The organism is Saccharopolyspora sp. NPDC045839 (genome assembly GCF_056431645.1).
In genome coordinates this window covers 211,292-266,131 of record NZ_JBWKKH010000001.1, presented here as the reverse complement: position 1 = coordinate 266,131, position 54,840 = coordinate 211,292, and the positions used below count along the sequence as shown (strand labels likewise).

Annotated in this window: 54 protein-coding genes and 4 pseudogenes (1 of these 58 running past the window's edge); 29 read left to right on the top strand and 29 right to left on the bottom strand. The window is 70.3% G+C overall.

Annotated features, from left to right (window positions below; genetic code table 11):
- Together AC07EQ_RS01300 and AC07EQ_RS01295 are read left to right on the top strand one after the other, a co-directional pair.
- Positions 1 to 303, top strand: partial view of a MarR family winged helix-turn-helix transcriptional regulator gene (locus AC07EQ_RS01300; RefSeq protein ID WP_478385942.1) — the 3' portion only. Its footprint begins 132 nt before the window's first position; the window shows 303 of its 435 coding nt (coding positions 133–435); the start codon falls outside the window, past its left edge; the stop codon is at positions 301 to 303.
- Between the two features lie 119 nt (positions 304 to 422).
- The gene (locus AC07EQ_RS01295) at positions 423 to 1,235 is read left to right on the top strand and encodes a DUF899 domain-containing protein (RefSeq protein WP_478385941.1); all 813 of its coding nucleotides are present in this window, start codon (positions 423 to 425) and stop codon (positions 1,233 to 1,235) included.
- A 275-nt stretch (positions 1,236 to 1,510) separates the two neighbouring features.
- Here AC07EQ_RS01295 and AC07EQ_RS01290 read toward each other — a convergent pair whose 3' ends face one another.
- The 3 genes from AC07EQ_RS01290 to AC07EQ_RS01280 are packed head-to-tail and all read right to left on the bottom strand — an operon-like array spanning position 1,511 to position 3,601.
- Positions 1,511 to 2,059 (bottom strand): dihydrofolate reductase family protein, encoded by a 549-nt coding sequence (locus AC07EQ_RS01290; protein WP_478385940.1) that lies wholly within the window; start codon positions 2,057 to 2,059, stop codon positions 1,511 to 1,513.
- 40 nt (positions 2,060 to 2,099) lie between these two features.
- The gene (locus AC07EQ_RS01285) at positions 2,100 to 2,681 is read right to left on the bottom strand and encodes an NADPH-dependent FMN reductase (protein ID WP_478385939.1); all 582 of its coding nucleotides are present in this window, start codon (positions 2,679 to 2,681) and stop codon (positions 2,100 to 2,102) included.
- Positions 2,678 to 3,601 carry an alpha/beta fold hydrolase gene (locus tag AC07EQ_RS01280; protein WP_478385938.1) on the bottom strand — a complete coding sequence of 308 codons (924 nt, stop codon included), beginning with the start codon at positions 3,599 to 3,601 and terminating at the stop codon, positions 2,678 to 2,680. Before AC07EQ_RS01280 ends, AC07EQ_RS01285 begins: the two co-directional genes overlap by 4 nt.
- Positions 3,602 to 3,883: 282 nt before the next feature.
- Between AC07EQ_RS01280 and AC07EQ_RS01275 the strand changes: the two genes are divergently transcribed.
- Complete coding sequence (locus AC07EQ_RS01275; protein ID WP_478385937.1) at positions 3,884 to 7,129, top strand: AfsR/SARP family transcriptional regulator; 3,246 nt, start codon at positions 3,884 to 3,886, stop codon at positions 7,127 to 7,129.
- 15 nt (positions 7,130 to 7,144) lie between these two features.
- On the opposite strand, the gene AC07EQ_RS01270 is transcribed toward AC07EQ_RS01275, so the two are convergent.
- Positions 7,145 to 7,705: a dihydrofolate reductase family protein gene (locus AC07EQ_RS01270; RefSeq protein WP_478385936.1), complete on the bottom strand. Its 561-nt coding sequence runs from the start codon at positions 7,703 to 7,705 to the stop codon at positions 7,145 to 7,147.
- Between the two features lie 222 nt (positions 7,706 to 7,927).
- On the opposite strand from AC07EQ_RS01270, the gene AC07EQ_RS01265 reads away from it, so the two are divergent.
- From AC07EQ_RS01265 to AC07EQ_RS01240, 6 genes are all read left to right on the top strand, one after another.
- Positions 7,928 to 8,257 carry a PadR family transcriptional regulator gene (locus AC07EQ_RS01265; protein ID WP_478385935.1) on the top strand — a complete coding sequence of 110 codons (330 nt, stop codon included), beginning with the start codon at positions 7,928 to 7,930 and terminating at the stop codon, positions 8,255 to 8,257.
- Positions 8,258 to 8,259: 2 nt separating this feature from the next.
- Positions 8,260 to 8,619, top strand: coding sequence for a DUF1048 domain-containing protein (locus AC07EQ_RS01260; protein ID WP_478385934.1), 360 nt, complete (start codon positions 8,260 to 8,262; stop codon positions 8,617 to 8,619).
- A gap of 396 nt (positions 8,620 to 9,015) precedes the next feature.
- On the top strand, positions 9,016 to 10,281 hold the full coding sequence (locus tag AC07EQ_RS01255; RefSeq protein WP_478385933.1) for a serine hydrolase domain-containing protein: 1,266 nt from the start codon (positions 9,016 to 9,018) through the stop codon (positions 10,279 to 10,281).
- A gap of 518 nt (positions 10,282 to 10,799) precedes the next feature.
- Positions 10,800 to 11,567: a VOC family protein gene (locus AC07EQ_RS01250; RefSeq protein WP_478385932.1), complete on the top strand. Its 768-nt coding sequence runs from the start codon at positions 10,800 to 10,802 to the stop codon at positions 11,565 to 11,567.
- Positions 11,568 to 11,764: 197 nt separating this feature from the next.
- Positions 11,765 to 12,019, top strand: coding sequence for a PLD nuclease N-terminal domain-containing protein (locus tag AC07EQ_RS01245; protein ID WP_478385931.1), 255 nt, complete (start codon positions 11,765 to 11,767; stop codon positions 12,017 to 12,019).
- A 167-nt stretch (positions 12,020 to 12,186) separates the two neighbouring features.
- Positions 12,187 to 12,972 carry an IclR family transcriptional regulator gene (locus AC07EQ_RS01240; protein WP_397526827.1) on the top strand — a complete coding sequence of 262 codons (786 nt, stop codon included), beginning with the start codon at positions 12,187 to 12,189 and terminating at the stop codon, positions 12,970 to 12,972.
- A 93-nt stretch (positions 12,973 to 13,065) separates the two neighbouring features.
- On the opposite strand, the gene AC07EQ_RS01235 is transcribed toward AC07EQ_RS01240, so the two are convergent.
- The 5 genes from AC07EQ_RS01235 to AC07EQ_RS01215 form a co-directional block, all read right to left on the bottom strand.
- Positions 13,066 to 13,251 (bottom strand): hypothetical protein, encoded by a 186-nt coding sequence (locus tag AC07EQ_RS01235; protein ID WP_478385930.1) that lies wholly within the window; start codon positions 13,249 to 13,251, stop codon positions 13,066 to 13,068.
- Positions 13,248 to 14,465: a CaiB/BaiF CoA transferase family protein gene (locus AC07EQ_RS01230; protein ID WP_478385929.1), complete on the bottom strand. Its 1,218-nt coding sequence runs from the start codon at positions 14,463 to 14,465 to the stop codon at positions 13,248 to 13,250. Before AC07EQ_RS01230 ends, AC07EQ_RS01235 begins: the two co-directional genes overlap by 4 nt.
- A 273-nt stretch (positions 14,466 to 14,738) precedes the next feature.
- Positions 14,739 to 15,230 carry a hypothetical protein gene (locus AC07EQ_RS01225; protein WP_478385928.1) on the bottom strand — a complete coding sequence of 164 codons (492 nt, stop codon included), beginning with the start codon at positions 15,228 to 15,230 and terminating at the stop codon, positions 14,739 to 14,741.
- 91 nt (positions 15,231 to 15,321) lie between these two features.
- A complete protein-coding gene (locus AC07EQ_RS01220) occupies positions 15,322 to 15,915 on the bottom strand; it encodes a GNAT family N-acetyltransferase (RefSeq protein ID WP_478385927.1) in 594 nt (197 codons plus the stop codon).
- Entirely contained in the window at positions 15,912 to 16,529 is a 618-nt protein-coding gene (locus AC07EQ_RS01215; RefSeq protein WP_478385925.1) for a TetR/AcrR family transcriptional regulator, read from the bottom strand. Before AC07EQ_RS01215 ends, AC07EQ_RS01220 begins: the two co-directional genes overlap by 4 nt.
- A gap of 427 nt (positions 16,530 to 16,956) precedes the next feature.
- On the opposite strand from AC07EQ_RS01215, the gene AC07EQ_RS01210 reads away from it, so the two are divergent.
- Together AC07EQ_RS01210 and AC07EQ_RS01205 are read left to right on the top strand one after the other, a co-directional pair.
- Positions 16,957 to 17,253 (top strand): hypothetical protein, encoded by a 297-nt coding sequence (locus AC07EQ_RS01210; RefSeq protein ID WP_478385923.1) that lies wholly within the window; start codon positions 16,957 to 16,959, stop codon positions 17,251 to 17,253.
- Entirely contained in the window at positions 17,250 to 17,618 is a 369-nt protein-coding gene (locus tag AC07EQ_RS01205) for a hypothetical protein (protein WP_478385921.1), read from the top strand. The genes AC07EQ_RS01210 and AC07EQ_RS01205 overlap by 4 nt, the downstream gene beginning before the upstream one ends.
- 81 nt (positions 17,619 to 17,699) lie before the next feature.
- Here AC07EQ_RS01205 and AC07EQ_RS01200 read toward each other — a convergent pair whose 3' ends face one another.
- From AC07EQ_RS01200 to AC07EQ_RS01150, 11 genes and pseudogenes are all read right to left on the bottom strand, one after another.
- The gene (locus AC07EQ_RS01200; protein ID WP_478385919.1) at positions 17,700 to 17,996 is read right to left on the bottom strand and encodes a DUF1330 domain-containing protein; all 297 of its coding nucleotides are present in this window, start codon (positions 17,994 to 17,996) and stop codon (positions 17,700 to 17,702) included.
- A 93-nt stretch (positions 17,997 to 18,089) separates the two neighbouring features.
- Complete coding sequence (locus tag AC07EQ_RS01195; RefSeq protein WP_478385917.1) at positions 18,090 to 19,538, bottom strand: MFS transporter; 1,449 nt, start codon at positions 19,536 to 19,538, stop codon at positions 18,090 to 18,092.
- Complete coding sequence (locus AC07EQ_RS01190) at positions 19,535 to 19,993, bottom strand: MarR family winged helix-turn-helix transcriptional regulator (RefSeq protein ID WP_478385915.1); 459 nt, start codon at positions 19,991 to 19,993, stop codon at positions 19,535 to 19,537. Before AC07EQ_RS01190 ends, AC07EQ_RS01195 begins: the two co-directional genes overlap by 4 nt.
- A 301-nt stretch (positions 19,994 to 20,294) precedes the next feature.
- Positions 20,295 to 21,743 carry an NADP-dependent phosphogluconate dehydrogenase gene (gene gndA / locus AC07EQ_RS01185; RefSeq protein ID WP_478385913.1) on the bottom strand — a complete coding sequence of 483 codons (1,449 nt, stop codon included), beginning with the start codon at positions 21,741 to 21,743 and terminating at the stop codon, positions 20,295 to 20,297.
- Positions 21,744 to 21,846: 103 nt separating this feature from the next.
- Complete coding sequence (locus AC07EQ_RS01180; RefSeq protein WP_478385911.1) at positions 21,847 to 22,032, bottom strand: hypothetical protein; 186 nt, start codon at positions 22,030 to 22,032, stop codon at positions 21,847 to 21,849.
- A 204-nt stretch (positions 22,033 to 22,236) separates the two neighbouring features.
- Positions 22,237 to 22,992, bottom strand: a complete 756-nt coding sequence (locus AC07EQ_RS01175) for a succinate dehydrogenase/fumarate reductase iron-sulfur subunit (protein ID WP_478385909.1) — start codon at positions 22,990 to 22,992, stop codon at positions 22,237 to 22,239.
- A 15-nt stretch (positions 22,993 to 23,007) separates the two neighbouring features.
- Positions 23,008 to 24,945, bottom strand: coding sequence for a fumarate reductase/succinate dehydrogenase flavoprotein subunit (locus AC07EQ_RS01170; RefSeq protein ID WP_478385907.1), 1,938 nt, complete (start codon positions 24,943 to 24,945; stop codon positions 23,008 to 23,010).
- An 8-nt stretch (positions 24,946 to 24,953) separates the two neighbouring features.
- Positions 24,954 to 25,703 (bottom strand): succinate dehydrogenase cytochrome b subunit, encoded by a 750-nt coding sequence (locus AC07EQ_RS01165; RefSeq protein WP_478385905.1) that lies wholly within the window; start codon positions 25,701 to 25,703, stop codon positions 24,954 to 24,956.
- A gap of 308 nt (positions 25,704 to 26,011) precedes the next feature.
- Positions 26,012 to 26,959, bottom strand: a complete 948-nt coding sequence (locus AC07EQ_RS01160; protein WP_478385903.1) for a LysR family transcriptional regulator — start codon at positions 26,957 to 26,959, stop codon at positions 26,012 to 26,014.
- Between the two features lie 142 nt (positions 26,960 to 27,101).
- A pseudogene (locus AC07EQ_RS01155) lies at positions 27,102 to 27,365 on the bottom strand (ABC transporter permease); the annotation flags it as partial.
- Positions 27,366 to 27,795: 430 nt separating this feature from the next.
- Complete coding sequence (locus tag AC07EQ_RS01150) at positions 27,796 to 28,308, bottom strand: hypothetical protein (protein ID WP_478385900.1); 513 nt, start codon at positions 28,306 to 28,308, stop codon at positions 27,796 to 27,798.
- 598 nt (positions 28,309 to 28,906) lie between these two features.
- On the opposite strand from AC07EQ_RS01150, the pseudogene AC07EQ_RS01145 reads away from it, so the two are divergent.
- Together AC07EQ_RS01145 and AC07EQ_RS01140 are read left to right on the top strand one after the other, a co-directional pair.
- A pseudogene (locus AC07EQ_RS01145) lies at positions 28,907 to 29,143 on the top strand (zinc ribbon domain-containing protein); the annotation flags it as partial.
- A gap of 148 nt (positions 29,144 to 29,291) precedes the next feature.
- The gene (locus AC07EQ_RS01140; protein WP_478385898.1) at positions 29,292 to 30,959 is read left to right on the top strand and encodes an IS1182 family transposase; all 1,668 of its coding nucleotides are present in this window, start codon (positions 29,292 to 29,294) and stop codon (positions 30,957 to 30,959) included.
- Positions 30,960 to 31,145: 186 nt separating this feature from the next.
- Here AC07EQ_RS01140 and AC07EQ_RS01135 read toward each other — a convergent pair whose 3' ends face one another.
- Both AC07EQ_RS01135 and AC07EQ_RS01130 read right to left on the bottom strand, forming a co-directional pair.
- The gene (locus AC07EQ_RS01135) at positions 31,146 to 32,279 is read right to left on the bottom strand and encodes a threonine synthase (RefSeq protein ID WP_478385896.1); all 1,134 of its coding nucleotides are present in this window, start codon (positions 32,277 to 32,279) and stop codon (positions 31,146 to 31,148) included.
- A gap of 54 nt (positions 32,280 to 32,333) precedes the next feature.
- On the bottom strand, positions 32,334 to 32,459 hold the full coding sequence (locus AC07EQ_RS01130; protein ID WP_478385894.1) for a hypothetical protein: 126 nt from the start codon (positions 32,457 to 32,459) through the stop codon (positions 32,334 to 32,336).
- Positions 32,460 to 32,713: 254 nt separating this feature from the next.
- Between AC07EQ_RS01130 and AC07EQ_RS01125 the strand changes: the two genes are divergently transcribed.
- The 4 genes from AC07EQ_RS01125 (at position 32,714) to AC07EQ_RS01110 (ending at position 36,838) form a co-directional block, all read left to right on the top strand.
- Positions 32,714 to 33,286 (top strand): hypothetical protein, encoded by a 573-nt coding sequence (locus AC07EQ_RS01125; protein WP_478385892.1) that lies wholly within the window; start codon positions 32,714 to 32,716, stop codon positions 33,284 to 33,286.
- 209 nt (positions 33,287 to 33,495) lie between these two features.
- Positions 33,496 to 34,815 carry a Dyp-type peroxidase gene (locus tag AC07EQ_RS01120; RefSeq protein ID WP_478385890.1) on the top strand — a complete coding sequence of 440 codons (1,320 nt, stop codon included), beginning with the start codon at positions 33,496 to 33,498 and terminating at the stop codon, positions 34,813 to 34,815.
- A gap of 142 nt (positions 34,816 to 34,957) precedes the next feature.
- Positions 34,958 to 36,079: a catalase family protein gene (locus AC07EQ_RS01115; protein ID WP_478385888.1), complete on the top strand. Its 1,122-nt coding sequence runs from the start codon at positions 34,958 to 34,960 to the stop codon at positions 36,077 to 36,079.
- 102 nt (positions 36,080 to 36,181) lie between these two features.
- A complete protein-coding gene (locus AC07EQ_RS01110) occupies positions 36,182 to 36,838 on the top strand; it encodes a GAP family protein (RefSeq protein WP_478385886.1) in 657 nt (218 codons plus the stop codon).
- Between the two features lie 11 nt (positions 36,839 to 36,849).
- Here the strand turns inward: AC07EQ_RS01110 and AC07EQ_RS01105 are convergent, their stop codons facing one another.
- Complete coding sequence (locus tag AC07EQ_RS01105) at positions 36,850 to 37,587, bottom strand: GntR family transcriptional regulator (RefSeq protein ID WP_478385884.1); 738 nt, start codon at positions 37,585 to 37,587, stop codon at positions 36,850 to 36,852.
- Positions 37,588 to 37,670: 83 nt separating this feature from the next.
- Positions 37,671 to 38,861 carry an alpha/beta hydrolase family protein gene (locus AC07EQ_RS01100; RefSeq protein WP_478385882.1) on the bottom strand — a complete coding sequence of 397 codons (1,191 nt, stop codon included), beginning with the start codon at positions 38,859 to 38,861 and terminating at the stop codon, positions 37,671 to 37,673.
- A 197-nt stretch (positions 38,862 to 39,058) separates the two neighbouring features.
- On the opposite strand from AC07EQ_RS01100, the gene AC07EQ_RS01095 reads away from it, so the two are divergent.
- Positions 39,059 to 39,835 carry an SDR family oxidoreductase gene (locus AC07EQ_RS01095; protein ID WP_478385880.1) on the top strand — a complete coding sequence of 259 codons (777 nt, stop codon included), beginning with the start codon at positions 39,059 to 39,061 and terminating at the stop codon, positions 39,833 to 39,835.
- A 205-nt stretch (positions 39,836 to 40,040) separates the two neighbouring features.
- Here AC07EQ_RS01095 and AC07EQ_RS01090 read toward each other — a convergent pair whose 3' ends face one another.
- A complete protein-coding gene (locus AC07EQ_RS01090) occupies positions 40,041 to 41,504 on the bottom strand; it encodes an MFS transporter (protein ID WP_478385878.1) in 1,464 nt (487 codons plus the stop codon).
- A 230-nt stretch (positions 41,505 to 41,734) separates the two neighbouring features.
- Here AC07EQ_RS01090 and AC07EQ_RS01085 point away from each other — a divergent pair.
- Positions 41,735 to 41,857 (top strand): annotated as a pseudogene (locus AC07EQ_RS01085) (SDR family oxidoreductase); the annotation flags it as partial.
- A 199-nt stretch (positions 41,858 to 42,056) separates the two neighbouring features.
- Here the strand turns inward: AC07EQ_RS01085 and AC07EQ_RS01080 are convergent.
- The 3 genes from AC07EQ_RS01080 to AC07EQ_RS01070 are packed head-to-tail and all read right to left on the bottom strand — an operon-like array spanning position 42,057 to position 43,840.
- The gene (locus AC07EQ_RS01080) at positions 42,057 to 42,464 is read right to left on the bottom strand and encodes a nuclear transport factor 2 family protein (RefSeq protein WP_478385876.1); all 408 of its coding nucleotides are present in this window, start codon (positions 42,462 to 42,464) and stop codon (positions 42,057 to 42,059) included.
- Entirely contained in the window at positions 42,461 to 42,970 is a 510-nt protein-coding gene (locus tag AC07EQ_RS01075) for a nuclear transport factor 2 family protein (RefSeq protein WP_478385874.1), read from the bottom strand. The genes AC07EQ_RS01080 and AC07EQ_RS01075 overlap by 4 nt, the downstream gene beginning before the upstream one ends.
- A gap of 15 nt (positions 42,971 to 42,985) precedes the next feature.
- Entirely contained in the window at positions 42,986 to 43,840 is an 855-nt protein-coding gene (locus AC07EQ_RS01070; RefSeq protein WP_478385872.1) for a TIGR03619 family F420-dependent LLM class oxidoreductase, read from the bottom strand.
- A gap of 231 nt (positions 43,841 to 44,071) precedes the next feature.
- On the opposite strand from AC07EQ_RS01070, the gene AC07EQ_RS01065 reads away from it, so the two are divergent.
- Positions 44,072 to 44,959, top strand: a complete 888-nt coding sequence (locus AC07EQ_RS01065) for an IclR family transcriptional regulator (RefSeq protein WP_478385870.1) — start codon at positions 44,072 to 44,074, stop codon at positions 44,957 to 44,959.
- Positions 44,960 to 45,015: 56 nt separating this feature from the next.
- Here the strand turns inward: AC07EQ_RS01065 and AC07EQ_RS01060 are convergent, their stop codons facing one another.
- Positions 45,016 to 45,597: a flavin reductase family protein gene (locus AC07EQ_RS01060; RefSeq protein ID WP_478385868.1), complete on the bottom strand. Its 582-nt coding sequence runs from the start codon at positions 45,595 to 45,597 to the stop codon at positions 45,016 to 45,018.
- A 221-nt stretch (positions 45,598 to 45,818) separates the two neighbouring features.
- Between AC07EQ_RS01060 and AC07EQ_RS01055 the strand changes: the two genes are divergently transcribed.
- From AC07EQ_RS01055 to AC07EQ_RS01015, 9 genes and pseudogenes are all read left to right on the top strand, one after another.
- Entirely contained in the window at positions 45,819 to 46,685 is an 867-nt protein-coding gene (locus tag AC07EQ_RS01055; protein WP_478385866.1) for an alpha/beta fold hydrolase, read from the top strand.
- Between the two features lie 101 nt (positions 46,686 to 46,786).
- Positions 46,787 to 47,062: pseudogene (locus tag AC07EQ_RS01050) on the top strand (FAD-binding protein); the annotation flags it as partial.
- A 13-nt stretch (positions 47,063 to 47,075) separates the two neighbouring features.
- Positions 47,076 to 48,119 carry a 2Fe-2S iron-sulfur cluster-binding protein gene (locus AC07EQ_RS01045; protein WP_478385864.1) on the top strand — a complete coding sequence of 348 codons (1,044 nt, stop codon included), beginning with the start codon at positions 47,076 to 47,078 and terminating at the stop codon, positions 48,117 to 48,119.
- A 172-nt stretch (positions 48,120 to 48,291) separates the two neighbouring features.
- Entirely contained in the window at positions 48,292 to 49,077 is a 786-nt protein-coding gene (locus tag AC07EQ_RS01040) for a 2-keto-4-pentenoate hydratase (protein WP_478385862.1), read from the top strand.
- A 33-nt stretch (positions 49,078 to 49,110) separates the two neighbouring features.
- On the top strand, positions 49,111 to 50,016 hold the full coding sequence (locus AC07EQ_RS01035; RefSeq protein WP_478385860.1) for an acetaldehyde dehydrogenase (acetylating): 906 nt from the start codon (positions 49,111 to 49,113) through the stop codon (positions 50,014 to 50,016).
- A 7-nt stretch (positions 50,017 to 50,023) separates the two neighbouring features.
- Positions 50,024 to 51,070 carry a 4-hydroxy-2-oxovalerate aldolase gene (gene dmpG, locus AC07EQ_RS01030; protein ID WP_478385858.1) on the top strand — a complete coding sequence of 349 codons (1,047 nt, stop codon included), beginning with the start codon at positions 50,024 to 50,026 and terminating at the stop codon, positions 51,068 to 51,070.
- A complete protein-coding gene (locus AC07EQ_RS01025; protein WP_478385856.1) occupies positions 51,070 to 52,254 on the top strand; it encodes an acyl-CoA dehydrogenase family protein in 1,185 nt (394 codons plus the stop codon). Before dmpG ends, AC07EQ_RS01025 begins: the two co-directional genes overlap by 1 nt.
- Before the next feature lie 31 nt (positions 52,255 to 52,285).
- Positions 52,286 to 53,206, top strand: coding sequence for a VOC family protein (locus AC07EQ_RS01020; protein ID WP_478385854.1), 921 nt, complete (start codon positions 52,286 to 52,288; stop codon positions 53,204 to 53,206).
- Positions 53,207 to 53,213: 7 nt separating this feature from the next.
- Complete coding sequence (locus AC07EQ_RS01015; protein ID WP_478385852.1) at positions 53,214 to 54,686, top strand: FAD-dependent oxidoreductase; 1,473 nt, start codon at positions 53,214 to 53,216, stop codon at positions 54,684 to 54,686.
- Positions 54,687 to 54,840: the final 154 nt, after the last annotated feature.

The following is a 54,840-nucleotide window of genomic DNA, read 5'->3' as shown; positions in this document are numbered from 1 at the left end:
CTCGTGCTGGCCTGCGAAGACTCGGCGGGCGTCAACCAGCGCAGCGTCGCGGCGACGATGGGGCTCGACCCCAGCCAGATCGTCGGGCTGATCGACGAGCTGGAGGAGCGCGGCCTGGTCGCGCGCACGCCGGACCCGGCGGACCGCCGCAACAGGCTGATCGCCGCCACAGAGGAAGGGCGCCGGGTGCGCGACGAGGCGCAGGAACTGGTGGACCAGGCGCACCGCGCGTACTTCGGAGACCTGCCCGCCGAGGTCGTCGCCCAGCTGCGGGAGACGCTCGGGCGGATCGTCTTCCCTTAGCGCGTGTCTGTGCGCTTGTCGGCCCGACGTGGTCCGGGCGATGAGTTCCGGCCGGGTCTCGGGTCTGTTCTGGTGTCTTCGGACGACGTTGCCCAGCACGAGACACCACGGAGGACACCATGACGACCACGCCGAGTGACCCGACCACCGCGCTGCCCGGCCGCCCGCCCGTCGTCGACCTGGCCACCTGGCAGGCCGCCCGCGACGAGCTCCTGGTCCGCGAGAAGGCCCACACCCGCGAGGGCGACGCCCTCGCCGCGGCCCGCCGCCGGCTGCCGATGGTGGAGTTCGACGGGACGGTCGAGGTCGTCGGGCCCGACGGCCCGGTCCCGTTCCTGGACCTGTTCGAGGGCCGCGACGAGCTCGTGGTCTACAAGCACATGTGGCACGACGGCGCGCCGCACCAGGGGCAGTGCGAGGGCTGCACCACCACGGCCTGGCACATGAAGGACGCCGCCTACCTCAACGCCCGCGGCGTCTCGTTCGCCATCCTGACCACGGGCCGGTGGGACGAGGTCGCCTCCTACGTCGAGTTCATGGGCTACACCCAGCCCTGGTACTCGGTGCGCGATGTGGACGCGCCGGTCGGCGGCGACATGGGTTACATCACCTGCTTCCTGCGCGACGGCGACCGCGTGTTCCTCACCTACTCCACGACGAGCCGCGGCAACGAGCCGGTCAACGGGTCCTTGGGCCTGCTCGACATGACGCCCTACGGCCGCCGCGAGGCGTGGGAGGACAACCCCGAGGGTTGGCCCGCGGCCCCTCAGGTGGACTCGCCGGTCGGTGGGCATGGCGCGCCGATCTGCTGGTACTGGCGCACGGACGCCGACGGGAACGCCACCTGGGGCCCGACCAGCCGCCCCACGCCGCAGTGGACCCGCCCCGGCGCGACCCCCGTGGAGACCCTCGGCCGGCAGGGCCACCACTGACGCGACTTCGTCGACGGCACAAGGTGTTGGGTGCCGGGCGGAACCTCCGGACGATGCGAACGGCCCTGGGGCTCCTTTCGCCGACGGCCGCGGGCAAGCTCCTCCCGAAGGCGCCCGGCGTCGTTGGCGATTTCGCGCGAAATCGCCATGCCGCCCTCACACGGAGCGGCGATTTCGCGCGAAATCGCCGCTCCCCGTGGTCACGGCACAAGACGAGGAACGGATGTGGGCGCCCTCCGCGGAGGGCGCCCACATCCGTTGGTGCGGCGGCGCTTTCACATCGCGCCCGACTTCGGTTCGTAGACGGCCACCACGATGCCGCTGCTGAACGTCGTGGTCTCGGCCAGCGTCAGGTGGGTGGTCACGAGGCCTTCCAGGATCCGCTGCCCGCTACCGGCGATGACGGGGAACAGCCACAGGTGGAGCTCGTCGACCAGCCCGTGCTCCAGCAGCGTGTGGTCCAGCACGCCCGTGCCGAACTTCAGGATGTCCCGGCCCGGCTGCTGCTTCAGCTCCGCCACCTCCGCGGCCACGTCACCGCCCAGGATGGTGGCGTTCCAGGTGGTTTCGGAGTTCTGCAGCGTGCGGGAGGCGACGTACTTGGGCATGCCGTTGATCCGCTTGCCGTACTCGTCGTCGATGGCCGGCCAGGTCTGCGCGAACGACTCGTAGGTCTCGCGGCCCAGCAGCAGCGCGTCGGCGCCGAACAGCAGCTTGTGGGCGTGGGCGTTGTGCTCGGAATCCCAGTACGGCGGGCCCCACTGCTCCGGCGCCGAGATGGTCCCGTCGAGCGTCACGAACGTCGACTCGATCAGCTTCCTCATGATGTTCTCCCAGGGGATGGATTCGGATGGCTGGAAAGTGCTACTGGACGAAGGGGCTCGCGGTTCGGGCGACGCGCAGGGCGTTGGCCCACCACGTGATCTGGTCGAGCACCGCGTTGACGGATTCCTCGAGTTCGGGGTCGCGGCGCGGCCAGCTGCCGTCGGCGCCGAAGCGCTGCCAGGCGTTGCGGATGGTCATGGTGCGGCGGATCGGGACCGCGTTCAGCTCGCCGAACACCTGCCGCAGCTGCGCGGCGGCCTGGCCGCCTTCGGCGTCGCGGCAGTAGGCGACGATCGAGACCGGCTTGGCGGCCCATTCGGCGTCGAACCAGTCGATCGCGTTCTTCACCGCGGCCGGGAAGCTCTGGTTGTACTCCGGGGTGACCACGACGAACGCGTCCGCGGCCGCCAGCCGGGCCCCCAGCTCCCGGACGGGAGCGGGAACCTCTTCGCCGGGCTCGGTCAGCTGGTCGGGGAGGCCGGCGGTCGCGAGGTCGATGCGATCCAGTTCCAGGTCCCGGCGGCGGCCGATGCGGCCGCCGAACCAGTCGGCCACGAGCGGGCCGAAGCGGCCCGCCCGGGTGGATCCGATGATCATCGCGATCCGCAGCCCGCTCGTCATCGGGTTTCCTTGACGGGCGCGTCGAGGAAGGCCGGGATCATCGGCAGCAGCAGCTCGGGGCGGTGCGGCGCGGTGACGTGCGAGGTGCCGGGCAGGATCGCCAGCTGCGCGTTCGGCAGGCCTTCGGGGGTGTCGCCCATGACGCCGCCGCCGAAGAGCCGGAACATCTCGACGGCGTGCTCGGGCCGGACGATGTCGGAGTCGCCGATCACCGTCAGCGTCGGGGCCTTGACCGTGCGGGCGGCCTCCGGCGACACCGACGGGGCCGGGTTCATGTCGTACTCGATGACCCGGGACACCAGCTGCGGGAAGTCCTCCGGGCGCGGCGCGTTCTTCAGGTAGTCGGCGTGGAACGGCGATCCGTGCAGGTGTTCCGGCCGCAGTTCCGCGATCCCTTCCATCACGCCCGGGTGCATGCCGTCGACGCCCAGGCCGCCGGAGAGCAGCACCTGCTTGCGCACCAGGTCCGGGTGCTTCAGCGTGATCTCCAGCGCCACCCCGGCGCCCATGCTGTAGCCGAGGACGTCGGCGCGCTGGACGCCGATCTGCCGCAGCAGCGCGACGGTGTCCTCGGCCATCTGCGACGTGCGGAGCGGGCGGTCGATGTCGGCGGTCCGGCCGTGGGCCTGCTGTTCCACGGCGATGACCTCGCGGGTCTTGGCGAGCTCCGGGATCAGCTGCCCGAAGTCGGTGTCGATGCCGGACAGGGCGCCGTGCAGCAGCACCAGCGGCGGCTGGTCGGTCGGGGTGCCGTACCGCTCGTAGTACATGTGCAGGCCGTTGACATCGGCGTAGCCGCCCTGCGCCGCTGCGGCGGTTGTTGCGGCGCCCGGTTCGGCCGGGGTGTTGGCGGCGCCGCACCCGGTGAGCAGCGCGGTGGCTGCGATTCCGGCGGTGAGGGCGAGGGCGATGCGCTTCATGGTGATCTCCTGTTCTGCGGTGTTCGCTTTGTTGTCACCACAGTGCGCGCGGCACCTTCCGGATTGTTTACGGTCGCCTTCCGGTCCAGGTCAGCGGCGGCGAGAGGCGGTCCGGTGGCGCGTTGCGCGCCGTTTTCGCGCGAAAACGGCGTCCGCCGTGCCTGCCGATGACGTTTTCGCGCGAAAACGGCGCCCCGCCACCGAGCGGCGCCGCTTCGAAGCCGGGGCGCGACCTGCCGATATGCGGGATGAGGGCGGAAACAGGCTCTATAAGCTGCGTTCATGCGTTTCGGTGTGCTGGGCCCGTTGACGGTGTGGACCGACAGCGGCGCCGTCGTGCCCGTGCCGGGAGCGAAGGTGCGTGCCCTGCTGGCTGATCTGCTGGTCGACGCCGGTCAGCCGGTGTCCGCGGACCGGCTGGTGGACGACATCTGGGCCGAGGACCCGCCGGGCAATCCCGCGGGAACGCTGGCGGCCAAGGCCTCGCAGCTGCGGCGCGCGCTGGAGGACGCCGAGACCGGCGGCCGGGACCTGGTGGTGTCGCCGCCGCCCGGCTACCGTCTGGCCACCGCCGACGTCGACGCCCTGCGCTTCCGCGCATTGCTGGCCGACGCCCGCGAAACCTCCGGCACCGAGGCCCGGGTCCGGGTGCTCGCCGAGGCTGTGGGCCTGTGGCGGGGGCCCGCCTTCGCCGACTTCCGCGACGCGGCCTTCGCGCAGGGGGCCATCGCGCAATTGGAAGAACTGCGCTTGGTCGCCGTCGAAGAACTCGCCGAGGCGCGGCTGTCGTTGGGCGAATACCGCGAGGTGGCGGGAGATCTCACGACGTTCGTCGCCGCACACCCCCTGCGCGAACGCCTGCGCGCAGCCCAGCTGCGGGCGCTCTACGGTGCCGGACGCCAGGCCGAGGCCCTCGACGGCTACGAGGATCTGCGCAGACGGCTGGCCGACGAACTGGGCGTGGACCCGAGCCCGGAGCTGGTCGAGCTGCAACGGTCGCTGCTCGCGCAGGACCCCGCCCTCGCCGCGCCGCGACCGCGGCCCGTGGTTCGGCGGCGCACCAGCAACATCCCGGCGCAGCGCACCGAGCTGATCGGCCGCGACACCGATCTCGGCGAGCTGGGCCGCGCGGTCACCGAAGCACGGCTGGTCAGCCTCACCGGACCGGGCGGCGTCGGCAAGACCCGGCTCGCGCTGGCCGCGGCGGCGAGCGCGGCCGACCGGTTCCAGGACGGCACGTGGCTGGTCGAGCTGGCGCCGCTGCAGCCGACCGCGACCGACGAGGCCGGCTGGCTCGCGGAAGAGGTCGCGCAGGTCATCGGCATCCGCGCGGCGGAGGACGGGCCCGCCGACGCCGTCGAAGCACTGGGCGAAGCGCTGGCCGACAAGCACCTGCTGCTGGTGCTGGACAACTGCGAGCACGTCGTCGACCACGCTGCGGACCTGACCGAGCACCTGCTGGGCGCGGCGCCGAACCTGCACGTCCTGGCGACCAGCCGCGAACCGCTGCGCCTGCCCGGCGAGGACATCGTGCCGCTGCAACCGCTGTCCGTGCCCGCGGCGGACACCTCGTTCAACGATCTCGCGCAGTCGCACGCGGTCCGGCTCTTCGTGAACCGCGCCCGCGCGAGCGCCCGCGACTTCGTGCTGGACGCCGACAACGCCGACGCGGTCGCGACCCTGTGCCGGCGGCTCGACGGGATTCCGCTGGCGCTGGAACTGGCCGCGACCCGGGTTCGCGCGCTCGACGTGCACGAGATGGTCTCCCGGCTGGACGACCGGTTCCGGCTGCTCGCCACCGGTCACCGCGGCGCCCCGCCGCGGCAGCAAACGCTCACGGCGATGATCGACTGGAGCTGGGGACTGCTCGACGACACCGAACGCGCGGTGCTCCGCCGCCTCGCGATCCACCCGGGCGGGTGCACCCTCGAAGCCGCCGAAACCGTCTGCGCCGCAACGGCATCCGTCGGTGAGGACGGTCACCTCGAAGCCGCGACGGTCCCCGATGTCGTCGCGCGGCTGGTGGACCGGTCGCTGGTGCAGCAGAGCGGGCGGCGCTACCGGCTGCTGGAATCGGTGACAGCGTTCAGCCTCGACCGCTTGGCGGAGGCAGGCGAAGACGTGCCGGCGCGGCACGCGCATCACGCGTACTACCTGGCGCTGGCCGAGCGAGCCGAACCCGAATTGCACGGCGCCGATCAGCAGCGCTGGCTGACCCGCCTCGACGCCGAGGACGCGAATCTGCGTGCGGCGCTGGATGGTTTCGTGCGGGACGCCGACGCCGACTCGGCGCTCCGGCTGGTGCACGCGCTCGCCTGGCACTGGCTGCTGCGCGGCCGGTCCGGCTTGGCGCGCCGCTGGGTCGATGCGGCGCTCGAACTGGGCGGCAGCGCGCGGCACCGGGCACCGGTGTTGGCGTGGCGCCTCACGTTCGCCTTCCAGCAGGGTGATTTCACCGATGCCGCGTCGCGCCGGCACGAGGTTTCGGCGGCGCTGGCCGCGCTCGACGATCCGGCCGTTCGCGCCCGCGCCGAGGTGATCCTCAACCTGTCCGCATTGGACTCAGGCGACGAGCAGGACCTGGAAACGACCGTGCAGCAGACCCTTTCGGCGTGTCGCGAGCTGGGCGACCGCTGGGGCGTGGCGACCATCCAGCTGGCGCTGGCGAAATCGGCGCACAGCCGCGCCGATGTGGACGCGTTGGCGCGGCACGCGCAGGAAGCGGCTCGCTCGTTCGCCGAGCTGGGCGACCGCTGGGGCCGGCTGCAGGCCGCCGAATGGCTCGGTGGCCTGGCCGAGCTGACCGGGGATCTCGCCGGCGCCGCCGAGATCCACCGCGAGGCGCTGGTGCTGGCGCAGGAGCTGGAGATGTGGGGCCAGGCGGCAGCCCACCTCGGCTGGCTCGGCTGGATAGCGATGCAGCACGCCGAGTTCGACCGGGCCCGCGACTTCGCCGAGGAGGTGCTGGTGCTGTCCGCCGACCACGGCCACGACCCCGGCCGGTTGTTCGCAACGATCGTGCTCGCGTTCACCGCGCGCCGCGACGGCAGGCCCGACGACGCCGAACGGCATCTCCGCGAGCTGCTCGCGCTCAACGCCGACGGCCCGGAAACGCCGCTGTTCCTGCCGATGCTCCAGGTCGAACTCGGTTACGTCCTCGAACAACGCGGTGAAGCGGCCACCGCGATGGCCGAACACCTGCGGGCCTTCGACGGAGCCCAGCGCATCGAGGCCCCGCGCGACGCCGCGTTCGCACTCGGCGGCTCCGCCGCGGCCGCAGCGGCACTCGGCGACCACGACACCGCCGCCCGGCTGCTCGGCGCCGCCGAAGCCCTCCGCGACGCCACCGGGATGCCGCTGCTGCCCGCCGAACGACCCGATATCGACCGCGTTGCCGACGTCGCGCGCACCGCGATGGGCGGCGCCGCGTTCGACGCCGCCCACGCGGAAGGCCGAGTCCTGACCGCGGATCAGGCCCGCGCGCTCATGGTCGCCGCCGGCAACGCGGACGTGCTGGACCCGGCCTGAGCCCGGCATCCGGGCTCAGGACTTCTTCGGCGCGTACTGCAGGGCGACGATCCCGCACTCGAACGGCGTCGCGGCGACGAAGTCGAACTGCTGGTTCGAGCCGGTGGCGCCGAAGACCGGCAGGCCGGCGCCGATCGCGGTCGGGTTGACGATCAGGTGCAGCTCGTCGAGCAGGTCCTCGGCGATCAGGCTCGCGACGAGCGAGCCACCGCCGTAGGCGATGATGTCGCCGCCCGGCTGCGCCTTGAGCTCGCGGATCGTCTCGACGAGATCGCTCGCGACGACGGTGTTCTCCCACGGCGATTCGGTCAGCGTGGTGGAGATGACGACCTTCGGAGTGTTGTTGATCCGGTCGATGCCTTCCTGCGTCTCGTCCGCCGGCTGCGAGGCCCAGTGCGGGATGAAGCCCTCGGCGAGCTTGCGGCCCAGCACGATCGTGCCGATCGGCTCGTTGAGCGCCTCGATGTAGGAGGCGAGGTCCTCGCTCCACGGCAGCGTCATCCAGTCCATCTCGCCGTTCGGGCCCGACATGTAGCCGTCGATGGTGGCCTGGACCTGGAGCTTGAACTTGCGCATCGCTTGCGTTCCCTTCGGGTGGGCCGTTCGGCCGTCTTCGTGTGCTGAAAGCTTCGCGGGGACGGCTTACGGGATGTTTACGGTTTTGCTCCGGCACCCCGGAACCCGACGAACCCGAGGCCGGCGCGCCGACGGCGCCGTGCGGAGCTTGACCTGGCCCCGCTATTCAGTGTTACTGTGTACCGGTAGTCATCATCACTTAGTAGTCCGGCGAGGTGGTCCATGGGTAAGCAGATGACGGAGATGCTCAAGGGCGTGCTGGAGGGCATCGTCCTCGCGATCCTGTCCAGCCGGCCCGCCTACGGCTACGAGATCACGGCGTGGCTGCGGGATCAGGGTTTCTCCGACATCGCCGAAGGCACTGTCTATGCGTTGCTGGTCAGGATCGAGCAGCGCGGCTTCGTCGATGTGGAGAAGGTTCCGTCGGAGAAGGGGCCGCCGCGCAAGGTGTTCTCCCTCAACGCCCAGGGACAGGAACATCTCGAAGAGTTCTGGAGGACGTGGAGCTTCCTCTCGGAACGGCTCGAACAGCTCCACGAAGGAGGCAAATAACCATGTCCGATGCTGAAAAGGGCGGCTTCATCTCCAAGGTGATCGGCTCCAAGCGGCGGTGGCGGGCGTACAAGGCGCGCGTGCGCGAACTTCCGCCGAACTACCGCACGACGGTCGAAGAGATCGAGCGGTACATGATGTACTTCGTGCCGGCCGACGGGGACAGCGATGCGTCGAGGTTCGAAGACCTCGCCGACCTGTTCGAACAGGCCGCGGCGGAGGGAACGCCCGTTCGCGAGATCGTCGGGCGGGACCCGGTGGAGTTCGTCGAGGCGTTCGTCCAGAACTACTCGGAGGGCGGCTATGTCCCCGCCCGTGCGCGGAAACGGCTGACCGACGCCATCGCGCGCGTCGAGGAATAGAGGCGCCGATGACCGCGCGCGACCTCCGGCCCGGCGATCCGTGTGCGGGATCTGGAGCGGAACGGTCTTCGCGGTCGATCGGCGGGTGCGTCTTCTCGGAACTATCAGATCCGCGAGTTCCAGAGAGCCTTTTTCATCCTGGTCGGCCCGCAGCTGCGGGTCGCAAAGCCGTACGTCGGTGAGGTGTCGCATGCGCCGTAGGCGCATAGCCCACCCCCGCAACTGGCACCGCCGCGGGTTCTCAGAGGTTTCCTGGCGAGGACGGCCCCTCCGCCGTGTATTGGACATACATCAGGAGGGGCACCCACAGTCCAGGGAGCCTCTGAGGTTCCGCTACCCGCACCGCCACGCAAAACGAGGTTGGAAAAACCTCAGATCTTCGGAAAGGAATGCAGCATGGTCAGCGCGACAAGCGGGACACATGACGACGTCTCCGCAAGCAGCGGTGGTGACGATGTCGAGCACGGCTGGGGAAAAGTCGCCGACGTGTTCCGGGCGAACTTCGAAGGAAACCCCGGCGAGGTGGGCGCGGCGTGCAGCGTCTACGTGGGCGGCCGCCGTGTCGTCGACCTGTGGGACGGCCTTGCCGATCGCGAGGCGAACCGACCGTGGCGCAAGGACACCATCGCCCAGGTCGCGTCCACGACTAAAGGCGCCACCGCGATCTGCGCCCATTTGCTGGTACAGCGCGGTGAGCTGGATCTGGACGCCCCGGTGGTCCGGTACTGGCCGGAGTTCGGTGCCGCCGGCAAGGACCGGATCCCGGTGCGCTGGCTGTTGTCGCACCAGGCCGGCCTGCCGATCGTCGACGGGCCGCTGACGTTCGAGCAGGCGTGCGCCTGGGATCCGGTCATCCGGGCGCTCGAGGCGCAGAAACCGCTCTGGGAGCCGGGTTCCGAGCACGTCTACCACGCCGTCACCTACGGGTTCCTGGTCGGGGAGGTCGTGCGTCGGATCACCGGCAAGTCACTCGGCACGTTCTTCGCCGAAGAGGTGGCCGCCCCGCTCGGACTGAGCGCCTGGATCGGACTGCCCGAGGAACACGAGCCACGGGTGGCCCGGTTCGAGGACGCCGCCCCGTTCACCCTGGAGGAGTTGCTCGCCGGGATGATCGCGACGACCGGGCTGGATGCGGACACGGTCACCGCATGGGTCGAATCCATGTGGAGCCCGGACGCGGTCCAAATGCGCGCGGGCGTGCTGGGCGGCGCCATGGATCCCACCACCGGATACTTCCGGACGCGTGCCTGGCGCGCGGCCGAGTTCCCGGCCGCGAACATGGTCTCCGACGCGCACTCGTTGGCACGGATGTACGCCGCCACGGTCAGCGACGTCGACGGCGTGCGGCTGCTCGATCCGTCAACGGTCGAGACGATGACAGCCGTTCAGACCGACAAGACGCGGATGTACGGACTACCGCCAGGCCTGGACATCCCGGCCGACCGCTCCTTCAACATGTCGCTCGGGTTCTGGCGAGCCTGCCCGCCGCTGCCGATGCTCGGGCCTGGGTCGTTCGGCCACCCGGGCTCCGGCGGATCGATCGGCTTCGCCGACCCCGATGCCGGTGTCGGCTTCGGCTACGTCACCAACCTCTGGAACTACCGGCCCGACGACCCCCGGGCGACGAACCTGGCCAAGGCCGTCCGATCCTGCCTCGAATGACGAGACCCCTGGCGTGAGCGAACTCCAGTGCAGTGGACGAATCGATGCCCGCTCGCCCGCCGCGGAACGAGCGGGCGCCGACCCCTCGGGACTAGCGGCCTGAGATCACTGCAGGCGGTGATCTCGGCGTCCGCCGCCGGGTAACCGGCCTGCAGGAACCGTTCCGCGATGCGCTCGATCACGTGGGTTCGGTCGACGATCCGTTCGCGCAACTTGATTTTTCCTTGCTCTTCCGGAGTTTCGGCGTGTTCGCAGCGTAGTTCGCCCGCCATGGCGGGCAAGGAAGCGTCCGCCGCCGGGATACCGGTGTGCCGGGGCGAGCACCTGGACGATTCGAGCCGTCACCGATGAAACCGTCCTGTCTCTTGTGGATGATCGTGGAATTCGAGGGCCGGTCGGCGCGGTGCGTCTGATGCACGGTGAACGGTGCGGGGACGCTGCTCCCGGAGGCCGATCGACGTGCGGTTGTCAGACCCCGTCGTTACGGTCGCTCCACACGGACACGACAGGGAGCAGTGATGAGTGAGCTGACCACCGCCCAGCCGACGGGCACGCCGACCTGGATCGACCTCGGCATCCCGGACCTCGATCGGGCGATGGCGTTCTACGGGGCGCTGTTCGGCTGGGAGTTCGAGGTGGGCCCGGAGGAGACCGGCCGGTACACCATGTGCCTGCTGCGCGGCAAGCCCGTCGCGGCGCTCATGCCGAACCCGGATCCCGACGCCGCGGAGTTCTGGTGGAACCTGTACTTCGCGACCGAGGACTGCGACGCCACGGTCGCCAAGGCGGTCGACGCGGGCGGCTCGGTCCTGACGGGCCCGATGGACGTGATGGACAAGGGCCGGATGGCGATCGTCAGGGACACCACCGGCGCGCAGTTCGGGGTGTGGCAGGCCGGCGCGCACCTCGGTTGCGAGATCGTCAACGAGCCGAACTCCTTGCTGCGCAACGACCTGATCACCCCGCAGTCGGGTCCCGCGCGCGACTTCTACGCCGCGACCTTCGACTACGTGCTGGACGGCAACCCGGACATGCCGGGCGCCGACTTCACGTTCCTGCGCAGGCCGGACGGCCACGAGATCGGCGGCATCTTCGGCGACCCGAACGCCGGGAAGTCCCGCTGGGCGACCCTGTTCCAGGTGACGGACGCCGACGCGGCGGCGCGACGGGCCGTCGAGGCAGGCGGCACCGCGGGCGAGCCATTCGACATGATCTACGGCCGGCTGGCCAGGATCGCGGACCCGTTCGGCGCGGAGTTCGAGGTGGGCTCGCCGAAGGCGGGCTGAACCCGCGGCTGAAACGGTTCCTACGACCGGGGATTGACGCGGACTACGACCTGCGGACTACCGGAAGACCAGTGCCGGGGATGACGCGGTATTACGCGCCTGCCGAATACGTTCGTCCGTGTTGACCGGTCGCGAGCAGTGCAGGGTCGCGACCTGAGAAGACACGCGCTACGGGCGCGGACAGGAGAAGTCACGTCATGCTCTCAGTCGTTCAGCAGGCCGCCTTCGCCGACAGCGGCCTGTACTCGGTCGGGTTGATCGTCGCCGCGCTCGCGGTGCTCGGGTACGTCGTCCTGGTCGTCGGGGCGGTGATCAGCGTCCTCGCGTCGCACCAGGGCCTCGGGATGAAGCTGGTCTGGATCGTGCTCGTGTTCATGGCGCCGTTCCTGGGCAGCCTCCTCTGGTTCTTCATCGGCCGCCGGTCCACGCGCTACCCGTACCGGACCGCCTGATCCTGCGGCGCGTCCGCTCCGGCGCCGCGACGGCGACCCGTTGCGGGCGGCCGGGGCGGTCGTGAGAACGCTTGAGCGGCAAGGAGTTCCCGTCATCGGCCGGTTCAGCCGGGCGTGCCGCCGGTGCGGGTGCCGGTGGCGCTCGTGGTCTGCCGTAAGTTCTGGGCATGGCAACCGGTGGAGATTCCGCGGGTGGGGCGCAGCGTCCGCTGCTCGTGCTCGGCAAGATCGCGGAGATCCTGAACGCGTTCACGCTGCGGCAGCCGTCGCTGACGTTGCGGGAGATCCAGCAGGCGACCGGGCTTCCGCAGTCCACCGTGCAGCGGCTCGTGACGAACCTGGTCGCGCACGGGTTCCTGGATCGCGCCGAGGACCGGTTCCGGCTCGGCGTGCAGATGGCCTACTGGGGCGCCGCCGCGGGCAAGGACCTCGACGTGCTGGGCGTGGTCAACCCCGTGCTGAAGGACCTGCGCGACGCGACCGGTGAGACGGCGTGCTTCTTCCGCGTCGAAGGCGAGCACCGGGTGTGCGTGGCCGTCGCCGAGACCCACCACGCGCTGCGCAGGACGATGTCGGTGGGCGACATCGCGCCGATCACGGTCGGTTCCTCCGGCCGGGTGCTGCTCGCCTGGAACCCGGGCCTGGCCGAACGCGTGCTCGACGCCGAGCTGCCCAGGCTGACCGAGAGCACGGTGACAGATCGGGACGAGCTGCACCGGCTGATCAGGCAGACGGCGGCCGAGGGGTACGCGATCACGGTGGGCGAACGCGTCGACGGGGCCTCGGGCCTGGCGGCGCCGGTGTTCGATTCGGCCGCCGACCTCCTCGGCGCGGTGATGGTGCACGGGCCGACGCTGCGGATGCCCTACGAGAAGTGCGTGGAGTGGGTCGACGTCCTGGTGGAGCACGCGGAGCGGATCACCCGCGCGCTCGGCGGCCGGTACCCGAGCTGAGCGGGTAGCGCTGCTCGCGTGAGAGAGCAGCGTTGCGCCCGGCTCCTGCTTGCAGGGGCCGAGAGCGCCCGAGATCGGGCGGCTGCGGAGTCGTCACGAGGAACGCTGAGCGGGTTCCCCTGGCCGTGCGCGAGCGCCCAGGGGAAGGCGGTAGCGCACCAGGTCGGCGCGGGCGAGCGAGCCGACCTCGACGGCGGGCACGCCGAGGTGCGGCAGTGCCCGGACCGCGGCCACCTTGCGTTCGGTCGGCGACCGCTTGCCGGTCAGCACGTCGGTCACTTCCGCTCCTCGTCGGCGTGCTGTCCCAGCAGCGCTCCGAGCACCTCGTCGGTGTGCGCGCCGAGTTCCGGTCCGGGCGAGCGAACCGGGAGCGACGTCGGGCCGATGACCGGGACGACACCGGGGAATCCGACCTCGACGGGCTCGCCCGCGCCGGTGTCGACCGCGAGTTCCTGGATCATCCCGCGTGCGCGGTACTGCTCGTCGGCGCAGATGTCGGCGGCGGTGTAGATCGGTCCGGCCGGGACTCCGGCGGTGTCCAGCGCGGCCAGGACTTCCGCACGGGTGTGCGCGCCCGTCCACTCCTCGATGGCGTCGTCGAGCTCGTCCCGCCGGGCCCAGCGCCCCGCGTTGGTCTGCAGGTCCGGGTCGTCGGCGAGGTCGGGGCGGCCGATCGCCTGCATGTAGCGGTGGAAGATCGAGTCCCCGTTGCCCGCGATCACCACGCTGCTGCCGTCGCGGCAGGCATAGGCGTTGGTCGGTGCGATGCCCTCCATCCGGCCCCCGACGCGGCGGCGCTGGACGCCGTGCGCGAGGTAGTCGGGCACCAGGGATTCCATCACCGAGAAGACCGCTTCGTGCAGCGCGACGTCGACGACGCGATCGGCGAGCGGCGGTCGCTCGGCGTTGCGCGCCGTCGAGCGTTGCAGGAGCGAGGCGACGATGCCGAAGGCCGCGTGCAGCCCGGCGATCGAGTCCCCGATGGACACCCCCACGCGGGACGGCGGCCGATCGGCTTCGCCGACCAGGTCGCGCAGCCCGCCCATCGCCTCCGCCACCGCGGCGAAGCCGGGCCGGTCGGCCAGCGGTCCGGTCTGGCCGAAGCCCGAGATGCGTGCCAGGACCACGTCCGGATTGGCGGCTTCCAGCACGTCCGGCCCCAGGCCCCACTTCTCCAGCGTGCCCGGCCGGAAGTTCTCGATGACGACGTCGCAGTGCCGCACCAGCTCCAGCACCGCGCCGCGGCCATGCTGGGTCTTCAGGTCCAGCACGACCGACTTCTTGCCGCGGTTGATGGTGTGGAACAGCATCGACGTCGATCCGGCGTGGAGCCGCCAGCCCCGCAGCTCGTCGCCGGTGCCGGGCCGCTCCACCTTGATGACCTCGGCGCCGAAGTCGGCGAGCATCCGCCCGGCGGTGGGGGCGGCGATGTAGTTGCCGAGTTCGAGGACGCGCACGCCCGCCAGCGGGAACCGGCTGCTGTCGTTGTGCATTTCTCCCTTTCCGCGAACGGGTTTCCGATCGCCGGACGAGGCTGAGCGCGCGGACCGGCCCCACCACGAAGTCATCCGCATTATGGACATAAACCCACGATGTGAGTCAACCATTGAGCCGGCTTGCGCGCCGAGCCATGCGCCGCCAGTGCTGCCCGGGAGGCGGCGCAACGCGCTCGCGGCGGCCGGCGTCGCGAGCGCGTTGCGCGGATCAGGGCACCGCCTCGGCGGCTGGCGGTCAGGTGTTTCCGTTGCGTCGCTTGGGGAAGCTGGTCACTGGTACCGGACGTCGGCGCTCAGGTAGGACACGGCGTCCTGCAGCCGGTCCAGGGCTTCCTTGCGGGTGCTCTCCATCCATTCGGGGTCGTTGTCGTCGCTGCGCCACACGCCCCACAGGCTGATCAGGTAGAGCATTGCGACCGCGGCGTGGTTGGTGGCGTTGAGGATCTGCGCGCCGGCGTCGTCGGGATTGGTGTGCTCGGCGATGGTGACGAGCTGGTGCTGGAGCAGCAGGACGCGCCGGTGCAGCAGTTCCAGGGACTCGCCGGGATCCCCGTCGGTCGCCAGGATCCAGCCCTGGACGACGTCGTCGAGGTCGTCGCCGATCTGCTCGGCGACGAGGCGTTCGGCGTGGGTCAGCAGCGCGCCGAGCAGGAACGGCATGTCGCCCGGGCCGGTGCCCTCGTCGGGGGACTGGATCTCGGCGCCGAGGTTGCCCATGGCCCGGACGACGGAGTGCGGAGTGGGTGGTTCGATCTGCGTCATGATCGTGATCATGTAAAGCGCGTTCACCCGTTTGGCCTTTTATGCATGATTCCGCATGAATCGTCGCCCGGAGCCCGGGCCGCGCTCGGCGCTATGCCTGGGTGAGGCGCATCGAGACGTACGCGTTGATCCCGGTCCGCTTGGTGTGCCGCACCTTCTCGCGCTTGAACTCGCGGAAGCCGAGCTTCTCGTAGAGGCCGAGCGCGGACGCGTTGGTGTCGGCGATGTCTTCGAGCACGTACGTATTGAACTGCGGAAAGGCGAGCACGTGCCGCAGCAGCGCGGTCGCCACTCCGCGCCCCCGGAAGGCCGCGGCCGTCGCCACGAACTCGATCGACGCCGTTCCCGGCTCGGCCTGCGCCCACGACTGCTTGAACTCCCGCCGGAAGCCGATATCGGCGATCGTTCCCTTGATCAGCCCCAGGTGCTTGCGCAGCACGCGCGCGTCGTGCCTGGTCGAGAGCTCGACGCCGTCGGTGCACGCGGCGATCGCGGCCGGGCGGCCGTCGACGAGCGCGACGTGGAACAGGTCGAGCACGAGCATGTGCTCGAAGGTCTCGACGAGCTTGCGGCGATCCTTCGAGAAGTACTCCAGGTGCTCGCCGAACCCGTCGACGTAGACCTCGGCGATCGCCGTCCGGTACTCCTCGCCCAGCTCGCTCCCGCGCCTGACTTCTATCGTCACCGGTCCTCCTTGATCAACAGTGCTGTCACGACGGACGGGTCCGGGGGAGTGAAGTCCGCGCCCAGCACGAACTTCATCGACGCGAGCCCATCGAGCAGGGCGAAGAAGCACGTCGTCAGGTCGCCGGCGGCGCCGCCGGCGAACTCGCCGCGGCGCTGGCCCCGCTCGATGAGCTCGGTCGTGCGCGCGGCGAGCGTCCGGTGCTGCTCCGCCAGTCGCTCCGCGTGCGGCAGCCGGTCGGGCATCACCAGCGCCTGGCTCATGATCAGGGAGAACTCGGCGAACCCGTTGTCGGCCGCGAGATCCGCGGCGAACTCGCGCACGAACTCCCGGATCGGCTCCGCCGGCGGCGCTTCCTGCTCGATGGCCTGCTCGAATGCCGCCGCCACCCTGGCCAGGCCGTCCGCGGCCTGGGCGACCAGGTCGTCGAACAGCGCTTCCTTCGTCGCGTAGTGCCGGTACATCAGGCCCGTGCTGATCTCGGCCGCCTGCGCGATGTCCCGCACGGACGTGGCGGCGAAGCCCTTCCGCGCGAACAGGCCGATCGCGGCGGCCTGGATCTTCTCGTGCGTGCCGGAGCGCATCGCCGCGTACTGCTCGGCCGTCCTCGGCATTCCCGCCTCCACTGCCGTGTTTTTGAATGAACTAATGTTCACTCTACTGAGGCCGGTCGCCCGGCGCAACCGGTCCATGAGTCGCGACTGATCTGTCGGCCCGGAGGCGGCCCCAAATTTTCCAGTTGATGGAAAATTCCATTGAGCCTTTTTCATCCTGGTCGACCCGCAGCCGCGGGCCGCAAAGCCGCACGTCGATGAGGTGCCGCATGCGTCGTAGGCGCATAGCCCACCTACGGCACCGGCACCGCCGCGGGTTCACCGTGCCCACCCCTCCGGGGTTCTCCCGGCGAGGACGGCCCTGACGCCGTGTATTGGACATACATCAGTCAGGGCACCCACAGTCCAGGGAACCTCTGAGGTTCCGCCACCCGCACCGCCACGCAAATTGAGGTTTGAAAAACCTCATTGGATGTTTTTTGGCGCCGTGGAGGAGTCACGGCGCGAGCGGAAGAAGCAGCTGACCAGACGCCGGATCGTCATGGCGGCCATCAGGTTGTTCGAGGAGCAGGGGTACGAGCAGACCACGGTGGCGGCGATGACCGGTGCCGTGATCGGCGCCATCCAGCAGGCGAGTCTCGCGAGTGTCCAATTGGGACGGTCGCAGGACGAGCTGTGGGAGGCCGCCCGGCGCGGTCTCGACGTCGCCCTGCACGGCTTGGTTTCGGTGCGACCGCCCGCGGAAAGCCCGGATTCGTCCGAAGAGAGGGCCGGCTCATCATGACCGAAAGCGTCCGGCGCTTCGCCCGCGAGGCACGACGGGACATGCGGGAGGGCCCCGCCGCCATCGCGCGGCGGCAACGCGCCCGCCTTGCCGATGCGGTGGTCCACGCCTGCGCGAACTCGCCGTACTACCGCGAGCTGTACCGCGACCTGCCCGCCGCGGTCGACGACCCGGCGCTGCTCCCGGTCACCGACAAGAAGACGCTGCGGCGGGAGGACGAACAACTGCGCCTGCACGTAGAGCTCTACGAGGAACACATCCGGCGGCTCACCGTGGACAACACCCGACTCGCCAACGAACTCGCGGCCCGCAGCGGCGTCACCGACCTCGGCACGCATCGGCCACGACACGCGGGTGAGCCGTGATCACCCACGGCGCCCGGGACATGACGAGCCGGGGTGATCCCGCAGTCGGCTTCGTGTTCGTCGCCGACGCAGCCTCGATCGTCAGTCGAGGCCTTCGATGATGCGGAAGTCGCGCTCGAAGCCGTCGGGGAGTTCGGCCAGCGCCTCCTGGTAGGCCGCACTCTCGTATGCGGCGACGGCCTGTTCGAAGCTGTCGAACTCGATCAGGACAACGCGCTCGGCGATTCCGGCTTCGTGTGCGACGACCCGGCTGCCGATGCTGGCGATCACCCGCCCGCCTGCGGCCTTGACGGCCACACCGGCCAGTTCGTTGTAGACACCAAGCCCCTCAGGGTCTGTGATGGTGGGGTAGACGCTGACCCAGTAGCCCTTGGCCACGGTTCCTCCTGTGTTCGGAATTGATCATCAGAAACATACCCGGATCCATCGCCGGCGCGCTGTGGGTCAGCGAGCCGACGGGGACGACGTCGATCAACCTGATGGGGCTGTGATCGGATTGGTCCCGGGTGAGCGTCGGCGGGCGAGGATGAGGCTTGTCAGCGTCGTGATCGCCATCGCGGCGACGCCGACCAGCGCCGCTGTGGTGTAGGCGTCGTCGTTCGGGAAGAGGCGGCCGGTGTCGGTGCCGGCGGCCAGGACCAGACCGCCGATGGCGCTGCCCAGGGAGTATCCGACGCTGCGGACGATGTAGTTGAAGCTCATGGCGCTCGAGGTCTCGCTCTTGGGGGTGACGGCCAGGATGACGCCGGGCATGGCGGCCGTGAAGCTGCCGACGCCGAAGCCCAGCACGCCCATGGCCGCGAGCAGTTCGGCCAGATTGGACCGGGCGGTGGCGAACAGAACGAACCCGCCGCCGACGATGGCGGCGCTGCCGGCCAGAAGCAGGGGGCCGTCGATCCGTTCGCGGACCCGCTGTGTGAGCTTGCCGGCGACGAACCCCAGCACGGAGAACGGGATGAGGACCAGCCCCGCCACGAAGGTGCTCAGTCCGAAGCCATAGCCGGCGCTGTGCGGCGTCTGCGCGTAGCGGGTGATGAGCGTGAGCAGGAGGTACATGCCGCTCCCGCCGACGAACATGGCGGTGTTCGCCCCGGCGACCGCCGGGTGCCGTACCGCCCGGACGTCGACCAGGGGCCTCTTGGCTCGCAGTTCGGAAACGGTCCAGACGCAGAGCAGGAGTACGGCGGCGGCGGCAAGGGCCACTGACACGGCGAGGTGTCGGCTCCACAGGCTCCTCTCGCCGGCCAGGAACAGGACGAGGAGCAGTCCACCCGCCAGGACGAGCGCACCGGCCACGTTCACGTGAGCGGAGCGGCCTTCGGGAGCTGCCGGCATGGAGCGCCACGCGGTCACGAAGGCGATGGCGGCGACGAGCAGGCTGAGGCCGTAGGCGGCCCGCAGTCCGCCGAACTCGGCGAGCAGCGCGGCCAGCGGGTAGCCGACGCCGGCTCCGATGATGGAGACCACTGAGATCAGGGCGATCGTGGCCGCGCTGCGCTCCTCGGGAAGATGGTCGCGGGCCACGCCCATCATCAGCGCCGTGAGACCGAGTCCGACGCCTTGGGCCGCTCTGCCCACGAGCAGCCAGGCGAACGGCAGCGGCAGCACGGTGAGCGCGCTGCCGACGACGACGATCGCCAGCGTGGCGAGAATCGTGGCCCGCCGGTGCGGACCGGCTCCGAGCCGGCCGAGGACGGGTGTGGCGACGGCGCCGCTGAGCAGGGCGATGGTCAGCGTCCACTGCGCGCTGTCGAGGGAGACGTGGAACGTGGTCGCCACGCTGGTGATGAGCGGCGTCCCGAGGCTGGCGACCGCCGCCACGACCAGGGCGATGAACATCAGGGCGGGGACCAGCAGACGTGCCTCGGAACGTATCAGGGCAGCGCTCATGGGCTGGTCATGAGCCTGGGACGCGCTCACCGGTCCGACTCCTCTCGGGCGTGGCTTTCGAGCTCCGCCAGATGCAGCAGCGCCGGAAGGGCTGCTGCCAAGGCCTCGACCTCGTCACCGGTGAGTTCGTCGATCAACCGCGCGTACGCGTCGACACCTGCCTGGCGGCGTGTCCGGACGTACGACGCGCCGGCCTCGGTCAGGCACACCAGCGTGACCCGCTTGTCGGACGGATCCTTCTTCCGCTCGACCAGCCCGGATTCCTCCATCACCCGGACCAGGACGGTCATCGCGGGCTGGGTGACGCCCTCGGTCACCGCCAGATCGGTGATCCGTCGCGGGCCGGTCTTGTCCAGGGTGGCCAAGGTGGCGGCGGACGTCAGGCTCATGTCGCGGGGAAGGTGTCTCACGGCCCTGGTGGCCAGACCGTAGAGGGCTGACCCGATGGCATCGGAAGAGCCGTGCGCGGCGTCTCGGCGACTCATGCCTGAAGCATAGCAGATTTATATGAACTCTTTATGTATTCCCGGCCAGGGACGGCGATACCTGACTCACCACGAGCAGGTCCCGCAGACGAGTGCGTACCCAGGAGTGCGGCCGTCCGGACCCCCCACGTGACGCTGGAACGCGCCGAGGAGCCGCCGCAGCGGTCGTCCGGTGGCAAGTACCGCCGGGTCATCACGCTCACCACGTCATGAGCGGTGGCGAGGATTCGCCGCCCCCGGCGGGAAAATGCTTGGCGTTTCCCGCGTGCCTGCCGAGATCCCTCGGCAGGCACGCGGCTTGCTAGTGGCCGGGGACTTCGACCTCGGTGCGGTCGCCGGACCAGAGGGTGTGGAAGGTGCCGGGCTTGTCGACGCGCTTGTAGGTGTGCGCGCCGAAGAAGTCGCGCTGACCTTGCACCAGCGCGGCGGGGAGCCGCTTCACCGCCAGCGAGTCGTAGTAGCTGAGCGCGGAGCTGAAGCCCGGGACCGGCACGCCGGAAAGGGCGGCCGTCGCGACGACGCGACGCCAGGCCGCCTCGCCGTCGGCGACGGCCTGCGCGAAGTAGGGCGCTTCGAGCAGGGTGGCGATGTCCGGGTTCTCGTCGTAGGCCTCGGCGATGCGGTTGAGGAACTGGGCGCGGATGATGCAGCCGCCGCGCCAGATCTTGGCGATCCGGTCCTTGTGGATGTCCCAGCCGTACTTCTCGGCCCCGGCGATGATGGCGTCGAAGCCTTGCGCGTACGCGACGACCTTGGAGGCGTAGAGCGCCTTGGCGACGTCGTCGGCGAAGGAGGCGTCGGCCTCCTGCACCGCCGGCCGCGAGTTCACGATCCGCTGCACCGCCGCGCGTTGTGCCGGCTTCGAGGAGACGGCGCGGGCGAACACGGCCTCGCCGATGCCGCCGACCGGGACGCCGAGGTCGAGCGCGTTCTGCACGGTCCACACGCCGGTGCCCTTCGAACCGGCCTGGTCGAGCACGATGTCGACGAAGGGCCGGCCGGTGGCGGGATCGACCTGGCGGAGCACCTCGGCGGTGATCTCGATCAGGTAGGACTCCAGCGGGCCCTCGTTCCACCCCGCGAAGACGTCGGCGATGGCCGCGGGCTGGAGGCCGCCGACGGTGCGCAGCAGGTCGTACGCCTCGGCGATCAGCTGCATGTCGGCGTACTCGATGCCGTTGTGGATCATCTTCACGAAGTGCCCCGCGCCGTCGGTGCCGACGTGGGTGACGCAGGGCTCGCCCTCGGCGACGGCCGCGATCGAGGCGAGGATCGGCCCGAGGGTCTCGTAGGACTCCGCCGAGCCACCCGGCATGATCGACGGGCCGTGGAGCGCGCCCTCCTCGCCGCCGGAGATGCCGGCGCCGACGAAGTGGATGCCGGTGGGGGCGATCCGCTGCTCCCGGGCGATGGTGTCGTGGAAGTTCGCGTTGCCGCCGTCGACGATGATGTCGCCGGGTTCGAAGCGCTCGACGAGCTGGTCGATCACCGCGTCCGTGCCCGCCCCGGCCTGCACCATGATGATCGCGGTGCGCGGCTTCGCCAGCGACGCGACGAAGTCGTCGATCGACTCGCTCGCCACGAAACCGGCCTCGGGGTGCTCGCCGAGGAGCTCCTCGGTGCGCGCGTACGTGCGGTTGTAGACGGTGACGGTGTTGCCTTCGCGCGAGGCGAGGTTGCGGGCCAGGTTCGAACCCATCACCGCCAGACCGACGACGCCGATGTTCGCGGTTGCTGTCCTGGTGTCCATGTGGACCTCTCTGGTTCGGGTGGTGCGTGCAGCTTTCGGGCCGTGGGGTCCGCGGTGTACCGCCCGCCATCTTCTCGGCTCCGGTTACCGGATGCAGGCCGGTTCAGAAGGCGAGCGGCACCTTCCCGACGGCACCGTGCCGCCAGTAGTGCAGGTCGGACCCGCAGATGCCGCCGTGGGCGACCGCGACAACGGCCTCCCCGGGCCCAGGTGCCGGGACGGCGATCTCTTCGACCCGCACGTTGTCGGCACCGTGGACGACGACAGCGGTTGTGGTGCTGCTTGCCATGAACACTCCCGTTCTCAGCGGACGGCCGTCATGCCGCCGACCAAGATGACCCGGCCGCCGACCGCCTGTCGAGCGACTGCCCGGCAGGCGGTCGGAGAAGAGCGTTCACGACGGCGTCCACCACGGTCGCCGCGTCGATCAGCAAGTTCAGACGCACGATCCCGGCAACGCCGACACCGACGACGTTGTTCCCCGAACAGGAGTTCAGCTCGCCGCGGTGTCGCGGAAGGATGCCTTCAGGACGTCTCGGTTGAACCGGGCGATCGTTTCGAGGGGGATGCCCACCGGGCACACCACCGTGCACTCGCCGGTGTTGGTGCAGCCGCCGAAACCCAGGTCGTCATGGGTTTCCAGCATGTTCTCCGCGCGGTCCAGCCGTTCCGGCCGGCCCTGCGGGAGGCTGCCGAGGTGGGTCGCCTTCGCCGCCGTGAACAGCATTCCGGAGCCGTTCGGGCAGGTTGCCACGCAGGCGCCGCAGCCTATGCAGGCCGCGGCCTCGAACGCGCGGTCCGCGTCGCGCTTGCGCACCTGGACCGCGTGCGCGTCCGGCGCGCTGCCGGTCGGTGCGCTGATGTAGCCGCCGGACTCGATGATCCGGTCGAACGCGCTCCGGTCCACCACCAGGTCGCGCACGACCGGGAACGGCTTCGCCCGCCACGGCTCGATCGTGATCGGCTTGCCCTCGTCGAAGTGCCGCATGTAGAGCTGGCAGGTGGTGGTCTCCCGCTGCGGCCCGTGCGCGATCCCGTCGATCATCATCCCGCACATGCCGCAGATTCCTTCGCGGCAGTCGTGGTCGAACGCGACCGGCTGCTCGCCGTCGGCGGCGAGCCGCTCGTTGAGCACGTCGAGCATTTCCAGGAAGGACATGTCCGGCAGCACGTCGTCCACGACGTACTCGACGAGCCGCCCGTCCGATTCCTGGCTGTCCTGGCGCCAGATGCGCAGGGTGAAACGCATGATCGCCTCCGCTGATCACTGGTAGCTTCGCCGGCTCGGCCGGACCTCGTGGAACTGCAGGTGCTCGCGGTGCAGCACGGGGGAGTTGCCGGTGCCGGTGAACTCCCAGGCCGCCACGTAGTCGAAGTTCTCGTCGTCGCGCAGCGCCTCGCCGTCCTCGGTCTGGTGCTCCGCGCGGAAGTGCCCGCCGCAGGACTCCTCGCGGTGCAGCGCGTCGACGCACATCAGCTCGGCGAGTTCGAGGAAGTCGGCCACCCGCCCGGCCCGCTCCAGCGACTGGTTCAGCTCGGCGCCGGTGCCGGGAACCCGGAGGTCGCGCCAGAATTCCCCGCGCAGCGCGGAGATCTGGTCGATCGCCGAGCGGAGCCCGGCCGCGTCGCGCTCCATTCCGCAGTGCTCCCACAGGATGCCGCCGAGTTCGCGGTGGAAGGAGTCGGCGGTGCGATCGCCGCCGACCGCGAGCAGCCGGTCGATGCGCTCGCGGACCTCGCCGGCCACCGCGACGGCGTCCGGGTGGCCGTCCGTCACCGTCTCGGCAGGAAAGTCGGCGAGGTAGTCGCCGATCGTGCTCGGGAGCACGAAGTAGCCGTCGGCGAGGCCTTGCATCAGGGCGCTCGCCCCGAGCCTGTTCGCGCCGTGGTCGGAGAAGTTCGCCTCACCGATCACGAACAGCCCCGGGATCGTGCTGCGCAGGTCGTAGTCGACCCAGAGGCCGCCCATCGTGTAGTGCACGGCCGGGTAGATCCGCATCGGCACCCGGTACGGATCCTCGTCGGTGATCCGCTCGTACATCTCGAAGAGGTTGCCGTACTTGGCCTTCACCGCCGCCGCGCCGAGCCGCTCGATCGCGTCGGCGAAGTCGAGGTACACGCCGCGCCCGCCGGGCCCGACCCCGCGGCCCTCGTCGCAGACGTTCTTGGCCGCCCGCGAGGCGATGTCCCTCGGCACCAGGTTGCCGAAGCTGGGGTAGATCCGTTCGAGGTAGTAGTCGCGTTCGGCCTCGGGGATCCGCTCCGGCGGGCGGGTGTCGCCGCGTGCCTGCGGCACCCACACCCTGCCGTCGTTGCGCAGCGATTCGCTCATCAGGGTCAGCTTGGACTGGTGTTCCCCGCTGACCGGGATGCACGTGGGATGGATCTGGGTGAAGCACGGGTTGGCGAACAGCGCGCCGCGGCGGTGCGCGCGCCAGATCGCCGTGGCGTTGCAGCCCTTCGCGTTGGTGGACAGGTAGAACGCGTTCCCGTAGCCGCCGGTCGCGAGCACCACCGCATCCGCGAGATGGGTGGACACCTGGCCGCTGACCAGATCGCGGACCACCACGCCGCGGGCGCGGCCGTCGATCACGACCAGGTCCAGCATCTCGGTCCGCGGGTGCATGGTCACCGTCCCCGCGGAGATCTGGCGGGCGAGCGCCTGGTAAGCGCCGAGCAGCAGCTGCTGGCCGGTCTGGCCGCGTGCGTAGAAGGTGCGGGAAACCTGGGCGCCGCCGAAGGACCTGGTGTCCAGCAGCCCGCCGTACTCGCGCGCGAACGGAACGCCCTGCGCGACGCACTGGTCGATGATCTGGGTGCTGATCTCGGCCAGCCGGTACACATTGGACTCCCGGGCGCGGAAGTCGCCGCCCTTGATGGTGTCGTGGAAGAGCCGGTACACGCTGTCGCCGTCGCCGGCGTAGTTCTTCGCCGCGTTGATCCCGCCCTGCGCGGCGATGCTGTGCGCCCGGCGGGGGCTGTCCTGGTAGCAGAACGAGGAGACCTGATAGCCCAGCTCGCCGAGCGTGGCCGCGGCCGAACCGCCGGCGAGCCCGGTGCCCACCACGATCACCGTGCGCTTGCGCTTGTTGTTGGGGCTCAGCAACCGCGCGGAGAACCGGCGCTGCTCCCAGCGGCAAGCGATCGGCCCGTCCGGTGCCTTGCCGTCCGCGATCGGCTCGCCCTCGGTGTGAAGCGGCATCGTTGCCCTCATTTCAGGATTCCGGTCACCACGGCGAACGGCACGGAGAGGAACCCGGCGGTGATGGCGATCGCGACCACGAGCGCGGTCAGCTTCGCGGCTCGTTGCCGCGCGGCGGTCATCGCCCCGAGGCTCTGCAGGGCGCTCCACAACCCGTGCCGGATGTGCAGGCCGAGGGAGCAGACCGCCAGCGCGTAGAACAGCGCGATGTACCAGCGCTGGAAACTGGCCACCACGTTCTGGTAGACCTCGCCGTGCACGCCGTGCGGGTTGACGTGGCCGGTCGTGAGGTCGAGCAGGTGGTAGACGACGAAGAAGGCGAGGATCACGCCGCCCCACCGCATGGTGCGCACCGCGTATCCCGCCTGCACCTTCGGGCGGCGCCGGTAGCCGACCGGGCGGGCCGCCCTCGCCCGGCGCGCCAGCTGGTAGGCCGCGGTCGCGTGCAGCAGCACGGCGGCCAGCAGCACGAACCGCACGACCCACACGAAGCCCTCGTACCCCAGCAGGCCGTCGAACAGCCTGCGGAGCCACACCGCGTACGCGTCGATGCCGGCCGGGGAGATGAAGATCTTGAGGTTGGACAGCATGTGCGCCACCACGTACAGCAGCAGGATGGCACCCGAGGCGGCCATGACGATCTTCTTGCCGGCCGTCGACGACCACAGCCTGCCGATCGACGTCCGGCGGCGCCCGGGCGCGGGCCTTCGGGCGCGGGCCGGGAGCGCGGGTCCGACTCGTTCGTCTTGGAGAGTCACGGAAGCAAGCTAGGCACGGCGCTCCGGCACTGTCCAATATGGTGAGACGCTGGGCTCGATAGCCCGAGGCGATCGCTGCTCGTGAGGGTTCTCGCGGCGCCGCAGGTGTGTCCCAGCTCTCGGCACCGGCTGGTCCGGATGTCACACATCGGCCCGCCGCCATCGTCAGTTCTCCGGGACGCGATGGGAGAGGGACGGCCATGACACTGGCCCATGGGATCGGCGGGCGGCCGGATCTGCCCGTACCGCTCTGGCTTGCGCTCCACACGGGCATCGGCATCACGCTGGTCGCCGCCGGGTGACTCCGGTCAGCCCGGTGTTCCGCCGATGAACTCGACTCCGCTGGGCAGGTCGCCGGTGGCTGCCGTGCGGCGCAGGAAGTCCAGCAGCGCGGTTTCGAACGCTCGCACCGCGTTCGTCGGCGCCGTGTCGGTCCTGCGCGCGAGGCCGATCGTGCGGCGCAGGCCCGGGCGCGCGAGCCGGGTGCCACGCAGGCCGGGGCGCCCGGAAAGCACCATCCTCGGCACGATCGCCGCGCCCAGCCCGGCCTCGACGAAGCACAGCACGGCATCCATCTCGCCGCCCTCGACGGCCAGCTTCGGGGTGAAGCCGGCTTCCGCGCACGCGCGCAGGGTCGTCTCCCGCAGGTCGTAGCCCTCGCGGAACAGCACCATCTGCCGGTCGCGCAGCGCCTCGATCGGGATCGCCGCGCTCGGCCGCTTGGTGCCGGTGGCGGCCGTCGCGACGACGAGTTCCTCGGTCAGCAGCGGCGTGATCGACAGCGAGGGCTGGTCGCTGACGCCGCCGGTCGGCAGGACGACGAGAGCGAGGTCCAGCTGACCGTGGAGGAGCGCGCTCGCCAGGTCGCGCGATCCGTTCTCCCGCACGGAAAGCCGCACGCCCGGGTGCTCGCGGTGGAAGGCGCGCAGGGCGTCGGCGAGGACCGTCACGCACAGGCTCGGGGGCGCGCCGAGGCGGACCAGCCCGCCATGCACGCCGACCACGTCGGCCACTTCGCGCTTGGCGACGTCCGCGTCGGCCAGCATCCGGGTCGCGATCGGCAGCAGCGCCTCCCCGGCGGGCGTGAGGAGCACCTCGCCGCGGGCGCGGATGAACAGCTCCGCGCCCAGTTCTGCCTCCAGGGCCCGGATCTGGTTGCTCAGCGAGGACTGCGCGACCTTGACCGCCTCGGCCGCCTTGGTGAAGTGCAAGGCTCGCGCGACGGCGAGGAAGTAGCGAAGCTGCTGCAAGGTCACCTGGCACCACCCCGAGTCCACCACCAGGATCCGCTCGGCCGCGGACCTGGCCCCGTTGCGTAGAGCATGCCTGACAACGGGCGCGCCTTCCCCGCGGTCCCGCACGCCTGCGCGCGATGTCACAAGTCGTGCGGATCGCTCGTCATGCCAGGGGAGAGCGGCGGCCGCCGGCGTTGGTGTAGCCGGAGAGCCGTTGCGCCAGGTAAACCGGGACCGTCGAGAACACGATCAGCACGGCCGCCACGACGTTGACGATCGGGGCCTGGTTGGGGCGGAACAGGTTGCTGAGGATCCAGATCGGCAGCGCTTCCTTGCCGGTGCCGAGCGTGAAGGTGGTGACGATGATCTCGTCGAAGAACAGCGCGAACGCCGGCAGCCCGCCCGCCGGCAGCGCGGAGCGCAGCATCGTCCGAGAACGAGCGCGCCCAGGGGCACCAGCCGGCTCGTTCGGGACGCTCTCATCGCAGCGGCTCCTAGAGGGACTGTTTCGGGAGTGGCCTAGGTCCGGTCGTCGAAGAGGGTTCCTCGGTCCGCAATTTCCATTGAAATCGAAGGTTCGATTTCAATGGAAATTGCGGACCCGGGGAGACCAGGTGCACCCCGGTCAACGGCGTTCCCGAGCTCCGCGCGGACATCGCCCGCAAGCTCTTCGAGCGGCTCGGCGTGCCAGTACGCGAGCGAGCAGATCACGGTAGGCGGGGCGAAGCAGGTCATCTTCCTGTGCATTGATGGCCACTGTGGACGATGGCGGTGAGGTCGTCGTCCGGCCCCTTACTTGGTGTCCGCGGCTACGGCCGTTCGGGTGCTCACGACCAGTGTGTGCTCCCGTCCCCGGCTCACGCCACGGGCCGAGACGCCCGGGCCGGTGGAACCGCGACCTCGGGGTGGGAAGAGCTCTTCGTGAGTTCCGCCCTCGGCCGCCGGTTGCTCGCAGGCTGCTCGGCTCTGGGGGCCGGGATGGTCTCCACGACCACCGGCCGCTCGTGGCGGGCGGCCCGGACCTTGCCGAGGAGCGCGCCGAGCAGCGCCGCACCGGTCAGCGCGGCCAGTCGAACGGTGTCGCCGGAGCCGTTCCAGCCGAGGTCGCCGTGGGAGTGCACGACGAAGCCGTTGAACAACATCCAGCCCAGCACCGCGGTGACCAGCGCGCCGGTGGCGTTGCGGACGGCGAAGGCGTAGCCGCCGGCCACGAGGCACAGCACGACCAACCCGGCCGCCTGCCCGCCCGACCACCAGACCGCCACGGCCGTCGGCACCATCCCCGCCACGACCGCGAAGAAACCGACCGCGGATGCTGTCGCGGGCCCGGCCACCGACCGGCGAACCAGGCCACGCCGGAACACGACCATCACAACGCCCCCGGACCTGATGAGCACCGTCTTCCATCGGCGGTGACCTGTTCAGTGAAGCTCGCCGAGCGGGCCCCCGGACGGGCTCTTGACGCGATCCCTACAGGCGGCGGGCGGACCTTGACGGCGGGATGACCCCACGGCGGCGTTCAGCGGAGCCTGAGGCGGAGCCGGCAGATCATCGCACCGGAGCGCCGGGAGAGAGCCTTGGCCAGCGCCGAACCGCGGTGGTCGAGCAGGATCCTGTGATGATCCACATGGCAGCGACGGTGAAGACGGGGGAGGCCGGGCACGCTCGGTACACCTATCGGCTTCGCTTGTCGCCGGCCTCCCGGCATGCGCTGCTGGCCGAGTGGGATCGGTGCCGGTGGGTGTGGAACCAGCGCGTGGCCACCTCCCGTCAGGCGCACCGTGCGGGCGGGAAGTGCGGTCCCGCGCACCTGGACAAGCTGCTGACTGGATGGCGGAGGGAACATGACCGGCTGAGTGCTGGCGGTTCGGTTCCGCAGCAGCAGATCATCCGTGACATCGCCAGGTCCCGTGCCAAGGCGTTGAAGGACGTCAAGGCCCGGTTGCCGATGCGGCAGCGGGCCAGCACGGCCGCCTGGTGGTGCTTGTCGATCCGAAGCACACGACGATGGACTGCGGACAGTGCGGGGCGAGAACCAAGCACGCGCTGCCGCTGTCGGAACGAACCTATACCTGTACCGCGTGCGGGCACGTCTGTCCGAAAGACAAGAACTCCGCGCGTGTGATGCTGGTCCGGGCTGGGCTGTACCCGGCCGGTGTTGAGGGCAGAAGACCTCCCGAGGCGCCGCCTCGGGAGGCTGCCTGAGCCAGGATCCCCACTACGCCTGGACACGAGGGACGAAGAATCCCCCACCTTCAGGACTCTGTTGCTCAATTTCGCACCCTGTGTGGGCGGGTGGCGGCCGCTGGGGCAAGATCATCACCCTGCTGCTGATCTTCGTGGGTGGTGTGTGGTGTCGTTGCAGCCGCGTCCGTGGCCTGATGTCCCGGAGACGACCGTTCGGGTGGCTCGGGCCGCCTTTCCCAAGGGATGTTTGGCGATGCGGGTCCGTGATGAGCTGGGCCCGTTGTTCGCTGATGAGGAATTCGTTGCGGCGTTTGGGAAACGAGGCCGTCCGGGTTGGTCACCGGGGCAGTTGGCGCTGATATCGGTGTTGCAGTTCGCTGAGAACCTCACTGACCGGCAGGCCGCGGATGCGGTGCGGGGCCGGATCGACTGGAAGTATGCCCTGGGTTTGGAGCTGGAAGATCCTGGATTCGATTTCACCGTGCTCACCGGGTTCCGGGCTCGACTGATCAAGCACGGCCTGGAGGAGAAAGTTCTGGATGTGCTGCTGGCCCGGTTGTCGGAGCTGAGGTTGCTGCGCTCGGGTGGGCGTCAGCGCACCGATTCCACCCACGTGCTGGCGGCGGTGCGGACGCTGAATCGCATCGAGTTCGTCGGCGAAACGCTGCGGGCGACGCTGGAAGCCCTTGCGATCGCGGACCCCGGCTGGCTGTCCGCCACCGCCGATCCCGACTGGGTGAAGCGTTATGGCGCGCGTGTGGACTCCTACCGGATGCCCCAGAGCGCCGAGGCCCGCACCGAGCTCGCGGTCACGATCGGCCGCGACGGTTTCCACCTGCTGCAGGCCGTATATGCGCTGCAGGTGCCGGTGTGGCTGCGGGAGATCCCGGCAGTGCAGACCCTGCGGATCGCATGGATTCAGCAGTACCACCGCACCCAGACCGACGACGGCGGGATGGAGGTGGCCTGGCGGGAGGGCAAAGACCTCCCGCCAGGCAGGCTGAGGCTGTCCTCACCCTACGACCTCGATGCTCGCTATGGCGTGAAACGCGGTCATGGCTGGGACGGCTACAAGGTCCATCTCACCGAAACCTGCGAACCCGACACGGTCCACGTGATCACACACGTGTCCACCACCGACGCCACCGTGGCGGATGTGGAGATGACCTCCACAGTGCACGAGGGGCTGCACCGGCGCGACCTACTGCCCGCCGAGCACGTCGTCGATAGTGGCTACACCAGCGCCGAACTGATCGTCACCACACGCCACGCTTACGCCATGGAGTTGGTCGGCCCCCTGCGCACCAGTACCAGCTGGCAGACCGGGAACTCCGAGGCATTCGACCACACTCATTTCAGCATCGACTGGGACGCCCAGCAGGTCACCTGCCCCAACGGAGCGGTCAGCACCAGCTGGCGGCAGGAGAAGGCCAGGGGCAAACCCGTTCTCAAAGTCGACTTCCGCAGGACTGACTGCGCACCGTGCCCTCTGAGATCTCGCTGCACCTCCTCCAAGACCAACGCCCGCAAACTCACCCTGCGCCACCGTGACCAGCACGAAACGCTCGAACACGCCCGCGCCGAACAAGCCACCGATGCGTGGAAACAGCGCTACAACATTCGCGCCGGCGTCGAGGGCACCATCCATCAAGCCGTCACCACCAGCGGCATCCGCCGCTCCCGCTACATCGGCCTACCCAAGACCCGCCTGGCTCATATCCTCGCCGCCACCGCCCTGAACCTCATCCGGCTCGACGCGTGGTGGACCGGCACACCCCTGGGAAACACCAGAACTTCCCACCTCACTGCCCTCAATCTCGAACTGGCCGCCTGATCGAAATTGAGCAACAGAGTCCTTCAGACAGGGGAGCAGTCAAGCCAGCACTCTCCGGTCGACCAACCACAGCGGAATCGAACCGGTCTTGACGCCCTGTTGATCCGGCGCGGGCCTTTCCAGACGGCACCGCTACGCCCGGATGACCAGCGCCACGTGCCGAGGTCGGCCTACCCGCGAACGGCGTCAGTCGTCCAGCAGTCTGGCCATCGCCGTGCTCGCCTTGAGACCCGAGCCGGTCAGCACCGCCACGACGCCGTCGTCGCCGCTGAGGTGGCCGTCGCGCACGAACCGTTCGAGGGCGGGCACCACCTGGGCGCTCGTGGGTTCGGCGTACAGGCCGGTCTTCGCCAGGGCCAGCGTCGCCGGGCGCAGGTCTTCCTCGGGCACCGCGGTCATCGCGCCTCCGCTGGCGCGGATCGCGCGCAGCACCTCCTGGTCGCGCACGGGATGTGCGATGGAGGTGCCCTCGGCGAGCGTCGGGGCCCATTCGGCCGGTTCGACGCCGTCCGTGCCGGAGTCGAACGCCCGCACCAGCGGGCTGCACCGCTCCGGCTGGCTGACCAGCAAGCGCGGAACCCGGTCGATCTCGCCCGCCCGGTGCAGCTCGCCGAAGCCCGCGGCGCAGCCCAGCACGAGGCTCCCGGCACCGGCCGGGACGACCACCGCGGACGGGGCGGTGAAACCGAGGTCCTCCCAGATCTCGTAGGCGATGAGCTTGATGCCGTCGAGGAAGTGGGGGTGCCAGTTGTGGCTGGCGTAGAAGCGTTCGGCCGACCGGCGGAGCGCCTCGTCGGCGGTGTCCTGCCTGCTGCCGGGCACGAGTTCGACCGACGCGCCGTGGATCCGGCTCTGCAGGATCTTGGCCGGGGAGGTCGCTTCGGGGGCGAGGATCTGCGCGTCGATCCCGGCCGCCGCGCAGTAGGCGGCGACGGACGAGCCGCCGTTGCCACTGGAGTCCTCCAGCACCGCGGGGACGCCCTGCGCGCGCAGGGTGCTGATCATCACCGAGGTGCCGCGGTCCTTGAAACTGGCCGTGGGGTTGGCCGATTCGGCCTTGACCGCGACATCGAGCCCCGCCAGCCGGCGGTGCAGCAACGGGGTCAGCCCCTCGCCGAGGCTGACCGCCGGGATGTCGGGCAGCGCGAGCGCGGCGGCGTAGCGCCATTGCGAGCGCACGCCCGAGTCGATGCGCTCGCGGGTGATGCCCGGCAGCGGCTCGACCAGCAGGGGAGATCCGTCGTCGCCGCACCAGCGCGGCTCGTCGATCGGGTAGCGGCGACCGGTGCGGTCGACCAGCTCGGGGGCGTCAGTGCTCACGATGTCTCCTCGGCTTGGGCGGACGGTGTGGAAGGGGATCGCGATCCGCGAAAGTCATTGTCCCGCCGGGATGTCCAGGCGACCGGTGAGTCCCTCGGCGAGGTGGTCGATCGCGAGCTTCGCGTGCCGGGTCAGGTTCTGGGCGGAGTCGTGGACGGCCAACGCAACCGCCTCGACCACCTGCCCGAGGCGCCGTAGTCCGTCCCACATTGGTCCACAAGGGACATTTGTTCGGCGAGAGCCGCGCGGGTGTCGGCGGTGTGGCTGGTGGGGCTCATCGGGACGTGCGGTGAGTTAGAGGTGCTCAGGGCCATCACCCTGCTCGGGGGGCTTTCGGCTCTTGCTCGGCCACAACGCCTGCCCAAGCCTGGAGCTCAAGGGTGCGTGGCGGCTTGCGGGGCAGGCTGCCTGATGAGCATGGAGGAGGGACTCCGATGACGGAAGCGACTCAGCCGGAGCGGCCGGGCATGGCGGACGGGGTGTGCAGCGAGTTCACCGTTTTCACGAAGATCAAGGCCGGCCACGCGGATGCGCTGCGCAAGGACCTCGCCGAGATGACGAGCGGGTCGTCTGCGGAGGGGGGTCGCGCAGCGCTGAAGGAGATCGGCACATTGCACGATGCGCGGCATGTGATCTTCGACGACGATACCCGGCACATGTTCGCCAGTGTTTTCGACGGGTCCTGGGACACCTACATCGACGACTTCGCCAAGACGGTCGTCGGGGCGAGGTTCGAGAAGGTCTTCTCGCACACGGAAGGATTCCCCGGCATCGCCGATCCCCACGTGAAGGACTGGTTCGTCGCCCACCAGGCGCCGGCGGGCGTCTTCGTCAGCTCCTACCCCGATCTCACCGTCCAGCAGATCTGGAAGAACCAACGCGTGAACGAGGCGTTCCAGGCGGTGCTCGACACCCCCGAGTTCCGGGCGGCGCTCGACGATCCAGCCAACGCGGCGCTGCTGGCCACGCCGGCCTTCCAGAAGCTGCTCGACGAAGCCGCGGGCTAACGCCGAGGAACCCTCCCCGAGCCGATCACAGGTCCTCATCGGGTGATTCGGGTCGTGGTGCCAAGGCCACGGCGGTCGACCGGGGCACGGGATGGGCAAGCCAGATCGCGGTGGCGGGTGGGAGTGCGTGGCGGCCGCCGGGTGTGCGGAGACCTGATACGGAGGCGACTACGGTCATGGACGCAGCGGGAAACAGCAGTACACCGAGCGTGAGCGTCGAGATCGACGACATCCAGAGCGGAGCGCTTCGTCCCCGGCCGGTGCCGTACGTTGGCAGGTTCTTCTTCCTGCGCGTTGACGACCGCCAAGCCGGGCGCGCCTTGCTGCGGCGGCTGCTCCCGGCGATCGATGCCGGGCTCCCCAGCGCCGATCCGAGCCAAGGTGCCTGGGCGGCCGTGGCCTTCACCTACCAGGGACTGCGGGCCCTCGGGGTTCCCCAGGAGTCGCTCGACAGCTTCCCGCTCCCGTTCCGGCAGGGCATGGCGGCGCGGGCGGCCGTGATCGGCGACGTTGGCGAGAGCGATCCGGCCCAGTGGGAGCCGCCGTTCGGAACCCCGGATGTGCATATCGCGGTGAGTGCGCTCGCGCCCGATGCGACGAGTCTGGAGAAGGCGCTGGAGCGCGAACGCGCCGCCCTCCGGGAGACGCCCGGTGTCGAGGTGATCTGGCAGCAGGAGGTCCAGCAGCTCCCCACCGGCCGTACCTCCTTCGGTTTTCGCGACGGCATCAGCCATCCGAGCATCGAGGGGGTCGGGATTCCCGGCTCCAATCCGCACGAAGCCCCTCTCAAGGCCGGTGAGTTCATCCTCGGCTACCCCGATGAGACCGGATACCTGCCGCCCATGCCGCGGCCCGAAGTCCTGGGGCGAAACGGGACGTATCTGGCTGTGCGCAAGCTTCACACCAAGGTCGCGGCCTGGCGGCAGTACCTGCGCGCGAACACCTCCAGTCCCGAGGAGGAGGCGTTGCTGGGGGCGAAGATGATCGGACGCTGGCCGAGCGGGGCACCGCTGACCCTCGCCCCGGAGCACGATGATGCGGAGTTGGCCGCGGATCCGCGCCGCAACAACGACTTCCTCTACCGGGAGGATGACGATCGCGGATTCAAGTGTCCCGCTGGTGCGCACATCCGGCGGGTGAACCCGCGCGACGCCAACATCATCGGGGTGGCACGGATGCACCGCATCATCCGTCGCGGGACCAGCTACGGCCCGCCGCTGCCGGAGGGCGTTCTCGAAGACGATGGCGCCGATCGTGGACTCGTCGGGGTCTTCATCTGCGCCCACCTGGACCGGCAGTTCGAGTTCATCAAGTCCGAGTGGGTCAACGATGGCAACTTCATCGGGTTCCCGGGCGAGAAGGATCCGGTTGCCGGGCACCACGGCGGAACGGGCAGCGTCACCATCCCGGGGAAGCCGGTCCGGCGCCGCCTGCAGAATCTGCCTAGTTTCGTCGTCACGCGTGGTGGGGAGTATTGCTTCCTTCCGGGCCTGCGTGCCCTGCGCTGGCTCTCCGAGCCGGAGAGCTGAGTGCTAGGACCGATTCACTTCCTTGGTTCGCGGGCCCCGCCGGTCTTCGGGCTGACATCCCCTCTCGTCGCCGACCCCGCAGCGCCGGCCGGGCGGTTCGTCGACCCGTTCATCGACCGCATGACGAAGGAAGGCCGAGATCATGGCAACAGGGTTCATTCCGTACACGCGGGACGTCGAAGTCGCTGATCTCCGGTTCGACGAGAACCTGCAGACGGTGATCGGGAAGACGGAGCGGTACATCGCTGAATCGGTCAAATCCGAGGGCACCGGGCGGGCTGTCCGCGACGCGCATGCCAAGGGATATGGGCTGGTCCGGGGGGAGGTCGAAATCCTGGGCGGGCTGCCCGCCGAGTACGCGCAGGGTGTTTATGCCGCACCGGGAAAGCATGGGGCGCTCATCCGCTTCTCCAATGGTTCGCCCCACGCCGGAGCCGACGCGCGGCTCGGCGCGGCGACCGGACTGGCGCTGAAGATCTTCGGCATCGACGGTCCGACGCTGCTGGAGGACGAGCGTGACACGCGCACCTTCGACTACGCCAACATCAATGCGCCGATCTTCTTCTGCAACACGGTCGAGCACTACCTGTTCATCCAGGACCTGTTCCTCCAGGCCCCGGCCTACTTCGCCGAAGGCCGCCCTGGAGTGCATCGTTTCTACCGGGATTTCGTGACCGGAAAGGGAACGCTCGACCAGGAGGATTGGGCCTGGGACGAGTTCCTGGCATTCCTCCGCCTGTCGCGGCTGCCCAAGGTGAACGTGCTGCTGTCGAGCTACTGGACGATGGGCGCGGTCCGGCACGGCGACTACATCGCCAAGGTGCGTTTCGCCCCGGACCCCGTCTCCGCCGACGCGGTGGTCCGGCGCGCCATGGACCTCGACTCGGCGCCGGAGGTCTTCCGGCCGGCTTTGGTGGCCGAGCTGGGGGAACGCCCCTACGCGTTCGACATCCAGGTCCAGCTGTGCACCGATCTGGAGCGGATGCCGGTCGAAGACGTCACCGTGGAGTGGCCGGAAGAGCTCTCACCGTACGTCACGGTGGCCAAGCTGCGGATCCCGCAGCAGGACATCTCAGGCGAGGACAACCTGGAGAAGATGGATGCGCTGTCCTTCACACCGTGGCGGGTCACGGCTGAACACGCGCCCCTGGGCAACATCATGCGGGCGCGCAAGGAGGTTTACCGCCGCTCCTCCATGCTGCGCCACGAGCTCAACCAGCAGCAGCGCGAAGAGCCCCGCAGCGCCGACGAACTGCTGCCGTAGCCCAGCAGCGCGCTCGCACTTCCGCGCCTACCCCGACAGCCAGTCAGCCTGATCGTCCCTGATCCCCGCCCGGAGGCCGCTTTGGACAAAGCTCTCGGTGATGTGCTGGGCCTGGCGGCCGGTGTCGCCGTCAGCCCACTCCCGATCGTCGCGATCATCCTCGTCCTGGCCACGCCGCGGGGACGTCTCAACGGATCGCTGTTCGCCATCGGCTGGGTCGTCGGGCTTTCGGCGCTGGGCGCCGTGATGCTGGCGATCGGCGGGCCGGCCGGTGCCTCCACCCACCAGCAACCGGCCACCTGGGTGGGGGGCCTCAAGCTCGCACTGGGGGTGCTTCTCGTCCTCCTCGGCGCCCGGCAGTGGCGCCGACGGCCTGTCGACGCCTCACAGGCACAGCTTCCGACGTGGATGGCCGCGATCGACCGATTCACCCCGATCAAGACGTTCGGGCTTGGACTGGCACTGGCGGCGGCCAATCTCAAGAACGCACCGCTGACCCTCGCCGCGGGGGCCTCGATCAGCTCGGCCGGGATTCCCGCCGGGCAGCAGATCGCGTCGCTGGCGGTGTTCGTGATCGTTGGTTCGCTGGGACTTCTGGCTCCGCTCGGGGTCGTCCTTTTCATGGGAGAGCCGGCGAAGAACATGCTCGACGGGTGGCGAGACTGGGCCCTGCGGCACAACACCGCCGTGATGGCGGTGTTGTTCTTCGTGCTCGGCTTGAAGCTGTTCGGCGACGGTCTCGGCATCCTCATCCGTTGACGACGAAGCGATCACGGCCGCTGAGAGTGGATCGAGGGCAGGGCGCGCTGTTCCGGTTCTTCGTCTTCCCAGAGACCGGTCTTCTCGAGCATCTCGATCACGTAGTCGGCGCCCTCGACGACGTGTTCTTCCATGATCGTCCGCGCCTTCCGGGCGCTGCGCTTGCGCAGGGCCTCGACCAGGAGCGAGTGCTGTTCCCTGGTCAGCTCGACGTGGGATTCGAGCGAGGCGTAGAAGCGGTTCGGCAGGTGCCGCACGACGCCCGCGAGCAGGAGGGCGAGCCGGTGCGAGCCCGCGGCGAGGTTGATCTCGCGGTGGAAGGCGTGCCCGAGATCGGCGATGCGGTCCTTGTCACCGGCCTCGATGGCCTCGTCGAGCTGCTCGATGACCGACTTGAGCCGGTCGATCTGCTCCGGGGTGATCTTCTTCGCGGCGCGCGCGGCGAGCTCACCGGCCAGCCTCGCCTGCGCCCAGAACAGGTCCCGCACGTCCTGCCGCGTGAAGGGGGCCACGACGAAACCGCGGCGGGGGACCAGCTGCACGAATCCCTCGCTGTGCAGCGTCAGCAGGCCCTCGCGGACGGGGGTGTTGCTGACGCCGACGGCCTCGGCGATGGGCTCCATGCGGAGGAAGTCGCCCGGCTTGAAGTGCCCGGACATGATCTGCTCGCGGACGTAGCTCGCCACCTCCTCGGGCAGCTGCCTTCGTTCGTTGCCGCGGACCGCGCCGTAAGCCACCGACACCCCCACTACACGCTCCCGAAAGCCTCCCGATCATCATATCCCGGGCCCGGGTTCGTCCGGGCCCGTTGCGGATCGGGCGGCGGCCCGGTTCACGGCCGGGAGCAGGCGTTCGCCGGCTGCCGGTTCGCGAGGAGGTCTTCGGTGAACCGCTGAGCCGCGGGCTGGGATGCCGCGAGGACCTGGCGGTGATCCGCGCCGTCGTACGCCTCGTAGCCGATCGCGGGGGAGCGTTCGCACAGGGACTTCACCAGCTGGTCGGTTCCCCGCTTGCTCACGAGCACGTCCGTCGTGCCCTGCAGGACCAGGGTCGGGACGCGGAGCGCCAGGCCCTCCGGTTCCTGCGACTTCAGGTATGCCGTCAGCCGGTCGAGATCCGCGCCCTCGCGGAAGACCCGCTCCGCCCGCACCGTCGACGCGGCCTCCCGGATCCCGTCCTGGCAGGTCGTGCGCGCCGCGTCCAGCACCGGCCGGACCTCGTCGGCGAGCAGCTGTTCGGGCACGATTCCGGGATCGACCGCAGCCGCCCCGATGAGCATCGTGGGGAGGAACGGCAGTGCCGCGCGGACGCCCTGCTCGCCCGTTCGCTGCTGGAAGTACGCCGTCGTCTGGCTCGTCTGGAAGCCGCCCGGCGCGATGGACACGGCACCGCGCAGCGACAGCCCGGCGGTTTGCTGCTCCGCTGCCGCCGTGAACAGCGCGGCGTGGCCGCCCTGGCTGTGCCCCACCGCGAACCAGTCCGATCCGACGCCGGGGTCGACCTGGCGCGCGGCGCGGACGATGTCGGCGACCGTGTTCGCCGCGCTGGGCCCGTTGAGGTAGGGGTGCTCTCCGGGGGTGCCGAGCCCTTCGTAGTCGGTCTGCACCACGACGTAGCCGGCGGCGACCCACCGGTCCAGCGTCTGGTCGACGAGCCCGACGTAGGAGTGCGCCGGGCCGCCCGGCCGGTCGGCGGACGGCGCGCAGGCGTCGGCCGTGCCGGTGGTGCCGTGCGCCCAGCTGATGACCGGCCAGCCCGCCTGCGGCGGGGGAGACTGGGGCACCGAGACCGTTCCCGAGGCCGTGATCGGCTTCCCGCCGGCGTCCGCGGAGGTGTAGGAGATCAGCCATTCGCCCTGCGCGCTGGGCAGGCGCCGGTGGTCCAGCGGGACCGAGCTCGACAGGGTGCCGCGTTCCGCCGGCGCCGGCTCCGGGGTGTCGCCGGGGCCTGCGGCGCAACCGGACGCGACCAGTCCGGCCACGAGCAGCGCGGTCAGCGAGGTGGTTGGGGACAGCCGGTTCACGGGCGTTCCTCCCGGGCGGTCGGGTTTCGAAGTCCCGCAGAGACAACATCGTCGGCACTCGACGGGTACCCGCCGATCCCACTCACCGGTACATCCGGAGCCCGGGGCGCGGTGAACTCCGATAGGCATGCGGTGATGGCCGCTGCGCCGGACTTCCCGGGCGAGGCCGAACGAACTGGTGTGAGGAGCACGAGGACATGACACGCCGCATCGCCGTGACCGGCTCGGCATCGGGCATCGGCAAGGCCCTGGTGGAGATGCTGAGGGCACAGGGGGACACCGTGATCGGTGTCGATCGGGACACCGCGGACGTCCGGGCCGACCTGTCCACCGAAGAGGGGCGGGCCCGGGCGGTGGCGGCGGTGGCCGAACTCGGCGGGGGACGCCTGGACGGCGTGGTCGCGTGCGCCGGCGTCTCGCTGCCCGATCCGATCGCCGTGGGCGTCAACTACTTCGGCGTCGTCCGGCTGCTGGAGGGGCTTCGGCCGTTGCTCGCCGCCGCTGAGCAGCCGCGAGCAGCGGTGGTCGGTTCCATCGCCGGCACGCAGCCGGTCGACCAGGCCGTGATCGACGCGTGCCTGCGGGACGACGAGCAGGCGGCGCTGGAACGCGCGCGGGCAGCGGTCGAGGGCGGGGCCGGTTACCGGTTGTACCCGTCGTCGAAATCGGCCCTCGCGCAGTGGCTGCGCCGCGCGGCGGTGACCGCGGACTGGGCGGGTGCGGGCATCCCGCTCAACGCCGTGGCGCCGGGAGTGGTGCTCAGCCCGATGGTGGCGCCGCTCCTCGAGGACGAGGCGATGAAGAAGGTCATGGACGAGGCGGTGCCGATGCCGCTGAACGGATACGCGGAACCGGGCGTGATCGCCGCGGCGCTGGGCTGGCTGATCAGCGAGCGGAACACGCACATGACCGGGCAGGTGATCTATGTGGACGGTGGCGCCGAAGCCACCCTGCGGGGCCCGGAAGTCTTCTAGCGCAGTGGCGAACCAAGGCCGCCCACCGACTGGCGTCTATTGGGGTGAGCGGTCCGTTCGCTCGGTTCTGGTGGTGTGTGCTGGTGTTGGGTGGGTGGAGTGAACGGCCTGTTCGCGTCGTCTATTGAGGCGAACAGGCCGTTCACTCCACACCAGTCGGGAGGGGTCGTGCCGCCGCGCCGGAAACGGTTCCGCCGGACAGTCCCTACCGCGAGTGTTGGCTGCGGAGGGGGCCGGTGGAGAGGGCGCTGATCAGGGCGATGGCGCCGCACACCGCAGTTGCGAGGAAGGCCAGGACGAAGCCCGATTCGGCGTAGTGCACCTCGGTGCCGAGGTAGGTCCCGCCCGGCAGCAGAAGCAGCACCACCAGCACCTGCGATCCGATCGAACTGCCGAAACTGCCCACCAGGTTCAGCATTCCGCCGCTGACGCCCTGCACGCCGGCGGGCACCGCGTGCATGATGACGTTCGGGAGCGAGGCCGAGGCGGCCCCGATGCCGAGCCCGAAGATCAGCTGCGACAGCAGGACGGTCCCTGTGGTGTCGTGGACGAACGCGATCAGGGTCGCGCCGATGGTGAGCGCCGAGGCGCCGAAGGCCATGCCGGCGCGGGGCCCGAAACGCCGCGAGACCAGCCCGCTGATCGGGCCCGCGATCATCGCGGATACTCCTGATGTGGCGACGAATCCGGCCACCTCGAGCGCCGGCGAGCCGAACCCGAAGCCGCCTTCCGGCGACGACATCACGAACATCGGCACCAGCATCGAGTTGCCGACCAGCGCGAACTGCACGCAGGCGTTGGCGATCATGGGCAGGCCGACCCGGCGGCGCGTGAGGAGTCCGATGTGGACGAGCGGGGCGGACGCACGCCGTTCGTAGGCGACCCATCCCGCGATGAGCAGCACGCCCGCGATGATCCCGCCCAGCGTCGGCACCGAGACCCAGCCCGCCTTCTTGGCCATCCCGACACCGGCGAGGAAGGCCAGCGCGCCGAGTCCCAGCAGCGCCGCCCCGGCCCAGTCCACGCCGACCTTGGCGCGCAGCCCGCTTTCCGGGATCAATCGCCACACCAGCAGGCCCACCACGACCGCGTAGCCGAGCTGGAACCAGAAGATGCCGCGGAAGGAGAACGTGCCGAGCAGGATTCCGCTGATGAACGGGCCGATGATCGTGCTGGCCCCCATCCCGGTGCCGATGAAGCCCAGCGCGATCGGGATCAGCCGCTTCGGCAGCACGTCCCGAACCAGCCCGTACGCCAGCGACAGGACGGCCAGGCCGAAGCCCTGCAGCGCGCGGCCGGCGATCAAAAGCGGTAGCACCGGAGCCGTCGCGCACAGCGCGGTGCCGACGGCGAACACGGCGGTGCAGGCCAGCGCGACCTTCTTCTTGCCGTAGATGTCGCCCAGCTTGCCGCACACCGCGAACGCGATCGCGCCCACCAGGGTGACGGCGGTGATGATCCAGGAGATGTCCGGCGATCGGTACGCGGCGGCGATGTTCGACAGCACCGGCGTCACCATCGTGTAGGTGAGCCCGGTGATCTCCACCAGCAGGACGAGAAGCGCGATGATCGCGTAGTTCTGCGCGGTGGACCGCTCCTGGCGAACGGATTCACCGTCGGCGTCCGGTCCGGTGGACGCAGATCTTTGCGGCAGCGATGCCTGATCCATTCTGGACTCCTCGCTGAGTCGGATTGGCTGCGGTGAGCATCGAATTCGGGCCGGCGGAGCGGAGTTCTGGCCAGCCGCGCGGCGCCCGGGGCAGGTAGTGGCGGATGCCCGGAGCGGGCGTGCCAGCGGACGCTAGCGACTCGACCAGGGGGCAACCGAAGAGGTCTCGGTCACCGAGACGGATGCGGAACCGGTCGGCGGCGGCGGAGGAGCTGCTCACTCAGCGGGATCGCTACGCCAGGCCGCAGGAGATCAGCAACGCGGTGCTGTTCCTCGCTTCCGACGAGTCGAGCTATTGCACGGGAGAGGAGTTCGTCGCCGACGGGGGAATGACCGCCGGAGCCGGGTTCTGAGGAGGCGGTTCAGGACGGGGTGCGGGCATCGTGCGGTGTGCCCGCCGGGCGCCGTTTTCGCGCGAAACCGTCGTTTCGCCTGAGGGCCGGGCGCCGTTTTCTCGCGAAAACGGCGTTCCCGGAACATGAATTGCCTTCGGGATGAGGGCTTCTGGAACGCCGTTCGAAGCCTCGTCCTATTAGGACATCATTGTGGTGGTCAGGCCGGGCGGAGCACGGCGAAGTCGCCCAGGGTGATGCGCATGTCGAACGTGCGCGACGACAGTCGCCATCCGCCGGGCGTGCGCACCCAGCGGTCGTCGTACTCGCCCATGCACTCGAAGAACCGCCCGGCCATCGGCCCGGCCCCGACGTGGTGCACGCGCGCGTAGGTGAGCGAACGCGCGGTGTCGCCGCCCACCGCCACCCGGTGGTTGCCGAGCAGGTGCTGCGTCGGCCCGCACCCGTCGAGGTGATCGCGCATCTGCCGCACGATCGCCTCGACGCCGTCCCGGCTGTACCCGTGGGCGTCCGGGAGGAAGGCGGCCGCGACCGCCGCCCAGTCCCGCGCGTCGATCGCGGTCGCCAGCTCGGCGAGCCGCTCCACGATCTCCTCCCGGGCGGTCATTCCGCCTCCACCGCGCCGGGATCGAGCGCGGCGAGCAGTCGCGGAGATTCCTCGCGGCCGTCGAGGACCCGGCCCGTGCGGCGGGTGACGCGCCAGCCCACCGGGCCGCGCCGCAGCTGCCAGCGGTTGGCGGTGGCGCGGCGCACGACGAACTCCCCGCCGTTGTGCACCACCATCAGCGAGTGGCCCACGGCGACGGCCTCGTCGCCCTCGACGGTGATGTGCGCGGGGCCGAGGAAGTGGGCGCAGCCGCCCTCGATCCAGCCCTGGTGCGTCGCGCCGGTGACCATCGCGACGATCTCGGCGCGGCCGTTCATCGACCAACCGTCGACCTCGTACGTGCCGTCGGGTTCCCAGCGGTCGGCCACCGCCTCGGCGCTCCCGCTGTCGACCAGCGGGCCGTAGCTCGCGATGAGCCGGGCGATCTCCTGCTGGTCTTCGACCTGCCGCAGGCGCTCCTCCAGCGCGGCGAACCGCTCGGCGAGATCGGTGGATTCCTCAGCCATCGGTACCTCGTCCCGTCAATCGATGCCGGCCGCGATGCCGGCCAGGGCGTCGAGCTGCTCGCAGTAGTGGTCGGCGGATCGCGCCCGCAGCTGGGCGCCGACGAGCGTGGCGCCCGCTTCGCGCACCTGTGCCAGCGCCGCCTCGGCCGCCGCCGGTCGTTCCATCGGGTCCAGCGCGCCGGAGGAGAGCACGACCTCGAAGTCCGCCGGCAGGTCGACCTTCGCCAGCATCTCCCGCAGCTGAGCCGTGTCGAGGCCGAAGGGCACCCAGCCGTCGCCGTGCTTCGCCGCGCGGCGGAGGGAGCGCAACGTCCGGCCGCCGATCCACATCGGCACGCGGACCTGCACGGCGTGCGGCTCCAGGACGAAGCCCGCGTAGTCGAAGTGCTCGCCGTGGTACTCCGGTTCCCGCTGCGACAGGCTGGCCCGCAAGGCGGCGAGGGCGTCGTCGGCTCGGGAGCCCCGCCCCTCGAACTGCGCGCCGATCAGCGCGAACTCCTCTTCCAGGCTGCCCACGCCGAGCCCGAGCACCAGGCGGCCGCCCGACACGCGGTCGAGGGTGCCGTAGCGCTTGGCGATCTCCAGCGGGTGGTGGTAGCCGAGCACCAGGACCTGCGTGGCGAGGCGGATCCGCGTGGTGCGCGCGGCCAGGTATCCGAGCGTGGCCAGCGGGTCCCAGTAGGTCGCGCCGCGCTGCTCGGCGACCTCCCGGGGGATGCCCACGTGCTCGCTGCACGTCAGGTGGTGGAAACCCAGCCGGTCGGCGGCCTCGGCGATCCTGCCGAGTTCCTCGATGCCCGCCGTGCGCTCCCACTCCGAATGCACGCCGGGCACCTGCGTCACCACCGGGCTTGCGATGCCGACTCTCATCTGCAGACCTTTCCTCGCGCGGCGCCGGTTTCACCGGGCCGTCGACAAGGTTTAGCCCAGCCGCCTCGCGAACTCCCGGCTCGTCCCGGTCACCGGGAGCCGGCGGCCGCCCGAAGCACGGGCGAAACCCCGGCGGGACACTTCCGCAGCTCGCGCGCCGCTGCTACCGTTCCCAGCAAGGTGGAATTCATTTCAGTTTTACTTCCGGTACGCCGGGCCGAGGGGAGAACCATGACTGTCCCTTTCGCTCGCGAGAACGCTGACTCCCCGCGCCGCGAGCTGCCGCCGTCGATGGTGGAACGGATGACGCTGATCCTCGACTCGTTCGAGCGCTGCTCCGCTCGGCTCACCCTGGAAGACGTGGCTCGGCGCACGCATCTGCCCAGGTCGACCGCGCATCGGATCCTCGATCAGCTGGTCCGGCTCGACTGGCTCCGGCACAGCGCCGCCGGCTACTCGCTCGGGCGCCGCGCGCTGAGCCTCGGCGGCCAGGCCAACGCCCACGACGAGCTCCGCGGCGCCGCCGCACCGCTGCTGCACGACCTCCAGATGAAAACTGGAATGGTCGTTCACCTCGCGGTGCTGGAGGGCGGCGAGATCCACTACCTCGACAAGGTGGGCGGCCGGTTCGCCGCGTCGGTGCCCTCGTGCGTCGGCGGCCGGGCCCCGGCGCACTCGACCGCCCTGGGCAAGGCGATCCTGGCCGGGCTCGCGCCCGAGACCGTGGACGAGCTGCTCGGCGACCGCATCGGGCGGCTGACCGACCGGACCATCGGCGACATCGGCACCCTGCACCAGGAGCTCAACCGCATCCGGCGCCGCCGCGGCCTCGCCTTCGAACGGGGCGAGTGCATTCCCTCGCTCGCCTGCGCGGCGGCCGCCGTCCGCGGCCCGGAGGGACCGGTGGGCAGCATCTCCCTCGTGGGGTACGTCCAGGTGCCGTTGGAGAAGGTGGCGCCGCTGGTCGTGGACGCCGCCAGGACGGTGTCGGACGTGCTCTACCCGGCCGCGGCGAAACCGCGTACCTGCCGCAAGATGAGCGTGGTCGCGCCCGAGAAGACGTGGTCGACCGCGACGCTCGACCGGATGATGGCGGCCGGGTCCGGCGACTGGCTCTGACCGCCGCGCACCGGAAATCCCGCGCGCCCGGCGGAAACTCCGGTGGGTGCGGCGGCTCAGGCCCAGGTGTCGCCCCAGCCCCAGGCGTCCGGCATGACGAGCTCCGGCTCCGGAGCGATCCCGAACCTGCCCCGGAAGAAGACCATCGGCGGCGCGTCGACGGGCGTCTCCAGCTCCAGCACCCGGCCGATCACCACGTCGTGGTCGCCGGCGGCGTGCACGTCGCGCACCTCCGCGTGCACCCGCAGGAGCACGCCGGGCAGCGCCGGGCTGCCCCACCGGGACAGCTGCCAGGGCAGTCCCTCGAACTTGGTTCCCCGGCTGGAACCGAACCGGTCGCACAGGTCGCTCTGCCGCTCGGCGAGCACGTTCACGCAGAAGCGCCCTGCGTCGCGGATCCGCGGCCAGGACCGGCCCCGGTGGTCGGCGCAGAACAGCACGAGCGGCGGTTCCAGGGACACCGAGGCGAAGGACTGGCAGGCGAAGCCCACCGGCTCGCCGTCGTACCCGGTCACCACCGTGACGCCGCTGGCGAAGGTACCCATCGCCCGCCGCATCTCCAGCGGCGTGGGCGCCACCGCCGCGGGGGCGTCGCCCACCGTCACCTGAGGATCTTCCGCTGCACGCTGGGTGTTCACGGGACCGACGTTAGGCGCGCGGTTGCGGCGTTCTCGCCGCGTCGTCCCGTTGAGCGGGAGGCACCGCCGGGCCCCGGAATCGGATTCCGCGCGCGGTCGCGATCCCGTTGGCCGGGAGCCCGCGATCCCGCTGATCGGGAGTCCGTGAGGCCCGGCCGGGGCACCCGCCCTTAACGTGCAGCGGCGAAACCCCTGACAGTCCTCGAGAGCTTGGGCGTGAGATGACGGAACTGAGCTACGAGTCCACGCTGCGCGAGCTGCAGACGGACCGCGGTGTCCTGCGCTACCACGAAGCCGGCGACGGGCCGCCGCTGCTGATGCTGCACGGGTCCGGCCCCGGCGTCACCGGGTGGCGGAACTTCCGCGGCAACCTCCCGGTCTTCGCCGAGCACTTCCGCTGCCTGGTCCTGGAATTCCCCGGGTTCGGCGTCAGCGACCCGACCGACGAGCATCCCATGCTCGCCGCCCCCGACGCCGTCCGGCGCTTCCTGGACGGCCTCGGCCTCCAGCAGGTGGACGTGATCGGCAACTCCATGGGCGGCATCGTCGCGACCCGCTTCGCGATCGACCACCCGGACCGAGTGCGCCGGCTCGTCACCATCGGCGGGGTCGGGCGCGCCCTCTTCAGCCCCTCGCCGGGCGAGGGCATCAACCTGCTGATGGAGTTCACCGACGAGCCCAGCCGCGAACGGCTCGTGGCGTGGCTGAACTCCATGGTCTACGATCGGTCGCTGGTGACCGAGGAGCTGATCGAGGAGCGCTGGGCGCACGCCACCGAGCCGAGCACCCTCGCCAGCGCGCGGAAGATGTACAGCAGCAAGGCCTTCGCGGCCGCAGCGGCCGCCGCAGCGAACTCCGACGAGCCGCCGTACTGGGCCATGCTGCACAAGATCCGGGCCAGGACGCTGATCACGTGGGGACGCGACGACCGGGTCAGCCCGGTCGACATGGCGCTGGTCCCCATGCGCACGATTCCCGACGCCGAACTGCACATCTTCCCCAACTGCGGGCACTGGACGATGATCGAGCAGAAGGAAGCCTGGGAGAGCGCGGTGCTGGCGTTCCTGACGCGGAAGGACGCGCCGTGACCGCGTCCTGGGAGCACGAGTTCGACTTCGTCGTCGTCGGATCCGCCGGCGGCGGGATGACCGCCGCGCTCACGGCCACCGACGCGGGCCTGTCGACGATGGCCTACGACCGCTACTACGGCGATCCCACGCTGAACAACCCCAACCTGGACGTGATCGACAAGGCGGGCGATCTCGGTACGAAGGGCGGCCTGGTCACCGACGAGCTCGGCCGGGTCCTGCGCGCGGACGGCTCGGCGATCGTGGGCCTCTACGCCACCGGCAACACCACCGCGTCGATCATGGCCAACGAGTACGCCGGCCCCGGCGCCACCATCGGCCCGTCCATCGTCTTCGGCTTCATCGCGGCGAAGCACGCCGCGGGAGTTCTCCGATGAGGCGGGAGGAAACATGACGCCGCCAACGGTGTGGAAGCTTCGCGTCGTCGAGGTGATCCGGGAGACCGCCGACGCGCACACCCTGGTCCTGGAGCACTCCGAGCAGCCGGGCGAGCCGTTCGGCTACCTGCCCGGCCAGTTCCTGACCATCCGGATCCCCTCGGACCGGCCGGGCGGTGCCGCCCGCTGCTATTCGCTGTGCAGTTCCCCGGTCTGCGACGAGAAGCTGAAGGTCACGGTCAAGCGCACCAAGGACGGCTACGGCTCGAACTGGATCTGCGACAACGTCGTCGCGGGCGACGTGCTCGACGTGCTGAGCCCGTCGGGCACGTTCACCCCCACGTCGCTGGACACCGATCTGCTGCTCGTCGCCGCCGGCAGCGGGATCACCCCGGTGCTCTCGATCCTCAAGTCCGCCCTCCGCGCGGGCGGGGGCCGGATCACCTTGCTCTACGCCAACCGGGACGAGAACTCGGTGATCTTCCGCGACGAACTGCAGACGCTCGGGCTCGACGAGCACGGCGACCGGCTCACCGTGCTGCACTGGCTGGAATCCGTGCAGGGGCTGCCGACCGCCGCGGGACTGCGGGAGCTGCTGCGGCCCTACGCCGACCGCGAGACCTTCGTCTGCGGGCCCAAGGTCTTCATGGACATGGTGCTCGAATCGCTGACCGCGCTCGGCGCGCCGCCGAAGCGGGTGCACGTCGAACGCTTCACCTCGCTGACCGGCGACCCGTTCGCCGCCAACGAGATTCCGCCGGAGATCAGCCAGGACGGACCGGTGAGCGAGGTCGAGGTGACCCTCGACGGCGAGACGCGCACCGTGTCGTGGCCCCGGAGCAGCAAGCTGCTCGACGTGCTCCTGGCCGCGGGCCTGGACGCGCCGTACTCCTGCCGGGAAGGCGCCTGCAGCGCTTGCGCCTGCGTGCTGCTCGAAGGCGAGGTCGACCTCGAGCGCAACGAAGTGCTGGACGACACCGACCGCGCCGAGGGCATCATCCTCGGCTGCCAGGCCGTGCCGCTCACCGACCGGCTGAAGTTGACCTACGACTACTGACCGGACGGGGTCCCGGTGAGCGGGCGGGAGAACCCGCGGTGCGAGCGCGCAGAACGCCCGCACCGCGGGTTTTCGCTTGTCCGGAAGGAGGTTGGGACCACCTCGCGGCGGGTGGTCCCGGTGAGCGGGAGAGGATTCCCAGCTGCGGGAGATCGGCTGGCACCGTTCAGGCATGCTCGATGCGACAACTCGACAGGCTGCCGCCGACGCCCTCCGGGCCGCGCAGTCCGATCGCGCGCCGATCGATCCGCTCACCGCGCGGTACTCCGGCATCGACGTGGTCGACGCCTACGAGATCCAGCTGCTGAACATCCGCCGGCAGCTCGCCGCCGGTGCGGTGGTGCGCGGTCACAAGGTCGGGCTGTCGTCCCCCGTGATGCAGCGGATGATGGGCGTCGACGAGCCCGACTACGGCCACCTCCTCGACTCGATGTTCCTGGCGGAGGACCGCGCGGTGGAAACCGCGCGCTACTGCTACCCGCGCATCGAGGTCGAGATCGGCTACGTCCTGGGCGATTCGCTGCCAGGCGAGGGGTGCACGGAGGAGGACGTGCTCGCCGCCACCGAGTACGTCGTCCCGAGCCTGGAGCTGATCGACAGCCGGATCCGGGACTGGCGGATCGGCCTCGCCGACACCATCGCCGACAACGCCTCCTCCGCGGGCGTCATCCTCGGCTCCGCCCGGGCCAAGCCCGGCGAGCTGGACCTCGCCGACATCGAGGCGGTGCTGTTCTCCGGCGGCACCGAGATCGCCCGCGGGAACACCAGCGCGGTGCTCGGGAACCCCACCACCGCGGTGGCCTGGCTGGCCCGCAAGGTCGCCACCTTCGGCGTCCGGCTCGAAGCGGGGCACGTGATCCTGCCGGGCTCGTGCACCAGGGCCGTCGACGTCGCGCCGGGCGAGGAGTACCGCGCCGACTTCACCGGCCTCGGGTCGGTCACGGCCCGGTTCGCGTGAGGCGCACCGGGAATCGAAAGGACGAGTGGAACAGTGACCAAGGCGACCGCTGCCATCGTGGGCTCCGGCAACATCGGCACCGACCTGATGTACAAGCTGCTGCGCTCCGAAGCCATCGAGCCGCGCTGGATGATCGGCGTGGACCCCGACAGCCCCGGCCTCAAGCGCGCGCACGGCGAGGGGCTGATCAGCTCCGCCGAAGGCGTCGACTGGCTGCTGGCGCAGGACGAGCAGCCGGACATCGTGTTCGAGGCGACCTCGGCCTACGTGCACCGGGAGAACGCGCCGAAGTACGCCGAGCGGGGCATCCAGGCGATCGACCTGACCCCGGCCGCGCTGGGGCCCGCGGTCGTGCCCGCGGTCAACCTCGGCGAGCACCTCGACGCGCCCAACGTCAACCTGATCACCTGCGGCGGCCAGGCCACCATCCCGATCGTGCACGCCGTCTCGCGCGTGGTGGAGGTCGCCTACGCCGAGATCGTGGCCAGCGTCGCCTCGCCGTCGGCCGGGCCCGGCACGCGGGCGAACATCGACGAGTTCACCATCACGACCTCCCGCGGCATCGAGAAGATCGGCGGTGCGCGGCGGGGCAAGGCGATCATCATCCTGAACCCGGCCGAGCCGCCGATGCTGATGCGCGACACCGTGTTCTGCGCGATCCCGGCGGACTGCGACCGGGACGCGATCGCCCGGTCCGTCCACGAGGTCGTCGCGGCCGTCGCGAGCTACGTGCCGGGCTACCGCCTGCGCGCCGAGCCGCAGTTCGACGATCCGTCCACTGTGAACGGTGGCATGGCCCGCGTCGCGGTGTTCCTCGAAGTGGAGGGCGCCGGCGACTTCCTCCCGCCGTACTCCGGGAACCTCGACATCATGACCGCCGCCGCGGCCGGCGTCGGCGCGGGCTTCGCCCGGCGGATCCGCGCGCAGAAGGGGCAGTGAGAAACCCATGGCCTACAGCACCGATCTCGACATCAGGATCACCGATTCCTCGCTGCGCGACGGTTCGCACGCCAAGCAGCACCAGTTCACCACCGAGCACGTGCGGGACATCGTGGCCGCCCTCGACGGCGCCGGGGTCCCGGTCATCGAGGTGACCCACGGCGACGGCCTCGGCGGCTCGTCGTTCAACTACGGCTTCAGCCACACCCCCGAGCAGGAGCTGATCAAGACCGCGGTGGCCACGGCGAAGCGCGCCAAGATCGCCTTCCTGATGCTCCCCGGCGTCGGGGTGAAGGACGACATCCGCGCGGCGGCCGACAACGGGGCGGCCATCTGCCGGATCGCCACGCACTGCACGGAGGCCGACGTCTCCGTCCAGCACTTCGGGCTCGCCCGCGAGCTGGGCCTGGAGACGGTGGGCTTCCTGATGATGTCGCACAGCCAGCCGCCGGAGGTGCTGGCGCAGCAGGCCCGGATCATGGCCGACGCGGGCTGCCAGTGCGTCTACGTCGTGGACTCCGCGGGCGCCCTCGTGCTGGAGGACACCAGCGAGCGGATCGCGGCGCTGGTCGCGGAGCTCGGCGACGACGCCCAGGTCGGCTTCCACGGCCACGAGAACCTGGGTCTCGGCGTGGCCAACTCCGTGCTCGCCGTGCGTGCCGGGGCGACCCAGGTGGACGGCTCCACCCGGCGCTTCGGCGCCGGCGCCGGGAACACCCCGGTCGAGGCGTTCGTCGCGGTCGCCGAGAAGCTCGGCATCCGCACGGGCGTCGACACCCTGAAGATCATCGACGCCGCCGAGGACGTGGTCCGGCCGGTGATGGACGGCGAGTGCCTGCTCGACCGGCTCTCGCTGACCATGGGCTACGCCGGGGTCTACTCCAGCTTCCTCAAGCACGCCGACCGCGCCGCGGCGAAGTACGGCGTTTCCGGCGCCGAAATTCTCGTCGAGGCGGGCAAGCGCAAGCTGATCGGCGGCCAGGAGGACCAGCTGATCGAACTCGCCGTGGGCCTCGCCGCTCGCGGCTCCGACACCGAAGCGAGGGCCAGCTGATGTCCAACCCGGTTCTGACGGCGGTCGAAGAGCGCGCCGAGGAGATCGCCGCGGCCGCCGCCTCGAACGAGCGGCTCGGCAGGCTCGACGACCGGGCGGCCAAGGTGCTCCGCGAGACCGGTGTGATCAAGATGCTGCAGCCCGCCCGGTACGGCGGAGCCGAGGCGCATCCGGCGGAGTTCGCCGAGGCGGTGCTGAAGGTCGCGAGCCACGACGGCTCCACCGGCTGGGTCGCCGGCATCGTCGGGGTCCATCCGTGGGAGATGGCGATGGCCGACCCCCGGGTGCAGGAGGAGATCTGGGGCGAGGACACCGACACGTGGATCGCCTCGCCGTACGCCCCGCTCGGCGTGCTCAAGCCGGTCGACGGCGGTTACATCTTCAACGGGCACTGGCAGTTCTCGTCCGGGACCGACCACTGCGACTGGATCTTCCTCGGCGCCTTCATGGGCGACGACGAGGGCAACGTGGCCCAGCCGCCGGTGTCCTACCACGTGATCCTGCCGCGGTCCGACTACGAGATCGTCGAGGACTCCTGGGACGTCGTGGGCCTGCGCGGCACCGGCAGCAAGGACGTCATCGTCAAGGACGCGTTCGTCCCGTCGTACCGGGTGATCCCGTTCAGCGCGATGCTCGACGGGTCGGCGCCCAGGGACGCCGGGCTGGAGAACCCGACCTACCACGTCCCGTTCACCACGGCCTTCCCGCTGGGCATCACCTCCGCGGTGATCGGCATCTGCGAGGGCGCCCTCGCGCACCACATGGCCTACCAGCAGAAGCGCGTGCAGATCACCGGCACCAAGATCAAGGACGATCCCTACGTGCTCTACGCGATCAGCGAGGCGGCGGCCGAGATCCACGCCTCCCGCGTCGCGCTGCTGGACAACGTGTCCCGGATCTACGACAAGGTGGCGGCGGGCGTGGAGATCGGCTTCGGGGAGCGCGCGGTCAGCCGCCGCACCCAGGTCGCCGCGGCGTGGCGCGCCGTCCGCGCGATGGACGAGGTCGTCGCCCGCTCCGGCGGCAACGGCCTGCGCATGGACAACCCGATCCAGCGCTTCTGGCGCGACGGCCACATGGGCATGGTGCACGCCATCCACGTCCCGGGCGCCGTCTTCCACGTGTCCGCGCTGACCGAACTCGGCATCGAGCCGCCGCCGGGCCCGATGCGCTCGATGATCTGACCGCCCCGCCGCACAGATAGGAAGAACGCACATGTCCCAGATCCGCGGTCTCGGATACCTCACGGTGCAGACCCGGGACATCGACCGCTGGCGCGAGCTCACGGTCGACGCCCTCGGGCTCCAGGAGACCACCGGTCCCCACGCCGACGGGCTCTACCTGCGCATGGACGAGCGGGCCGCCCGGATGATCGTGCTGCCCGGCGACACCGACAAGGTGCTCGCCGTCGGCTGGGAGGTGCGCGACCAGTTCGGGCTCGCGGCCGTCGGCCGCGACGTGGAGGCGGCAGGCACGGCGGTCAAGGAGCTGTCGCAGGCCGAATGCGACGAGCGGCGCATCGAGGCCGGGATCACCTTCGAGGACCCGACCGGCACTCCCGTCGAGGTGTTCTTCGGGCCGGTGCTCGACCACAGCCCGGTCGTCACCAAGCACGCCCACCGGTTCGTCACCGGCGATCAGGGCATGGGCCACGTGGTGCTGCCGACGACCTGTCCACAGGAGACGGTCGAGTTCTACACCGAGGTGCTCGGCTTCCTGCCGCGCGGCGCCATCCGCGTCGGCGGCGGAACCGCGGACGCCCCGCCGCGCCGGGTGCGGTTCATGGGCGTGAACCAGCGCCACCACAGCCTCGCGGTCTGCCCGGCCCCGCACGGCGAGCCGCCGGGCCTGGTGCACCTGATGGTCGAGGTCGAGGAGATCGACACCGTGGGCCGGGCCCTCGACGAGGTCAACCGGCGCGGCTTCTCGCTGTCGTCGACCCTGGGCAGGCACACCAACGACAAGGCGATCTCCTTCTACGTCCGCGCGCCCGGCGGCTGGGACATCGAGTACGGCTGCGACGGCCTGCTCGTCGACGAGACGTACTACACGGCCGAGGAGATCACCGCGGACAGCTACTGGGGCCACGACTGGTCCGGTTCCGAACCGCTCGCGGCGTTCAGCCAGGAAGGGTGAGCGGCCGATGAGCCCCCGGCCGGTGCACCCGGTGCCGCTGTCGCAGGTAGGAGCGTTCGACCACGAAGCCGACGTCCTCGTCGTCGGCTTCGGGTGCGCCGGCGCGGCGGCCGCTTACGAGGCGGCGTCCGCCGGCGCCGATGTCATCGTCCTGGAGCGCGCCGGGGGCCCCGGCGGGTCCTCGGCGCTCTCCGGCGGAGAGCTGTACCTCGGCGGCGGAACGCGCGTCCAGCGGGCGTGCGGTTTCGACGACACACCGGACGAGATGTTCGCCTACCTCGAAGCGGCCCTCGGCCCGCACGCCGACGCGGAGAAGCTGCGGCTGTACTGCGACGAGAGCGTCGAGCACTTCGAGTGGTTCTGCGCCCGCGGACTGGCCTTCGAGGAGTCGATGTACGACGCCCCGAGCTGGATGCCGCCGACGCGCGACGGCCTGATGTGGCTGGGGGAGAACGCCTGGCCCTACAACACCATCGCGCGGCCGGTCCCGCGCGGCCACCGGCCCGCCGCGGAGAACTTCGGCGGCTGGCTGATCATGGAGCGCCTCGCGTCGGCCGCGCACGAGGCCGGGGCGCGGACGCACGCCGACACGCTCGCCACCGCGCTCGTCGTCGACGAGTCCGGGCGTGTCGCCGGGGTGGCGGCGACCAACTACGGCAAGACCGTCCACTACCGCGCCCGCCGCGGCGTGGTGCTCACCACCGGCGGATTCGTGGACGACGAGGAGATGCTCGCCGACCACGCGCCGGTGCTGCTCGGGCACGGCAAGGTCAGCGACGGCCTCGACGACGGCAGCGGGATCCGGATGGCCGCCGCCCTCGGCGCGGCCACCCGGCGGATGGCGCAGGTGGAGGCGGCGCTGACCGCGCTGCCGGCGATGGTGTGCCGCGGCATGCTCGTCAACGCGCGGGGCCAGCGGTTCATCAACGAGGACGTGTACCCGGGCATGTTCAGCCACGCCGCGCTGCACCACCCGGCGCCGTGGTGGGTGATCATCGACGAGGCGGGCTACGACGCCATTCCGGAGCGCGACCTCTGGGGCGTGCGACCGCAGCACGTCGCCGAAACCCTCGCCGAGCTGGAAGAAGAGCTCGGCATGCCGGCAGGCGCGCTCGAAACGACCGTGGCGACGTACAACCGGCACGCCGCCGAGGGCAACGACCCCCACTTCCACAAGAACCCGGCGTGGCTGCGCGAGCTCAAACCGCCGTTCGCGGCGGTGAACCCGGCGCTCGGGTTCAACCCGGGAGGCGGCGACGCGGCGCCGCCGGGCACGGGCATCGCCGGCTTCACGCTCGGCGGCCTGCACACCACAGTGGACGGTGCCGTGCTCGACATCTCCGGCAACCCGATCGCGGGGCTCTTCGCGGCGGGGCGGGCGAGTTCCGGGATCCACGGCGGAGGCTACGTGAGCGGCACGTCGCTCGGCGACGGAACGTTCTTCGGCCGCCGCGCGGGCCGCGCCGCGGCCCGAGCCTAGCCAGGCGTTACCCGGGGCGCGGCCACTTGGAAAGCCGCGTTCAGCTGCTCGCTCCCACCGGCAAGGGATCGATTCCGAATGGCTCCGCAAGGCTGATCCCGAAGGCGCCTGGCACCTGACGCCGATGCCGTTTTCGCGCGAAACCGGCGTCTCG

Excerpts from the sequence above, each read along its gene's own strand:
- AC07EQ_RS01295 (WP_478385941.1), top strand. The coding sequence starts at position 423 with ATGACGACCACGCCGAGTGACCCGACCACCGCGCTGCCCGGCCGCCCG.
- AC07EQ_RS01290 (WP_478385940.1), bottom strand. The coding sequence starts at position 2,059 with ATGAGGAAGCTGATCGAGTCGACGTTCGTGACGCTCGACGGGACCATC.
- AC07EQ_RS01285 (WP_478385939.1), bottom strand. The coding sequence starts at position 2,681 with ATGACGAGCGGGCTGCGGATCGCGATGATCATCGGATCCACCCGGGCG.
- AC07EQ_RS01280 (WP_478385938.1), bottom strand. The coding sequence starts at position 3,601 with ATGAAGCGCATCGCCCTCGCCCTCACCGCCGGAATCGCAGCCACCGCG.
- AC07EQ_RS01275 (WP_478385937.1), top strand. The coding sequence starts at position 3,884 with ATGCGTTTCGGTGTGCTGGGCCCGTTGACGGTGTGGACCGACAGCGGC.
- AC07EQ_RS01270 (WP_478385936.1), bottom strand. The coding sequence starts at position 7,705 with ATGCGCAAGTTCAAGCTCCAGGTCCAGGCCACCATCGACGGCTACATG.
- AC07EQ_RS01265 (WP_478385935.1), top strand. The coding sequence starts at position 7,928 with ATGGGTAAGCAGATGACGGAGATGCTCAAGGGCGTGCTGGAGGGCATC.
- AC07EQ_RS01260 (WP_478385934.1), top strand. The coding sequence starts at position 8,260 with ATGTCCGATGCTGAAAAGGGCGGCTTCATCTCCAAGGTGATCGGCTCC.
- AC07EQ_RS01255 (WP_478385933.1), top strand. The coding sequence starts at position 9,016 with ATGGTCAGCGCGACAAGCGGGACACATGACGACGTCTCCGCAAGCAGC.
- AC07EQ_RS01250 (WP_478385932.1), top strand. The coding sequence starts at position 10,800 with ATGAGTGAGCTGACCACCGCCCAGCCGACGGGCACGCCGACCTGGATC.
- AC07EQ_RS01245 (WP_478385931.1), top strand. The coding sequence starts at position 11,765 with ATGCTCTCAGTCGTTCAGCAGGCCGCCTTCGCCGACAGCGGCCTGTAC.
- AC07EQ_RS01240 (WP_397526827.1), top strand. The coding sequence starts at position 12,187 with ATGGCAACCGGTGGAGATTCCGCGGGTGGGGCGCAGCGTCCGCTGCTC.
- AC07EQ_RS01230 (WP_478385929.1), bottom strand. The coding sequence starts at position 14,465 with ATGCACAACGACAGCAGCCGGTTCCCGCTGGCGGGCGTGCGCGTCCTC.
- AC07EQ_RS01225 (WP_478385928.1), bottom strand. The coding sequence starts at position 15,230 with ATGACGCAGATCGAACCACCCACTCCGCACTCCGTCGTCCGGGCCATG.
- AC07EQ_RS01215 (WP_478385925.1), bottom strand. The coding sequence starts at position 16,529 with ATGCCGAGGACGGCCGAGCAGTACGCGGCGATGCGCTCCGGCACGCAC.
- AC07EQ_RS01205 (WP_478385921.1), top strand. The coding sequence starts at position 17,250 with ATGACCGAAAGCGTCCGGCGCTTCGCCCGCGAGGCACGACGGGACATG.
- AC07EQ_RS01190 (WP_478385915.1), bottom strand. The coding sequence starts at position 19,993 with ATGAGTCGCCGAGACGCCGCGCACGGCTCTTCCGATGCCATCGGGTCA.
- gndA (WP_478385913.1), bottom strand. The coding sequence starts at position 21,743 with ATGGACACCAGGACAGCAACCGCGAACATCGGCGTCGTCGGTCTGGCG.
- AC07EQ_RS01180 (WP_478385911.1), bottom strand. The coding sequence starts at position 22,032 with ATGGCAAGCAGCACCACAACCGCTGTCGTCGTCCACGGTGCCGACAAC.
- AC07EQ_RS01175 (WP_478385909.1), bottom strand. The coding sequence starts at position 22,992 with ATGCGTTTCACCCTGCGCATCTGGCGCCAGGACAGCCAGGAATCGGAC.
- AC07EQ_RS01170 (WP_478385907.1), bottom strand. The coding sequence starts at position 24,945 with ATGCCGCTTCACACCGAGGGCGAGCCGATCGCGGACGGCAAGGCACCG.
- AC07EQ_RS01150 (WP_478385900.1), bottom strand. The coding sequence starts at position 28,308 with ATGGTCGTGTTCCGGCGTGGCCTGGTTCGCCGGTCGGTGGCCGGGCCC.
- AC07EQ_RS01125 (WP_478385892.1), top strand. The coding sequence starts at position 32,714 with ATGACGGAAGCGACTCAGCCGGAGCGGCCGGGCATGGCGGACGGGGTG.
- AC07EQ_RS01115 (WP_478385888.1), top strand. The coding sequence starts at position 34,958 with ATGGCAACAGGGTTCATTCCGTACACGCGGGACGTCGAAGTCGCTGAT.
- AC07EQ_RS01095 (WP_478385880.1), top strand. The coding sequence starts at position 39,059 with ATGACACGCCGCATCGCCGTGACCGGCTCGGCATCGGGCATCGGCAAG.
- AC07EQ_RS01090 (WP_478385878.1), bottom strand. The coding sequence starts at position 41,504 with ATGGATCAGGCATCGCTGCCGCAAAGATCTGCGTCCACCGGACCGGAC.
- AC07EQ_RS01080 (WP_478385876.1), bottom strand. The coding sequence starts at position 42,464 with ATGACCGCCCGGGAGGAGATCGTGGAGCGGCTCGCCGAGCTGGCGACC.
- AC07EQ_RS01075 (WP_478385874.1), bottom strand. The coding sequence starts at position 42,970 with ATGGCTGAGGAATCCACCGATCTCGCCGAGCGGTTCGCCGCGCTGGAG.
- AC07EQ_RS01070 (WP_478385872.1), bottom strand. The coding sequence starts at position 43,840 with ATGAGAGTCGGCATCGCAAGCCCGGTGGTGACGCAGGTGCCCGGCGTG.
- AC07EQ_RS01065 (WP_478385870.1), top strand. The coding sequence starts at position 44,072 with ATGACTGTCCCTTTCGCTCGCGAGAACGCTGACTCCCCGCGCCGCGAG.
- AC07EQ_RS01055 (WP_478385866.1), top strand. The coding sequence starts at position 45,819 with ATGACGGAACTGAGCTACGAGTCCACGCTGCGCGAGCTGCAGACGGAC.
- AC07EQ_RS01045 (WP_478385864.1), top strand. The coding sequence starts at position 47,076 with ATGACGCCGCCAACGGTGTGGAAGCTTCGCGTCGTCGAGGTGATCCGG.
- AC07EQ_RS01040 (WP_478385862.1), top strand. The coding sequence starts at position 48,292 with ATGCTCGATGCGACAACTCGACAGGCTGCCGCCGACGCCCTCCGGGCC.
- dmpG (WP_478385858.1), top strand. The coding sequence starts at position 50,024 with ATGGCCTACAGCACCGATCTCGACATCAGGATCACCGATTCCTCGCTG.
- AC07EQ_RS01025 (WP_478385856.1), top strand. The coding sequence starts at position 51,070 with ATGTCCAACCCGGTTCTGACGGCGGTCGAAGAGCGCGCCGAGGAGATC.
- AC07EQ_RS01020 (WP_478385854.1), top strand. The coding sequence starts at position 52,286 with ATGTCCCAGATCCGCGGTCTCGGATACCTCACGGTGCAGACCCGGGAC.
- AC07EQ_RS01015 (WP_478385852.1), top strand. The coding sequence starts at position 53,214 with ATGAGCCCCCGGCCGGTGCACCCGGTGCCGCTGTCGCAGGTAGGAGCG.